The sequence below is a fragment of the Mesorhizobium sp. B2-6-2 genome, from assembly GCF_006440615.1.
Lineage (GTDB): Bacteria > Pseudomonadota > Alphaproteobacteria > Rhizobiales > Rhizobiaceae > Mesorhizobium.
In genome coordinates, this window is record NZ_VFUG01000001.1 from 563,405 (window position 1) to 620,009 (window position 56,605).

At 64.2% G+C, this 56,605-nt stretch carries 50 protein-coding genes (2 of these 50 cut by a window edge); 24 read left to right on the top strand and 26 right to left on the bottom strand.

Going from position 1 to position 56,605, the window contains the following annotated elements:
• From FJ419_RS02820 to nhaA, 3 genes are all read left to right on the top strand, one after another.
• A protein-coding gene (locus FJ419_RS02820) for an ActS/PrrB/RegB family redox-sensitive histidine kinase (protein WP_140687316.1) crosses the window boundary here: on the top strand, positions 1-961 show its 3' portion. It extends 365 nt beyond the left edge of the window; only the last 961 of its 1,326 coding nucleotides appear in the window; the start codon falls outside the window, past its left edge; the stop codon is at positions 959-961.
• A 230-nt stretch (positions 962-1,191) separates the two neighbouring features.
• Positions 1,192-1,755 (top strand): ActR/PrrA/RegA family redox response regulator transcription factor, encoded by a 564-nt coding sequence (locus FJ419_RS02825; protein WP_140546716.1) that lies wholly within the window; start codon positions 1,192-1,194, stop codon positions 1,753-1,755.
• 336 nt (positions 1,756-2,091) lie between these two features.
• A complete protein-coding gene (gene nhaA / locus FJ419_RS02835) occupies positions 2,092-3,279 on the top strand; it encodes a Na+/H+ antiporter NhaA (RefSeq protein WP_140687319.1) in 1,188 nt (395 codons plus the stop codon).
• A 233-nt stretch (positions 3,280-3,512) separates the two neighbouring features.
• On the opposite strand, the gene FJ419_RS02840 is transcribed toward nhaA, so the two are convergent.
• The 3 genes from FJ419_RS02840 to FJ419_RS02850 form a co-directional block, all read right to left on the bottom strand.
• Positions 3,513-4,013 carry an MmcB family DNA repair protein gene (locus FJ419_RS02840; RefSeq protein WP_181170586.1) on the bottom strand — a complete coding sequence of 167 codons (501 nt, stop codon included), beginning with the start codon at positions 4,011-4,013 and terminating at the stop codon, positions 3,513-3,515.
• 287 nt (positions 4,014-4,300) lie between these two features.
• Positions 4,301-4,804 (bottom strand): hypothetical protein, encoded by a 504-nt coding sequence (locus FJ419_RS30680; protein ID WP_181170587.1) that lies wholly within the window; start codon positions 4,802-4,804, stop codon positions 4,301-4,303.
• Between the two features lie 82 nt (positions 4,805-4,886).
• Positions 4,887-5,108 (bottom strand): hypothetical protein, encoded by a 222-nt coding sequence (locus FJ419_RS02850; protein ID WP_140629005.1) that lies wholly within the window; start codon positions 5,106-5,108, stop codon positions 4,887-4,889.
• Between the two features lie 159 nt (positions 5,109-5,267).
• On the opposite strand from FJ419_RS02850, the gene FJ419_RS02855 reads away from it, so the two are divergent.
• The gene (locus tag FJ419_RS02855) at positions 5,268-5,738 is read left to right on the top strand and encodes a nucleoside deaminase (RefSeq protein WP_140687330.1); all 471 of its coding nucleotides are present in this window, start codon (positions 5,268-5,270) and stop codon (positions 5,736-5,738) included.
• A gap of 13 nt (positions 5,739-5,751) precedes the next feature.
• Here FJ419_RS02855 and cueR read toward each other — a convergent pair whose 3' ends face one another.
• Positions 5,752-6,141, bottom strand: a complete 390-nt coding sequence (gene cueR / locus FJ419_RS02860; RefSeq protein ID WP_140687338.1) for a Cu(I)-responsive transcriptional regulator — start codon at positions 6,139-6,141, stop codon at positions 5,752-5,754.
• 227 nt (positions 6,142-6,368) lie between these two features.
• Here cueR and FJ419_RS02865 point away from each other — a divergent pair, with 227 nt between their 5' ends.
• Positions 6,369-6,986, top strand: coding sequence for a L,D-transpeptidase (locus FJ419_RS02865; protein WP_140687345.1), 618 nt, complete (start codon positions 6,369-6,371; stop codon positions 6,984-6,986).
• A gap of 164 nt (positions 6,987-7,150) precedes the next feature.
• Here the strand turns inward: FJ419_RS02865 and FJ419_RS02870 are convergent, their stop codons facing one another.
• The 4 genes from FJ419_RS02870 to trpS form a co-directional block, all read right to left on the bottom strand.
• Entirely contained in the window at positions 7,151-7,720 is a 570-nt protein-coding gene (locus FJ419_RS02870) for a NifU family protein (protein WP_095766114.1), read from the bottom strand.
• A gap of 145 nt (positions 7,721-7,865) precedes the next feature.
• Positions 7,866-10,181 (bottom strand): amylo-alpha-1,6-glucosidase, encoded by a 2,316-nt coding sequence (locus tag FJ419_RS02875; protein ID WP_181170588.1) that lies wholly within the window; start codon positions 10,179-10,181, stop codon positions 7,866-7,868.
• A gap of 133 nt (positions 10,182-10,314) precedes the next feature.
• Positions 10,315-10,806, bottom strand: coding sequence for a universal stress protein (locus tag FJ419_RS02880; RefSeq protein ID WP_140629021.1), 492 nt, complete (start codon positions 10,804-10,806; stop codon positions 10,315-10,317).
• A gap of 99 nt (positions 10,807-10,905) precedes the next feature.
• Positions 10,906-11,973 (bottom strand): tryptophan--tRNA ligase, encoded by a 1,068-nt coding sequence (gene trpS / locus FJ419_RS02885; RefSeq protein WP_140687356.1) that lies wholly within the window; start codon positions 11,971-11,973, stop codon positions 10,906-10,908.
• A 231-nt stretch (positions 11,974-12,204) separates the two neighbouring features.
• On the opposite strand from trpS, the gene FJ419_RS02890 reads away from it, so the two are divergent.
• Together FJ419_RS02890 and FJ419_RS02895 are read left to right on the top strand one after the other, a co-directional pair.
• Complete coding sequence (locus FJ419_RS02890) at positions 12,205-12,450, top strand: type II toxin-antitoxin system VapB family antitoxin (RefSeq protein ID WP_095766111.1); 246 nt, start codon at positions 12,205-12,207, stop codon at positions 12,448-12,450.
• Positions 12,450-12,854: a type II toxin-antitoxin system VapC family toxin gene (locus FJ419_RS02895; protein ID WP_140546776.1), complete on the top strand. Its 405-nt coding sequence runs from the start codon at positions 12,450-12,452 to the stop codon at positions 12,852-12,854. The genes FJ419_RS02890 and FJ419_RS02895 overlap by 1 nt, the downstream gene beginning before the upstream one ends.
• On the opposite strand, the gene murJ is transcribed toward FJ419_RS02895, so the two are convergent.
• Complete coding sequence (gene murJ, locus FJ419_RS02900; RefSeq protein ID WP_140687358.1) at positions 12,829-14,436, bottom strand: murein biosynthesis integral membrane protein MurJ; 1,608 nt, start codon at positions 14,434-14,436, stop codon at positions 12,829-12,831. The two genes, FJ419_RS02895 and murJ, sit on opposite strands and share 26 nt — an antisense overlap.
• 39 nt (positions 14,437-14,475) lie before the next feature.
• Positions 14,476-17,277 (bottom strand): [protein-PII] uridylyltransferase, encoded by a 2,802-nt coding sequence (locus tag FJ419_RS02905; protein ID WP_140687360.1) that lies wholly within the window; start codon positions 17,275-17,277, stop codon positions 14,476-14,478.
• 185 nt (positions 17,278-17,462) lie between these two features.
• On the opposite strand from FJ419_RS02905, the gene FJ419_RS02910 reads away from it, so the two are divergent.
• The 4 genes from FJ419_RS02910 (at position 17,463) to FJ419_RS02925 (ending at position 22,562) form a co-directional block, all read left to right on the top strand.
• Complete coding sequence (locus FJ419_RS02910) at positions 17,463-19,964, top strand: heavy metal translocating P-type ATPase (protein ID WP_140687362.1); 2,502 nt, start codon at positions 17,463-17,465, stop codon at positions 19,962-19,964.
• 41 nt (positions 19,965-20,005) lie between these two features.
• Complete coding sequence (locus FJ419_RS02915) at positions 20,006-20,395, top strand: DUF305 domain-containing protein (protein WP_140687364.1); 390 nt, start codon at positions 20,006-20,008, stop codon at positions 20,393-20,395.
• 89 nt (positions 20,396-20,484) lie between these two features.
• Complete coding sequence (locus FJ419_RS02920; RefSeq protein WP_140687366.1) at positions 20,485-21,330, top strand: aldo/keto reductase; 846 nt, start codon at positions 20,485-20,487, stop codon at positions 21,328-21,330.
• Between the two features lie 422 nt (positions 21,331-21,752).
• Positions 21,753-22,562, top strand: coding sequence for an MBL fold metallo-hydrolase (locus FJ419_RS02925; protein WP_140687368.1), 810 nt, complete (start codon positions 21,753-21,755; stop codon positions 22,560-22,562).
• 9 nt (positions 22,563-22,571) lie between these two features.
• Here the strand turns inward: FJ419_RS02925 and FJ419_RS02930 are convergent, their stop codons facing one another.
• The 3 genes from FJ419_RS02930 to mutS form a co-directional block, all read right to left on the bottom strand.
• Positions 22,572-23,141: a TetR/AcrR family transcriptional regulator gene (locus tag FJ419_RS02930; RefSeq protein WP_140687370.1), complete on the bottom strand. Its 570-nt coding sequence runs from the start codon at positions 23,139-23,141 to the stop codon at positions 22,572-22,574.
• Positions 23,142-23,206: 65 nt separating this feature from the next.
• Positions 23,207-23,671 (bottom strand): nuclear transport factor 2 family protein, encoded by a 465-nt coding sequence (locus FJ419_RS02935; protein WP_140687372.1) that lies wholly within the window; start codon positions 23,669-23,671, stop codon positions 23,207-23,209.
• A 77-nt stretch (positions 23,672-23,748) separates the two neighbouring features.
• Complete coding sequence (mutS, locus tag FJ419_RS02940) at positions 23,749-26,481, bottom strand: DNA mismatch repair protein MutS (protein WP_140687375.1); 2,733 nt, start codon at positions 26,479-26,481, stop codon at positions 23,749-23,751.
• Between the two features lie 165 nt (positions 26,482-26,646).
• On the opposite strand from mutS, the gene FJ419_RS02945 reads away from it, so the two are divergent.
• Positions 26,647-27,834, top strand: coding sequence for a glycosyltransferase (locus FJ419_RS02945; protein WP_140687377.1), 1,188 nt, complete (start codon positions 26,647-26,649; stop codon positions 27,832-27,834).
• A 134-nt stretch (positions 27,835-27,968) separates the two neighbouring features.
• Positions 27,969-30,248 (top strand): NADP-dependent malic enzyme, encoded by a 2,280-nt coding sequence (locus FJ419_RS02950; RefSeq protein WP_140687379.1) that lies wholly within the window; start codon positions 27,969-27,971, stop codon positions 30,246-30,248.
• Between the two features lie 87 nt (positions 30,249-30,335).
• Here the strand turns inward: FJ419_RS02950 and FJ419_RS02955 are convergent, their stop codons facing one another.
• The 3 genes from FJ419_RS02955 to FJ419_RS02965 form a co-directional block, all read right to left on the bottom strand.
• Positions 30,336-31,448 (bottom strand): porin, encoded by a 1,113-nt coding sequence (locus FJ419_RS02955; RefSeq protein ID WP_140687381.1) that lies wholly within the window; start codon positions 31,446-31,448, stop codon positions 30,336-30,338.
• A 379-nt stretch (positions 31,449-31,827) separates the two neighbouring features.
• Entirely contained in the window at positions 31,828-32,535 is a 708-nt protein-coding gene (locus FJ419_RS02960; RefSeq protein WP_140687383.1) for an antitoxin Xre/MbcA/ParS toxin-binding domain-containing protein, read from the bottom strand.
• A 262-nt stretch (positions 32,536-32,797) separates the two neighbouring features.
• Positions 32,798-33,790: an adenosine kinase gene (locus tag FJ419_RS02965; RefSeq protein WP_140687385.1), complete on the bottom strand. Its 993-nt coding sequence runs from the start codon at positions 33,788-33,790 to the stop codon at positions 32,798-32,800.
• 294 nt (positions 33,791-34,084) lie between these two features.
• Here FJ419_RS02965 and FJ419_RS02970 point away from each other — a divergent pair, with 294 nt between their 5' ends.
• On the top strand, positions 34,085-34,987 hold the full coding sequence (locus tag FJ419_RS02970; protein WP_140687387.1) for an EamA family transporter: 903 nt from the start codon (positions 34,085-34,087) through the stop codon (positions 34,985-34,987).
• 64 nt (positions 34,988-35,051) lie between these two features.
• The gene (locus tag FJ419_RS02975) at positions 35,052-35,747 is read left to right on the top strand and encodes a sulfate transporter family protein (RefSeq protein ID WP_140687390.1); all 696 of its coding nucleotides are present in this window, start codon (positions 35,052-35,054) and stop codon (positions 35,745-35,747) included.
• Positions 35,748-35,749: 2 nt separating this feature from the next.
• On the opposite strand, the gene FJ419_RS02980 is transcribed toward FJ419_RS02975, so the two are convergent.
• From FJ419_RS02980 to FJ419_RS03000, 4 genes are all read right to left on the bottom strand, one after another.
• The gene (locus FJ419_RS02980) at positions 35,750-36,559 is read right to left on the bottom strand and encodes an oxaloacetate decarboxylase (protein WP_140687392.1); all 810 of its coding nucleotides are present in this window, start codon (positions 36,557-36,559) and stop codon (positions 35,750-35,752) included.
• Between the two features lie 293 nt (positions 36,560-36,852).
• The gene (locus FJ419_RS02985; RefSeq protein WP_140687394.1) at positions 36,853-37,512 is read right to left on the bottom strand and encodes an HAD family phosphatase; all 660 of its coding nucleotides are present in this window, start codon (positions 37,510-37,512) and stop codon (positions 36,853-36,855) included.
• A complete protein-coding gene (dut, locus tag FJ419_RS02990; RefSeq protein ID WP_140629095.1) occupies positions 37,513-37,998 on the bottom strand; it encodes a dUTP diphosphatase in 486 nt (161 codons plus the stop codon).
• 367 nt (positions 37,999-38,365) lie between these two features.
• Complete coding sequence (locus FJ419_RS03000; RefSeq protein WP_140687399.1) at positions 38,366-38,836, bottom strand: Lrp/AsnC family transcriptional regulator; 471 nt, start codon at positions 38,834-38,836, stop codon at positions 38,366-38,368.
• Between the two features lie 115 nt (positions 38,837-38,951).
• Here FJ419_RS03000 and FJ419_RS03005 point away from each other — a divergent pair, with 115 nt between their 5' ends.
• Complete coding sequence (locus FJ419_RS03005; RefSeq protein ID WP_140629101.1) at positions 38,952-39,206, top strand: DUF6356 family protein; 255 nt, start codon at positions 38,952-38,954, stop codon at positions 39,204-39,206.
• 16 nt (positions 39,207-39,222) lie between these two features.
• Complete coding sequence (locus FJ419_RS03010; RefSeq protein ID WP_140687402.1) at positions 39,223-40,023, top strand: class II glutamine amidotransferase; 801 nt, start codon at positions 39,223-39,225, stop codon at positions 40,021-40,023.
• A 13-nt stretch (positions 40,024-40,036) separates the two neighbouring features.
• Here FJ419_RS03010 and FJ419_RS03015 read toward each other — a convergent pair whose 3' ends face one another.
• Positions 40,037-41,137 (bottom strand): FAD-binding oxidoreductase, encoded by a 1,101-nt coding sequence (locus FJ419_RS03015; RefSeq protein ID WP_246679109.1) that lies wholly within the window; start codon positions 41,135-41,137, stop codon positions 40,037-40,039.
• 116 nt (positions 41,138-41,253) lie between these two features.
• Between FJ419_RS03015 and FJ419_RS03020 the strand changes: the two genes are divergently transcribed.
• From FJ419_RS03020 to FJ419_RS03030, 3 genes are all read left to right on the top strand, one after another.
• On the top strand, positions 41,254-41,847 hold the full coding sequence (locus FJ419_RS03020) for a TetR/AcrR family transcriptional regulator (protein WP_140687406.1): 594 nt from the start codon (positions 41,254-41,256) through the stop codon (positions 41,845-41,847).
• Between the two features lie 5 nt (positions 41,848-41,852).
• Complete coding sequence (locus FJ419_RS03025) at positions 41,853-42,767, top strand: haloalkane dehalogenase (RefSeq protein ID WP_181170613.1); 915 nt, start codon at positions 41,853-41,855, stop codon at positions 42,765-42,767.
• Positions 42,768-42,855: 88 nt separating this feature from the next.
• On the top strand, positions 42,856-44,448 hold the full coding sequence (locus tag FJ419_RS03030) for a peptide chain release factor 3 (RefSeq protein ID WP_140687411.1): 1,593 nt from the start codon (positions 42,856-42,858) through the stop codon (positions 44,446-44,448).
• Positions 44,449-44,609: 161 nt separating this feature from the next.
• On the opposite strand, the gene FJ419_RS03035 is transcribed toward FJ419_RS03030, so the two are convergent.
• Positions 44,610-45,077, bottom strand: a complete 468-nt coding sequence (locus tag FJ419_RS03035) for a VOC family protein (RefSeq protein ID WP_140687414.1) — start codon at positions 45,075-45,077, stop codon at positions 44,610-44,612.
• Positions 45,078-45,348: 271 nt separating this feature from the next.
• Here FJ419_RS03035 and ilvD point away from each other — a divergent pair, with 271 nt between their 5' ends.
• Positions 45,349-47,193 (top strand): dihydroxy-acid dehydratase, encoded by a 1,845-nt coding sequence (ilvD, locus tag FJ419_RS03040; protein WP_140687416.1) that lies wholly within the window; start codon positions 45,349-45,351, stop codon positions 47,191-47,193.
• 193 nt (positions 47,194-47,386) lie between these two features.
• Here the strand turns inward: ilvD and FJ419_RS03045 are convergent, their stop codons facing one another.
• Positions 47,387-49,141 carry an ABC transporter ATP-binding protein gene (locus FJ419_RS03045; RefSeq protein WP_140687418.1) on the bottom strand — a complete coding sequence of 585 codons (1,755 nt, stop codon included), beginning with the start codon at positions 49,139-49,141 and terminating at the stop codon, positions 47,387-47,389.
• A 174-nt stretch (positions 49,142-49,315) separates the two neighbouring features.
• Here FJ419_RS03045 and FJ419_RS03050 point away from each other — a divergent pair, with 174 nt between their 5' ends.
• Both FJ419_RS03050 and FJ419_RS03055 read left to right on the top strand, forming a co-directional pair.
• Positions 49,316-50,596, top strand: coding sequence for an amidohydrolase family protein (locus tag FJ419_RS03050; protein WP_140687420.1), 1,281 nt, complete (start codon positions 49,316-49,318; stop codon positions 50,594-50,596).
• A 400-nt stretch (positions 50,597-50,996) separates the two neighbouring features.
• Entirely contained in the window at positions 50,997-51,917 is a 921-nt protein-coding gene (locus FJ419_RS03055) for a DMT family transporter (protein ID WP_140687422.1), read from the top strand.
• Positions 51,918-51,932: 15 nt separating this feature from the next.
• Here FJ419_RS03055 and FJ419_RS03060 read toward each other — a convergent pair whose 3' ends face one another.
• Entirely contained in the window at positions 51,933-52,835 is a 903-nt protein-coding gene (locus FJ419_RS03060; protein ID WP_140687425.1) for a phosphotransferase family protein, read from the bottom strand.
• A 96-nt stretch (positions 52,836-52,931) separates the two neighbouring features.
• Between FJ419_RS03060 and FJ419_RS03065 the strand changes: the two genes are divergently transcribed.
• Positions 52,932-53,564 carry a class I SAM-dependent methyltransferase gene (locus FJ419_RS03065; RefSeq protein WP_140687427.1) on the top strand — a complete coding sequence of 211 codons (633 nt, stop codon included), beginning with the start codon at positions 52,932-52,934 and terminating at the stop codon, positions 53,562-53,564.
• Positions 53,565-53,576: 12 nt separating this feature from the next.
• Here the strand turns inward: FJ419_RS03065 and FJ419_RS03070 are convergent, their stop codons facing one another.
• Together FJ419_RS03070 and FJ419_RS03075 are read right to left on the bottom strand one after the other, a co-directional pair.
• Positions 53,577-56,030 (bottom strand): FAD-dependent oxidoreductase, encoded by a 2,454-nt coding sequence (locus FJ419_RS03070; RefSeq protein ID WP_140687429.1) that lies wholly within the window; start codon positions 56,028-56,030, stop codon positions 53,577-53,579.
• Positions 56,027-56,605, bottom strand: partial view of a phosphotransferase family protein gene (locus FJ419_RS03075; RefSeq protein WP_140687431.1) — the 3' portion only. Its footprint extends 306 nt past the window's final position; the window shows 579 of its 885 coding nt (coding positions 307-885); its start codon lies off the right edge, out of view — the gene reads right to left on this strand; it ends in the stop codon at positions 56,027-56,029. The genes FJ419_RS03070 and FJ419_RS03075 overlap by 4 nt, the downstream gene beginning before the upstream one ends.

Genomic DNA, 56,605 nt, shown 5'->3' on the forward strand with positions numbered 1-56,605 from the left:
GCTGCGCATGACCGGGGTGCTGGGCGCGCTGATTATAATTGCCGCCACGCTGCTGGTGTTTTTCCACCTGCCGCTGCCCTGGTACGAGCACGCGCCTCTGCCGATGCCGTTCATCTATGTCGCCGGCATGTGGATGGCCGTCTTCGCCTCGATCGCCTTCACCGCCATCTATGCCTTCCGCGTGGCGGCGGAAGCGCGCCTGCTCGCCAACGCGCTGGCCGCCACCGAGCTCGTGCTGCAGCGCGAGCAGCATCTGTCGGCACTGGACGGGCTGGCGGCTGCGGCCGCGCACGAGCTCGGCACGCCCTTGGCCACCATCACCGTCGTCGCCAAGGAGATGGAAAAGGCGCTAGGCAAGGACCCGAAATACGGCGAGGACGTGAAGCTCCTGCGCTCGCAGAGCGAGCGCTGCCGCGAGATCCTGAAGCGGCTGACCAGCCTTTCCTCGGAAGGCGAAGCGCACCTGTCGCGCATGCCGCTCACCTCGCTGGTCGAGGAGGTGACGGCGCCGCATCGCGACTTCGGCATCTCGATCCGGCTGCGGCCCGGCGAGCGCATCGGCCCCGAGCCGGTCGGCCAGCGCAGCCCCGGCGTCATCTACGGGCTCGGCAACCTGGTCGAGAATGCCGTCGATTTCGCCCGCAAGTCGGTCACCGTCTCCTGGAGCTGGGACAATGAGAAGGTCATCTTCTCGATCACCGATGACGGGCCGGGCTTTCCGGCCGAGATCATCGACCGCATCGGCGAGCCCTATGTGTCGACGCGCCAGGGCACCGAGGCCGGCGGCGGCCTGGGGTTGGGGCTGTTTATCGCCAAGACCTTGCTGGAACGGTCGGGCGCCACCATCGATTTCCGCAATTCGAGCGGGCTGGGCGAAGGCGCGGTGGTGCAGATCGCCTGGCCGCGCGGCGTCTTCCTCAATCAGGACCAGGCCTCGGCCACAATGTTCGACAATGCCTAAACCTTGGTTGGATAGCGTAAACCTTGCATTTACCGCATGGCAGCTCTGTTGCCGGCTCTAAAAATTGGACATTGCTCTTGCAGGACTGTATCTGCGTAAAAGTGAGGCATGTCGCCCAAAACTGTGCAGCGATTTCAGGAAGTCGACATGCCCGGAAACAAGGATTTGAAGGGCCTTCGCCAGAATGGGTCTCGGCGCGGCGCGCTTTGGATCGGTAGGATGCCGATAAGATGAACGGAGACGAAACGACGGGCGCAATGGTCGAGGGCGAGGACACCTCTTTGCTCATCGTCGAGGACGACAAGCCGTTCCTCACCCGGCTTGCTCGGGCCATGGAGACCCGGGGTTTTGTGGTCGAGACGGCGGAGAGCGTGGAAGAGGCGGTCGCCAAGGCGCGCGCTCATCCGCCGGCCTATGCCGTGGTCGATATGCGCCTGGGCGACGGCAACGGCCTCGATGTCGTGGCAGTCATCCGCGAAAAGCGTAACGACGCCCGCGCCATCATCCTGACCGGCTACGGCAACATTGCCACAGCGGTGACGGCGGTGAAGCTCGGCGCCATCGACTACCTGTCCAAGCCGGCTGACGCCGACGACGTCTTCGCCGCGCTTACCCGCACCTCCGGCGAGCGCGCCGCACCTCCGGAAAACCCGATGTCGGCCGACCGCGTGCGCTGGGAGCACATCCAGCGCGTCTACGAAATGTGCGACCGCAACGTCTCCGAGACGGCGCGGCGGTTGAACATGCATCGCCGGACCTTGCAGCGGATTCTGGCAAAGCGCGCGCCGCGGTAAGGATCGCGGGACGCGAATGCGATCGCTTCGACCGACGCGGTTGGTGGCGAAGAACCAAACCGCGACGCCGGCGCTGCCCCTCATCGCCCTGCCGGGCACTTCTCCCCGTATAGTGACGGGGAGAAGGGGCTGGCCGCAACGCTGGCTCCCTTGCGCGACGTCGGAGATTGGCGAAATCCTGCGCGAAAGCGCCCTTCTCCCCGTTCCACGGGGAGAAGATGCCGGTAGGCAGATGAGGGGCAGCGCCGGCATTCGCAAATTGTGATGCTTGCCTAGGCGCAGAGCATTGCGCATCATCGCGAATAACGCCGACCAGAAACTGGCAACGGAGCGACCATGCAAGATAAGCGGCCGAAATCGATCCTGCGTGAGTTCCTCGACGGCGAGGCCGCCGGCGGCATCATCCTGATGATGGCCGCAGCCCTTGCCCTGATCGTCGCCAATTCGCCTTTGACCGAAACTTATTTCGCTGTCCTGCACGCCTATCTCGGGCCGCTCAGCGTATCGCATTGGATCAATGACGGGCTGATGGCGGTGTTCTTCCTGCTGGTTGGGCTCGAGATCAAGCGCGAGATGCTGGACGGACAGCTTTCGACCTGGCCGCGCCGCGTGCTGCCCGGCATCGCCGCCGCCGGCGGCATGGCGGTGCCGGCGATGGTCTATGTCTTGATCAACCGCGACAATGCGGCAGCGATCTCCGGCTGGGCGATTCCCACCGCCACCGACATCGCCTTCGCGCTCGGCGTGCTCTCGCTGCTGGGCAGCCGCGTGCCGGCCTCGCTGAAGGTCTTCCTCACCGCTCTGGCCATCATCGACGATCTCGGCGCCGTCATCATCATCGCGCTGTTCTACACCAGCGGCGTGTCGCTCGCTTATCTGGCCGCCGCCTTCGCAGTCATCGCGCTGCTCGTCGTGCTCAACCGCATGCGGGCCATGAAGCTCTGGCCGTATCTCTTGCTTGGCGCATTGCTATGGGTGCTGGTGCTCAAGTCGGGCGTGCATGCGACGCTCGCCGGCGTGGCGCTGGCGCTCACCATCCCGCTGGAGCGGTCTCCCGGCATCGGCCATGATCTCGAGCATTCGCCGCTGCACCGGCTGGAACACGGCTTGCATGGGCTGGTGCCCTTCCTCGTCATCCCGATCTTCGGCTTCGCCAATGCCGGCGTCTCGCTCGGCGGCCTGAGCCTTGCAGCGCTTGTCGAGCCGCTGACGCTTGGCGTCGCCGCCGGCCTGGTGCTCGGCAAGCTGGTCGGCGTCTTCGGCTCCTCGGCCTTGGCCATCCGGTTTGGCCTCGCCGACCTGCCGGCCAATGCCGGCTGGCTGCACATGCTGGGCATTTCGCTGCTTTGCGGCATCGGCTTCACCATGAGCCTGTTCATCGGCCTGCTTGCCTTCGCCGGCGACCCGGCGCTGCAGGACGCGGTGAAGGTCGGCATCCTCGCCGGCTCGCTGATTGCCGCGCTGCTGGGCGCCGCCATCCTGCTCATGGCGCCGGCGAGTGGGGTGGACGAGGACGTGGACTAGGTCAGGCCGCGACGCCATTTCCTCGCCCCCGCGCCAGCGGGGGAGAGGTGGCCCGGCGAAGCCGGGACGGAGCGGGGGGCGCCCGTCGCGACGCCAGAACCGGTGGAAGATCAGCAGCGGGAAGCCTTCGGGAGATCAACACAATTTCCGAGCGCCGCCAACCCCTCTCCGTCGCGGCTGCGCCGGGCCACCTCTCCCTACTCCCGCCACTCCCGTGCGGCGAGGAACAGGCGCTACTCGCTCTCGCCATCCAGCGCCGGCACGGCGACGCCGGCAAGCTCGGCCGCCAGCAGCCGCGCGGCGCCCGCACGCGCAATCCGCAGCATCAGCGCCTTGCGCGTCGCTGCCGCCATGCGGTGCTCGGGCGCATCGCGCAGGATCTCCGCGCCATAGCCGTCGGAGAGGATGAAGCCGCATTCCTCGGGGAAGATGTCCTGGGGAACGCCGGGATGCGTGGCGAAGAAGAAGCGGTCGGAATGCAGCCGGTAGTCCGGCCATTTGCGGTCGACCCTGAAATCCTCGATCGAGGATTTGATCTCGATGATCCAGATATCGCCCTGCCTGGTCAGCGCAACGAGATCGGCGCGCCGCCCGGTGGCCAAAGACAGCTCCGGCAGCACATGCGCGCCCATTTCGGTGAGCAGTCGCTGCACGCCGCGCCGCACCAGCATGGCGCGCTCCGACTGGCGGCCGTCGATCAACGGGTTGAGGGGAATCGGGGAAATGAGTGGCATGGGAGGCACCATGCCAGATTTTGTTCACGGTTTGAACCCCTGTCAGGTCGGCGATTATATAGCCGACAGAGGCCCTTTCGTTTACCGGTTGGCTGGGAACGGTCAATTCTACAGAGTTGAACTCCCATAAAAACAGAGAAGAAGAAGGCCCAAATCGACAAGTTCCGCCAACTCGCGAGCGAGATCGAAACCGTCGATTCAGAAGAGCCATTGAATGCAGCTCTTAGGAACGTGGCGAAATCACCGTCGCCGAAGGATGACAGGCGCAAGGCAGACAAGGGGCGTCGTTAGCGCCTTCCAACTATCTTGCTTCTCACTTGGTGCATTGCCCGGAAGTGTTTGCCGCTAAGGGTAGCAGAAGTTTCGGCGTCCATGTGCTGGATCATGAGCATCCATTCCCGATATTCGAACATTTGATCGCGATTAAACGCCCCTTCCGAACTAATGACCTCAAAGGTCGCGATGCCATCCGCGATCCTTAAATCTGGCTTCTTAACAGTCCCTACGATCTCGCCGTGTTGGTAGATTCCATCGGGATCGCGAACCTCAGCTGCCTTCGCCAGCTTCATTAGCGGTTCTGAGTTGGCGGGTACCTGCCTTGCCTTGAGGGTCGCAATCTCTTCGTCGCGCCTAGTGACGCGACTTTCGAGGTTGGCGATGCGTTCGGTCATAAAATACCGACCGATCAAGAACCCGCCGCCGCCAAACAAAACGGCAAATGTCGCGAATATGGCGGGATTAGCCATTACCAGCGCCGAGTTCGCTTGGAAGAAAGTGATGACTTCTTGCATGCGCTTTTCATATCAGCGCATCCCAGATTCGGGCAATCACCGTCAGGCCGGCGATTGTCGGACCGGTTCTAAGGCGAGACCCTTACTGCGAGTCCCCCGCTCGAAATTCATCCGCCAGAAGCCTGGCCAGGTGGTCGCGGCTCAGGCTCAATGTCTCTTTCAGGAACCACAGGAAGTTGCTCGGGCCGTCGGTCGGCAGGCCGTTCTCTTCGGCCTGGGTGATGACCGCGCGCTGGCGCTCGATCCGCTGTTCGATCTCGCGGATATGCTGCTCGACCCGTTCGATATCGTCCTGAATGGCCATGGCCGGCAATCTCATTGTAGGCGATCATCAAAATAGCACCAAAACCAGAAATGCGTGGTGCTTAAAGCCAAGCGGGTGTTTGAGCCGTGGTCCAGAGAAGATTTAGTTCTTGCTGATCAAATCCCTTGGCAGCAATGTCGCCGTGAAAGGAATTTCCCCATGACCCGCGACCAGATGCTCGCCCACCTCCGGTCCGCCGATGCCGTCGCGCGTGAGGCGGCGGCGCATGGGCATCATCCGTTCGGCTGCGTGCTGGTCGGGCCGGACGACCGCGTTTTGATGCGGCAGGGCAATCTCGACACGGTGCGCCATGCCGAGACCGAACTCGCCCGCCGCGCCGCGGCGGCCTATGAGCCGGAGTTCCTGTGGCAATGCACGCTGGTCTCGACCTTCGAACCATGCGCCATGTGCGCCGGCACGATGTATTGGGCGAATATCGGACGCCTGGTCTACGGGGTCGAGGAAACCAGCCTCCTGGCGCTCACCGGCGATCACGCGGAGAACCCGACCATGAATCTCGCCTCGCGCGCCGTCTTCGCGTCCGGCCAGAAAAAGATCGAGGTCTTCGGTCCCTTTCCCGAAATCGCGGACGAGATGCTCGCCCCGCACCGCGATTTCTGGAAGCGCTGACAAAACTCCGCCCCTAGGCCGCGCCGGCCATGTCGTCCAGGATTGGGCAGTCCGGCCGGTCGTCGCCATGGCAGGCGTGGATCAGCTTCTGAAGCGTCGAGCGCATCGACTGCAATTCGCGTACCTTCTCCTCGATCGCCCTGACATGGGCGGCGGCGATCTCGCGCACGTCATGGCTGGCGCGGCCGCGGTCCCGATAGAGCGCCATCAGCTGCCTGCAATCGTCGATTGAGAAGCCGAGATTGCGCGCACGGCGCAGGAAGGCGAGCCGGTGGATATCGTCGCCGGAATAATCGCGATAGCCATTCTCGGCCCGCGCCGGGCGGATCAGTCCGATCTCCTCATAGTAGCGGATGGTCTTGGCCGGCAGGCCGGAACGCTCCGCGGCATCACCGACATTCATGGCGCTCTCCTCGCATCGCAGGCGGCTCCCTGAGTCGCCCCATTGATTTTGCTTCATAATCCTGTAAGGCCTGTTGCGAAAATGCCGCAGTCGGGCACTTACCGGCGCGTAAGGCCTTGCATATAAGCAGTGCGCGCTTGGCAAGCAAAAGAAATGCCAGCATGAATGGTGGCAACAAAGCGGCCGACTCGTGCCGCTGGTATCGAGGCGGGGCGTCGGACCTTTTCATGCGCTTGAAGTCATTTGCAATCCTCGCCGCTCTTGCGCTGTCGACCGCGATCAGCGGGTGCAGCACCATCGGTGGGCAAATCTTCACCAACAACTATGGCGCGATGACCGATGCCGGCTATCAGCTGCCGCGCATCCCGATCGAGAAGGTCCCCGCCAGGTACCACCGCCAGGAAGTGCGGTACGACTCGTCGGAAAAGCCGGGCACCATCATCGTCGATACGCAGAACAAGTTCCTCTATTTCATCGAGGGCGACGGCATGGCGATGCGCTACGGCATCGGCGTCGGCCGCGAGGGTTTTGAATGGCACGGCACAGCCCATATCGCGCTGAAGCGCGAATGGCCGACCTGGACGCCGCCCTCGCAGATGATCAAGCGCCAGCCCGAGCTCGCCAAATTCGCCAGCGGCATGGAGCCGGGCCTGAAGAACCCGCTCGGCGCGCGCGCCATGTATCTCTTCAACAAGGGCGGCGATATGGGCTACCGCCTGCATGGCAGCCCGGAATGGTTCTCGATCGGCAAGGCGATGTCGTCGGGCTGCATCCGGCTGATGAACCAGGACATTATCGATCTGTACGACCGCACGTCGGTCGGCGCCAAGGTCATCGTGATGTGATCACGGAGGCCGAGGCCAAAAGCTTTCGCAAGCGGACCGTCTAGGCAACAACAAGACGTCCAAAAACAGAAAACCGGGCTGTTGGGGCCCGGTTTTTTGTTTTTGCTGTTTTTGCGATCTTGGATCGGAATTCGCTTCGCCGCGCTGCCGGCGAAGTGGATTTCTCAGGCGACCTGCTCGACCTGCTGGACTTCCGGAACAAAGTGGCGAAGCAGGTTCTGGATGCCGTGCTTCAGCGTTGCCGTCGATGACGGGCAGCCGGCGCAGGCGCCCTTCATGTGCAGGAACACGGTGCCGTTCTCGAAGCCGCGGAAGGTGATGTCGCCGCCGTCCTGGGCAACGGCCGGGCGCACGCGCGTGTCGAGCAGTTCCTTGATGGTCAGCACCAGCTCTTCGTCCGCCTTGTCGTAGAACTCGCCGGTCTCGCCGGCTTCGCTCGCCGGAGCGGTCGCGGCCATGACCGGCGCACCGGACATGAAATGCTCCATGATGGCACCGAGGATCGCCGGCTTCAGGTGCTGCCAGTCCGGACCGTCCTTGGTCACGGTGATGAAATCATAGCCGAAGAAGACGCCGGTGACGCCCGGGATCTCGAACAGGCGGCCGGCCAGCGGCGAGGCCTCCGCCGCGGCTTCGGCGTTGCGGAAATCGGCTGTGCCTTCGCGCAGCACTTCCTTGCCCGGCAGGAATTTCAGCGTCGCCGGGTTCGGCGTCGATTCGGTCTGGATGAACATGGGTATCTCCAGGCCCTTCCCGGGCCGATAGTTTGGAATAATTCTAAATAGGCTCTATCGGCTGGACATTCAAGCGAAACGCGTCGATGGAACGGCTGGCTGGCGGAATGTTTTGCCATGGCGGGTATCCGAACCGTGGCAGCCGTCATCCTCCAACTTCGACGGTCAGTTGTCCACTCGTCTGCAATATATCGACCTCGGCGCCTGTTTTCGTTCGCCTGAATTCGAGATCGGCGCTGCCCTTGCCGACGCGCAGTCCGCGAAGCTCGATATGGTTCACGAAACCGGGCAGTCGCGGCCGCACGATCCGCAGCTTTTTCGCGAAGGCGTCGGGTTCCAGGCCGAGGCACACCGTCAGCATGAAGGGCACGGCGCCGGCCGCCCAGGCCTGAGGGTGACAAGCCACCGGATAGTGCACCGGCACCTGGAAATCCGCGCGTGGAAAGCCTGCCATCGCTTCAGGCAGCCTGTGATGGCGAAAATGCATCGCAGCCTCGGCGACCGCCGTGAAGATCCGCAGCGCCGCGTCGTCCTCGCCATATTGCCTGCAGCCGGCGGCCACGAGCGCATTATCATGTGGCCAGACTGTTCCCAGATGATAACCGACAGGATTGTAGCGCCGCTCCGAGGCGGCAAGCGTACGCACGCCCCAGCCATTGAACATGTCGTCCCGCATCAGACGCGCGACCGACCGGCGAGCCTTGTCGGGGTCCGCGATACCGCACCACAGCGCGTGGCCGGGGTTCGACGAAACGACCGCGGCTTGCCGGCCTCTCGCTTCAAGCGCGAGCGCGAAGATGCTTTTCTCCTCACACCAGAAATCGTGATTGAAGCGTCTTCGAAGCCTGTCGGCCTCCTGGCGAAGCTGTTTGGCGCGACCGGGTTCGCCATTGCGCTCATAGAGATCGGCGACGGCCAGTTTGGCTGCAAAGACATAGCCCTGCGCCTCGACAAGCGCGATCGGCGGCTTGGCGAGGTCGCCGTCGGCCCTGACGATGGCATTGCCCGAATCCTTCCATCCCTGGTTGACGAGCCCCTCGGCGGACATGCTCCGATACTTCAGATAGCCCTTGCCGTGATCGTCTCCGGCCTTGGCGATCCAGTCCAATGCCTTTTCCACCGGCGCCTGCAATTCGCGGAACAGGTCGAGATCGCCGGTCCAGGCAGCGTGGCGACCGAGAAGCAGCAGGAAGAGCGGGGTGGCGTCCACCGTGCAGTAGAACCTGGCATGAGGGACATCGCCGGCGCGCGCGAGCTCGCCGACGCGCAGCTCGTGCAGGATCTTGCCGGGCTGTTCCTCCCGCCACCGATCCGTCCGGCTTCCCTGATAGCTGGCCAGGAGGCGCAGCGTCTGGGCGGCGATCTCAGGCTGAAAGGCGAGCATCTCCAATGCGACGATCAGGCTGTCGCGGCCGAACAGGGCAGCGAACCAGGGCACGCCGGCGGCAAAATATTCACGGCTTCCCAACTCCGAGCGCAGCATCGCCACATCGCGCAGCGATCTGTCCATGATGCTGTTGAGCAGAAAGCTGTCGCTGTCGAGCTTCGTATGCCGCTCCAGCCATTCTTCAGAGTTTGTCTGGAGTCTGTCGGCAAGGCCGTCGAGCGTGGCCGCCGGGCGCTGGTTCAGTCGGTCCGCCGCGGCGTCCTCCGGCTGTTCCTTCAACTCGATCGTGACCGCGATCGTTCGCGTGGCTCCCGCCGGCACGTCGATCTGGAATTCGGCCATCGTCTTGTATGAAGCATCGGGTCGGGGCGAGAACGCAATCGTCGTCATCCTGCGGAGCCGGTCGGCGCCGTGATAGACGAAATGCAGCCTGCCGTCCCGCCAGGCGGGCCGCTCGGCCCTGCCGAGATTTTGCTGCACCAGCCCACGCACGTTGAAGATGTCCTCGAAGCCGGCGCCGAATTGCAAGGTCAGCGGAAAGTCGTGCGCCTCGTGTCCAAGGTTCTGGACGGTCACGATTTCCCTCACGCATGTCTGGTCGGCATCCAGGATGCGTTCCCAGCGAATGCCGAGTTCGTCCTTGGGGATCAACCGGCCCTGCTTGGAATGAAGGTCTGGGTTGGTCAGTTCAAAAAGCGCCGCGTAACCCTTCTGCGCGGTCGAGGCCAAGACGACCGGCGCCAGACCGGCCAACGTCATCTGATAGCCCCCGACGAACCGGCAGTCGTGAAAATAAAGCCCGAAACCGTGCCCGTCCTTCACAGGGATCTGCGCGTCGGAGGCGATGACGTAATAGAGGTCGAGGTTCTTGACGGTAATCGCGCCGGCGATGCTGTCGACCATCGCCGGATGGCCCTTGGCCAGCACGCGCTGCTTGCGCTCCTGTTGCGCATGGGGCGCCTGCCGGGCTTTCTCCTGGGCTCGTGCCGGCGCCGAGCGCGGCTGCGCCCCGCCATCCTTGCTCTTCGCCCTCGATCTTCCGCTTCGGGCTGCCTTCTGCGTTGGCTTGTCCACAGGCTCTCCATTGGAACGTTGCATATGACGATTCCAAATGGCGCGCCGCAAATGCCGGCCAAGGGTAGCATTGTTCTTGGATCAGCTTGGGTCGCCGCGAATTCAGCCCGGCTCCGGCCGGAAGGCCTCCAAGTCAGGCCAGGCTGTCGATCTCTTCGTCGGACAGGTTCTGCGGCACCACCGTGACGGGGATCGGGAAGGCGGCTCCCCGGCCGGCGACCGCGCTGACCAGCGGCCCTGGGCCTTCCTTGCCGGCGCCGGCGGCCAGCACCAGGATGGCGATGTCCTGGTCTTCCTCGATCAGCTTGTGGATTTCTTCCGGCGGCTTGCCTTCGCGCACCACCAGCTCCGGTTCGATCCCCGCATGCTGGCGCACCTTGTTGGCGTAGCCGTCAAGCGCCGCGCGGGCTGTCGCCGTGGCTTCCTCGCGCATGATCTTTTCCACGCCCAGCCAGTGCTGGAAGTCGTCCGGCTCGATGACGTAGAGCAGCACCAGCACGCCGCCGGTGCTTTGCGCCCGTTTCGAGGCATAGGCGACGGCACGCTCGCATTCGGGCGTGTCGTCGATGATCGCCAGGAACTTGCGGCGATGGCCGGCTTCGCGGCTGAGGCGTTTGGAGACCATGTCTATCTGCTCGGTATGGTTTCGGTCGCAATCTGCCACTGCCGCGGGCCGGCGGCAAGCCGCCGGTCGGCGCGGCAATGGTCCGAGGAGGTCGCTGGATCAGTCCTGCAGAAGGCCGATGATGTCGCGCACCGTCTTCATCGTGCCCTCGGCGATTGCGCGGGCCCGGTCGCCGCCATCCCTGAGCACGGCGTCGACATAGGCGCGGTCGCCCTCGATGCGGCGCATCTCGGAAGCGATCGGCGCCAGCTTCTCCACGGCAAGATCGGCAAGCGCCGGCTTGAACACGGAAAACTGTTGCCCGCCATACTCCTTCAGCACCTCTTCTTTCGAGATTTCCGCGAGGCCGGCATAGATGCCGACGAGATTTTCCGCTTCGGGCCGGCTTTCCAGCCCGTCGATCTCGCTCGGCAAGGCCTCCGGATCGGTCTTGGCCTTGCGGATCTTCTTCGAGATCGTATCGGCATCGTCGGTCAGGTTGATGCGCGAGAGATCCGACGGATCCGACTTCGACATCTTCTTCGAGCCGTCGCGCAGGCTCATGATGCGCGCCGCCGGGCCGCCGATGACCGGTTCGGTAATCGGGAAATAGCCGTTCACCGTCTCTTCGCCGACCTGCATTTCGACGCCGACGCCAAGGGCGGCGATCTTCTCGGAGAAGTCGTTGTTGAATTTCTGGGCGATGTCGCGGGTCAGCTCCAGATGCTGCTTCTGGTCCTCGCCCACCGGCACATGGGTTGCGCGGTAAAGCAGGATGTCGGCAGCCATCAGGCTCGGATAGGCGAGCAGGCCGAGCGAGGCGTTCTCGCGGTCCTTGCCGGCCTTGTCCTTGAACTGCGTCATCCGGTACATCCAGCCGATGCGCGCCACACAGTTGAGGATCCAGGCGAGCTCGGCGTGCTGCATGACCCGCGACTGGTTGAAGACGATGTGCTTCTTGGGGTCGATGCCGGAGGCCAGGAACGCCGCGGTGATCGAGCGCGTCTGGTCGCCCAGATCCTGATACACGAGCTGCGCCGTCAGCGAATGCAGGTCTACGACGCAATAGATGCAGTCGGACTGTTCCTGGAGGGCGACGAATTTCTTGATGGCGCCGAGATAGTTGCCGAGATGCAGGTTTCCGGTCGGCTGGACGCCCGAAAAGACGAGTGGCTTGAAGGCGGACATGAATTCCTCATGGCTTGTGGAGGGCCGTTAAGCGTGCTTCCAAAAAGTTGCAGACTTTTTGGAGCCAACATGCGGCTGGATACCGCGCGCGGGGAAAGTCTTGCGACGGCGCGCTTATGGACGAAGCCGGTTGCGGGATCAAGAGGCGCGGACGAGCTGGCATGGGGCATCGGTACGTTGACATTGTCGTACATAGGCTACATATTTCTAACTACATAAAGGAATGTAGCGGTGACTATCAACATCAACAACAAGGAAGCCGACAGGCTGACGCGCGCTTTCGCCAAAGCTGAAGGGGTCGGCATCACCGAGGCGATCGTAATCGCCATGCGCGAAGCCCTGGAGCGGCGGCGCAATCGCGAGACGCCGCTGGAAACGGCGGCACGACTGCGAGCCGAGTTTGGAATCAAGCTTAGCGAACAAGCGCGCAAACCGCTGCCGCAGTCCGTTTATGATGAACTTTCCGGCGACGACTGATGTTTGTCGACGCCGCAGCCATCGTCGCGATCCTGAGCAACGAGACGGAAGCCGAGCGATGCGCGCAGGCCGTCATGAAGGCATCGGCACCGTTCACGTCGGCGATAGCCGTTTGGGAGGCGGCGATGGCGCTCGCGCGACCAGAAAAGCTGGCGATTCCGGTCGCCAGAAGCGCGGAGATTGTAGACCGCTTTCTGGAAGAGCGGGCAATTGCCTTGCGCGAGCTTCCGCCTGCATCCGAGGCAACATCCCTGTCCGTCGAGGCCGCTGCGCGGTTTCGCAACAATGCTGTCCGCCTAAACATGGCGGACTGCTTCCACTACGCTTGCGCCCGATACTACGCCGTTCCGATACTTTCTACGGCCAACGAATTCCGACTCACGGATCTGGAGACTGTTCCCTGACGGGCGGTAGCGCCTTGGGTGAACGACGTTTCACATTCCGCCGGAGCATCCCGAAATCGGCGCCGCCGGTGCCGAAGGCGGCGATGAAGTAGAGCGCGGCGCCTCCGGCGACCAGCCCAAGCACCGTCGTCGCCTTCACCACGAGCGGCGAGCCAGGCCCGATCTGCGCGGCAAAGTGGCGCTCCGCGAAGTAAAGCGCCACGGCCATGATCACGGCGCAGAGCACCAGCCGGGGAATGCGTCGCATGAGCGGCAGGTCGCGGCCCCAATGGCCGCGCCTGATCAGCATGGCGAGCAGCATCAGCGCGTTGACCCAGCCGGCGACGGCCGAAGCCACCGCGATGCCCGGCGCGCCCATCGACGGGAACAAGGTCAACGCAGTGGCGACATTCACGCCGACCGAGATGGCGGCAAAAATCATCGGCGTGCGCGTGTCCTCGCGGGCGAAATAGCCGGGCGTGAACGCCTTGATCAAAACGAAGGCGGGCAGGCCGAGGCCGAAGATCGCCAGGATCGAGGCGACGATCGGCGTCGAGTGGTTAGCGGCGAAGGCGCCGCGCTCATAGACCAACCGCACGATCGGCTCGGACATCACCCAGAGTGCCGCGGCGGCGGGCAGCGTCATGAACAAGGTGAACTCGACCGAGCGGTTCTGCAGGTTGGCTGCCTCGACCAAATTGCCTGATTTCAGAGCCCGCGACAGTTCCGGCAACAGCACGATGGCGACGGCCACGCCGACGACGCCGAGCGGCAGCTGGTAGATGCGGTCGGCATAGGCAAGCGACGATACGGCGCTGTTCTGCGCCGACGCGATCGCCGTGCCGATCAGCTGGTTGATCTGCGTGATGCCCCCGGTGATCGCCGCCGGCAGCGCCAGGATCAGCAGCCGCTTGACGTTGGGCGTCATCTTCGGCCGGCGGAAGCCGATCGAGATGCCGGCATTGCGCACCGCGATCCAGACGATGGCGAGTTGCACGATGCCTGCCGCCAGCACGCCCCAGGACAGGCCGAAACCGACATCATGCGCGTCCAGCCCGTGATACCAGGCATAGGCGAGCACGCCGATCAGGATGATGTTGAGGAAGGCGGGCGCGATCGCCGCCGCGAAATAGCGGCGCAGCGAGTTCAGCATGCCGGCCATCATGGCGCCGAGCGACATGCAGATGAGATACGGGAACATGATCGTAGCAAGCCGGACGGTCGTCTCGAACTTGCCTGGAATGTCGGCAAAGCCCGGCGCCACCAGGTAGCGCACGATCAGCGGCATCGCCAGTTCCATCGCGATGGTCAGCGCCAGAAGCGCGGAGAACAGCACGCCGAACACTTCCTCCGAGAAACGCTTGGCGCCGTCGGTGCCATGCTGCTCGATCTCCTTGGCGAACAGCGGCACGAAAGCGGCGTTGAAGGCGCCCTCGGCGAACAGCCGGCGGAAGGTGTTGGGGAACTGGAAGGCGGCGTTGAAGGCATCGGCGACCGGTCCGGTGCCGAGCGCTGCCGCCATCAGCATCTCGCGGCCGAAGCCCAGCGCACGGCTCATCAGCGTGCCGGAGGCGACGGTGGCGAATTTCTTGACTAGGCTCATGCTGGGAACGACTGCCAGAAAAATTGCGTCAAATGGATGTCACTCGGCGGCCGCCTTGGCCTTGCCGTTGCGTTCGGACGAATTGCCTTCAAGCGTATCGATCAGCCGCTTGTGGATGGTGGCCGTGCGCGTCGGGCTGTCGATCTTCTGTCCGGTCAGGTCGGTGACGTAGAACGTGTCGATGACCTTCTCGCCGAACGTCGTGATATGCGCCGAGGCGATGTCGAGCGACAGGTCGGAGAGCGTCCCGGTGATCTCGGACAGCAGGCCCGGCCGGTCCAGCCCCTCGACTTCGATCACCGAAAAACGGTTCGACAGCGTGTTGCGGATCTCGGCGCGCGGCGGAATCCGGAACGCCTTGGCGCCGCGCTTCGGCTTGGTGCGCTTCTCGATCATCTCGGGCAGCCAGCTCTTGCCCGAAAGCACGTCCTCGATCAGCCGGCCGACTCGCTCGGCGCGGCGGCGCTCGTCCTCGTCGCGGTCGAACTCCCTGGAGATCAGTATGGAATCCAGCGCGCGGCCGTCCGAGGTGGTGAAGATCTGCGCGTCGACGATGTTGCCGCCGGCCGCGGCACATGCCCCGGCAATGATCGAAAGCAGGCGCGGATGGTCCGGCGCCAGCACGGTGATCTCCGTCACCGCCTCGAACTCATGCGTCTTGACCATGGTGGCGAGCTTCTTGCCGGCCGCATCTGCCTCGCGGATGAATTCGGCATGGCGAAGCTGGTCGGCCAGGTCAACCGCCAGAAGGTAATTCTCGTAGTGCTGCGCGACATAGCGCTTGCGCTCCTTCGCCGGCCAGGCGGACAGCGCCTCGCCCAGCCGCTCGCGCGCCGCGGCCGTGCGCTCGGCGCGCGACACTTCGGAGAAACCGCCGGTCAGAAGCAGCTCGGTCTCGAAATAAAGCGTGCGCAGCAGCTGGCCTTTCCAGCCGTTCCACACGCCGGGCCCAACACCGCGTATGTCGCAGACGGTAAGGACCAAAAGCAGCTTCAGCCGCTCGGCCGATTGCACGATCGAGGCAAAATCCTCGATCGTCTTGCGGTCGTTGAGGTCGCGCGTCTGCGCCGTCATCGACATCACGAGGTGGTTCTCGACCAGCCAGGCGACGGTCTCGGTGTCGGCGGCCGACAGCCCCATATGCGGGCAGATGCGCCGCGCTATCCTGGCGCCGGCTTCCGAATGGTCTTCCGGCCGGCCCTTGGCTATGTCGTGCAGCAGCACCGCGACATAGAGCGCCTCGCGGCTCTTTCTCAGGCTAGGCATCAGCGTGTGCGACAGCGGATGCACCTTCGCGCCGTCGCCGCGCTCGATCTCGGCCAGCACGCCGATGCAGCGGATCAGATGCTCGTCCACCGTATAGTGGTGGTACATCGAGAACTGCATCATGGCGACGATCTTGCCGAAATCCGGGATCAGCCTGCCGAGCAGCCCCGCCTCGTTCATGCGCCTGAGATTGAGCTCGGCATTGCGGTCCGACGTCAGGATGTCGAGGAACAGCCGGTTGGCCTCCTCGTCGCGGCGGAGCGACTTGTTGACCAGGCCGAGCGAGCGGGTGAGCAGCTTCAGCGCGTCGGGGTGGAACTCCAGCCCGTGCTTGTCGGCGAACCAGAACAGCCTGAGCAGATTGACCGGATCACGCTCGAACACGCTGTCGTCGGCGATGTTGATGCGATGGTTGTCGACGATGAAATCGGAAGTGCCGGCAAGCTTGCGCTTGCGCCGCGAGAAGGTGAGAAAGATGCGGTTGAAGCCGGGCACGTGCTTGGCCTGCTCTTCCTCGAGCGCCGCGCAGAAGATGCGGGTGAGGTCGCCGACATCCTTGGCGACGAGGAAATAATGCTTCATGAAGCGCTCGACCGCCGAAAGGCCGGGATGCGTCGTATAGCCCAGACGCTCGGCGATCTCGCGCTGGATGTCGAAATGCAGCCGCTCTTCCGCCTTGCCGGTAAGGAAATGCATGTGGCAGCGCACCGCCCAGAGAAAATCCTCGGCTTTCTGGAATTCGCGATATTCGGCCTCGGTAAAGACGCCCTTCTCGACCAGTTCCTCGCCGGTGCGCACGCGGTAGAAATATTTGCCGATCCAGAACAGCGTCTGCAGGTCGCGCAACCCGCCCTTGCCGTCCTTGACATTGGGCTCGACCAGATAGCGGCTTTCGCCCGCCTTGGCGTGGCGTTCGTCGCGCTCGGCGAGCTTGGCCTGCACATATTCTGGCCCGGTCGTGCGCACCACTTCGTGATCGAAACGGGTGAGCAGTTCTTCATAGAGCTTCTGTTCGCCCCACAGGAAGCGTGCCTCGAGGATCGACGTGCGGATGGTGATGTCGCCGCGCGACAGCCTGAGGCACTCGTCGATGTTGCGGGTGGCGTGGCCGACCTTCAGCCCCATGTCCCACAGCATATAGAGCATGTATTCGACGATCTGCTCGCCCCACGGGGTCTGCTTGTAGGGCAGCAGGAAAAGCAGGTCTATGTCGGAGCCCGGCGCCAGCGTGCCGCGGCCGTAGCCGCCGACGGCAACGACCGCCATGCGCTCGGCCGCGGACCGGTTCTTGACCCGGTAGACATGGGTGGCGGCGAAATCATAGAGCGCCCGGATCAGGTCATCCATCAGATGCGACAGCCGCTCGGCGCAGGCATTGCCGCCGCCGTCCTGCTTGAGCATGGTCTCGGCGATCTTTCGCCCTTCGGCCATCCTGGCCTTGAGCAGCTGGAGCACGGCCGTCCGGACAGCCGGTCCTGAACCGTCGCCGTCGTTCGCCGCCGTCAACGCTGTCAAGTCGCGGCGCAGCGCGTCGCCATCGATGATTTCGTCGAGTTTCAGGGAGATCTTTGCCATTCGGCGGCGTCTATAGCCTGTTTTCGAGGCGCTGTGTATGGGGGCCTGCGGCGCGTCTCCGGCAGCGCGCGATGGACGCCACGCGAAGCCGGATGGCGAAAGCCGGAAAAATTCAAACCATCCCTTGACCTTCCAGTTACTGGAAGCACTACCTCCGCCTCAAGTTTGAGATTCAGAGGCCTGGCATGACCCATTCCGACCACCACCACCATGCGCATGGCGGCGGCTGCTGCTCTGCGAAGGATGTCGCGCCCGACACCGAAGCGGTGATTCGCGATCCTGTCTGCGGCATGACGGTCGATCCGGCGGCCGGCAAGCCGACGGCCGAGCATGGCGGCCGGACGTTTCATTTCTGCAGCGAGCGCTGCCGCACGAAATTCCAGGCCGAGCCGGAAACGTATCTTTCCGCCACCGACCCCGTCTGCGGCATGAATGTCGATCGGGCAAGCGCCACACATTTTCTGCGCCATGAAGGCCAGGGCTTGTATTTCTGCTCTCCCGGTTGCAAGGCCAAGTTCGAGGCGGAGCCGGCAAAATACCTCTCCGGCCGGCCCGAGCCGCAGCCGATGCCCAAGGGCACGCAATACACCTGCCCGATGCATCCCGAGATCGTCCGCGACAAGCCCGGCTCCTGTCCGATCTGCGGCATGGCGCTGGAGCCGATGGGCGTGCCGACAGGCGAGGAAGGCCCGAATCCCGAGCTCGTCGATTTCACGCGCCGGTTCTGGGTCAGCGCGGTGCTCTCCGTGCCGCTCCTGGTCATTGCCATGGCGCCGATGCTGGGCTTGAGCTTCGAAACCCTCATCGAGGGTCGCACGAAGACCTGGATAGAGCTGGCGCTGGCGAGCCCGGTGGTGCTGTGGGCGGCGTTTGCGTTCTTCGATCGCGGCTGGGAATCGATCCTTAACCGCAGCCCCAATATGTGGACTCTGATCTCGCTGGGCGTCGGGGCCGCCTACTTCTACAGCGTGGTCGCCGCCCTGTTCCCGGACATCTTCCCGCATCAGTTCCGCGGTCATGACGGCGCAGTCCCGGTCTATTTCGAGGCCGCCGCTGTCATCGTCGCGCTGGTCTTTCTCGGCCAGGTGCTGGAACTCAAGGCCCGCGAGCGCACCGGATCGGCCATCCGCGCGCTTTTGGACCTTGCCCCGAAAACGGCGCGGCTGATCGGCGCCGATGGCTCCGAGAAGGACGTGCCGCTCGACAGCGTCAAGTCCGGCGACCGCTTGCGAATCCGCCCCGGCGATGCCGTCCCGGTCGACGGGATCATGCTCGAAGGTCGCTCGGCGATCGATGAATCGATGATCACAGGCGAACCGCTGCCGGTCGAGAAGACGCAAGGCGACACGCTCACCGGCGGCACGCTGAACAAGAACGGCTCGCTGGTCATGCGCGCCGAGAAGGTCGGCGCCGAGACCACGTTGTCGCGCATTGTCGAGCTGGTCGCCAAGGCGCAGCGCTCGCGGGCGCCGATCCAGGGTCTTGCCGACCGCGTGTCCTTCTATTTTGTCCCGGCCGTCGTTCTGGTCGCGGTCCTGGCCTTCATCGCCTGGTCTATCTTCGGCCCCGAACCGAGCCTGATCTTCGCCATCGTCTCGGCGGTGTCGGTGCTGATCATCGCCTGTCCCTGCGCGCTCGGTCTTGCGACGCCGATGTCGATCATGACCGCGACCGGGCGCGGCGCGCATGCCGGCGTGCTGATCAAGGAAGCGGCGGCATTGGAACGTTTCGCCTCGGTCGACACGCTGATCGTCGATAAGACCGGCACGCTGACCGAGGGCAAGCCGCGGCTTACCGACGTCGTTGCCACCGACGGCATCGACGAGAACGAGCTGCTGGGCCTCGCGGCCGCGCTGGAAAAGGGCTCCGAGCATCCGCTGGCCGAGGCCATCGTCGAGGGCGCTGCCGCGCGCGGCCTGGAGCTGGCCGACGCGGTCGATTTCGAAGCCATTACCGGCAAGGGCGTTTCGGGCACGGTTTCGGGCAGGAAGGTCGCGCTCGGCAATGCGGCGATGATGGCAGACCTCGGCGTCGGAACGTCGGCTGCCAATACCGAGGCGCTGCAGGCCGAAGGCAAGACGGCCATGTTCGTGGCCGTCGGCGGCAGGTTCGCCGGCATCGTCGCTGTCGCCGATCCGGTAAAGACTACGACGGCCGAGGCGATCAAGGCGCTGCACGACAAGGGGCTGCGCATCATCATGGCGACAGGCGACAACGAGCGCACGGCACGAGCGATCGCCGGCAGGCTGGGCATCGACGAGGTCCGCGCCGGGTTGCTGCCGGATGAGAAGGGCGCGCTGGTCGAGGAACTGCGTGCCAAGGGCGCCGGCGTCGCCATGGCTGGCGACGGTGTCAACGACGCGCCGGCGCTGGCCGGCGCCGATGTCGGCATCGCCATGGGCACCGGCGCCGATGTCGCGGTCGAAAGCGCCGGCATCACGCTCGTCAAGGGCGACCTCAACGGCATCGTCAGGGCACGCACGCTCGCCCAGGCGACGATCCGCAACATCCGCCAGAACCTGTTCTTCGCCTTCCTCTATAACGTGCTAGGCGTGCCGGTCGCGGCCGGCGTGCTCTATCCGCTCACCGGCACGTTGCTGTCGCCGATGATCGCCGCGGCGGCGATGAGCCTGTCGTCGGTGTCGGTTATCGCCAATGCCTTGCGGCTGAGAACGTTGAAACTCTGAGCAAGACCCCCAGATACGAAATCCAACAGAAGGAGACCTGAATGACTCTGGCCAAGAAAATCGTGCTGCTTTTGATGGCGGCCGGAATGCTGCTCGCCGTGTTCCTCGAAAGCGTGCCGGCCTCGTCGGAGGAGATGAAGCACGACATGTCCAAGATGGCGATGGGCGCCCACAGCCCGGCCACCGTCGGCTACGAGAAGGCGATGAAGAAGATGCACAAGGACATGACGATCAAATACACCGGCAATGCCGATGTCGATTTCGTCCGCGGCATGATCCCGCATCATCAGGGCGCCATCGACATGGCCAAGGTGGTGATCGCCAATGGCAAGGATCCGGAAATCCGCAAGCTCGCCGAAGGCGTCGTCGCGGCACAGGAAGCCGAGATCAAGCAGATGCAGGACTGGCTCGCCAAGCATCCGGCGAAATAGTCACTGCGGGAAATCCGGGCGGCCAGCCGGCGTCGGTCTGGATTTCCGGCTGTGGCTGTGCTGCGATCCAGCCTTACGCGGAGAACGCCATGCCCTCGTCGATCAGAACCTTGAAGCTGCCGTCGGGCGAGACCGTCCCGGTGCTGGGCCAAGGCACCTGGAAGATGGGTGAGGACCGGCGTCGCCGCGCCGATGATGTCGCGGCGCTGAAGCTTGGGCTGGACCTCGGCATGAAGCTGATCGACACGGCGGAAATGTATGCCGATGGCGGCGCCGAGGAGGTGGTGGCGCAAGCCATCGCCGGGCGCCGCGACGAGACCTTCCTGGTCTCCAAGGTGCTGCCCTCCAACGCCTCGCGCGCCGGCGTGAAGCGCGCCTGCGAGAGCAGCCTGAAGCGCCTCGCTACCGACCGCATCGATCTCTATCTGCTGCATTGGCCCGGCAGCGTGCCGCTGTCCGAAACCGTGGAGGCGTTCGAGGCGCTGAAGTCGCAAGGCAAGATCCGCCACTGGGGCGTCAGCAATTTCGACACGGACGAGATGGAGGACCTTGTCGGGCTGCCGTCCGGCGCCAACGTCCAGACCAATCAGGTGCTCTACAATCTGTCGCGGCGCGGCCCGGAATTCGACCTTGCGCCGTGGTGCGTGAAGCGCGGCATCCCGCTTATGGCTTATTCGCCGGTCGAGCAGGGTGCGCTGGCCCGCAATGCCCGGCTGGAGGCGGTCGCTGCGCGCCACAACGCAACCGCCGCGCAGATCGCGCTTGCCTGGGCGATGGCGCAGGAAGGCGTCATCGCCATTCCGAAGGCTGCCCGCCAGGAGCATGTCCGCCAGAACGCCGCCGCGCTCGATATCCAATTGACTGCGGAGGATTTCGCCGAGCTCGATCGCGCATTCCCGCCGCCGACGCGCAAGCGCGGCCTGGAAATGATCTAGTGGCACTGCACAGGGATGTTGATCGGCCGGCTCTGTTTTATGGCAGGCGGCATGCGCTGGAGATTGGCCGAAACGCCCATCGCGATCGTCATTCCAGGGCGGAGCAGCCGCGAAGCGGCGTCGCGGAGACCCTGGAATCCATTCCGTGACCTGGGCCGTGGGATGCGGCGAAGCAGAATTCTGCACCCTTGCTACGCCTCGATGTCACGGATTCTATGGTCTGCGCCGCGTCGCTTCGCTCCTTGCTCCGCCATAGAATGACGAGGTGGCGGCGGCTTCAACCAATCCCCGGCGTTTGCGCTGATTTCACAGAAATGAACGGAAAATCTTGCGCCAAGACAGACCGCAACCCTTCAAATCCCTGTGTCGAGGGAACTAACCAAAAACCTCGCGACGGAATGCGCGGTTGAAAGAGAGCAAGCGTGGAACGAATTTCAGCCGGACCTCATTACACGGCCTATAAAATCGGCGACTTGACCGTTACCTCGCTGCGCGACGGTTACGTCGACATGCCGGTCCGGCGACTGCGCCAGCCGGGAGACAAGCCTTTCGGCGACAATCTGCCGCCGCAGGTACCGCTCTTCGACGGTGCGCTCCGATTGTCGGTCAATGCCTTTGCCGTCGACGACGGCGAAGACATCACGCTGATCGATACGGGATCCTCGAACGCCTGGCACCCGACGATGGGCTTCCTCCCGCAGGCGCTGAGCGAAGCCAAGATCGCCGTCGATCGAATACGCACGGTCGCCTTCACCCACACCCATCTCGACCATATCCAAGGGCTGATCCTTCCGGATGGCGGGGACGGTTTCCCGCAGCTCTCCCGCTTGCTTGTCCCTCGAGCCGAGCTCGACATGTTCCGGTCGGAAGCGAGGTTGAGCCGCTTCCATGACCGAGCGCAGTCCCTGGACCCGGGACAGCACTTGAGCGCGAACATCGAAGGGGTCGCCGCCCCGGGTCATGAAATCGGCCATACCTGCTTTCGTGTCACGAGCCGCGGCGAAACATTGCTGGCCTGGGGCGACCTTGTGCACGTGCCGTCGCTTCAGTTCGATCGGCCGGACATCACATGGGAATTCGACGCCGACCAGGAGCAGGCACGGGCAACCCGGCTGCAGATATTGGCCCTTGCCGCCGACAACGCCTGGTGCGTTGCAGGGGCGCATCTCGACTCACCGGGCATCGGCCGGGTTTCCCGAACCGAGACCGGCTTCCGCTTCGAACCTCTGTAGGAACTGGGGCTAGGTCTTGGCCGACAGCCCGAGCCGCGTGCGCAGCCGGCGCGGCGTACGGGAGAATATCCCGGCATCGTCAGCGGCACGGGAAAGCGTGAGCGCGCCCTGGATGGCGGCGACGGTTTCCTCGGCCAGCTCGACTGCTTCGGTTTTCCCATGCCCAACTCGCGCCAGCGCATCGGCGAGGTGCGCGACCCAACGACCGAAATAGTCCTTTATCTGGCTGGCGAAGAGGTCGCGGGATGCCTCCAGTGCGAAGGCGCCGATGAGACAGACCCGGCGCCCCGAGCGGAAGTAGCTGTCCGTCGCCGCGAGCATCCGCTCGATCCCGGCCGACGGATCGGCGCCGTCGCGCAGCGGCGCAAACACATTGTCCTCGAACCAGCCGTCGATATGGGCAATGACGGCCCTGGCCATCTCTTCCTTGCCGCCCGGAAAGAAGTGGTAGAGGCTCCCCTTGCCGAGCCCCGCCGCCTCGCCGATCAGGGCCAGGCTGGCGCCCTCATAGCCGTGCTCGCGGAAGACTTCCGCCACGATCGCCAGCAACTGGTCGCGGTCCGGAGCGATGCGTCGCATGCTTAGTGTTCTTGTTTGAGCATGATCTTTTCCAAAAACCGCTACACACTTTTTGGGATCATGTTCTAAAGCCCGAGTTCCGAAAGGCCGGGATGGTCGTCCGGCCGGCGGCCGAGCGGCCAATGATATTTCCGCTCGCGCTCCGTGATCGACAGGTCGTTGATGCTCGCCACGCGCCGGCGCATCAGCCCGGCCTCGTCGAATTCCCATTTCTCGTTGCCGTAGGAGCGGAACCAGTGGCCGCTATCGTCGCGCCATTCATAGGCGAAGCGCACCGCGATGCGGTTTTCATTCCAGGTCCAGACCTCCTTGATCAGGCGATAATCCAGCTCGCGCTCCCATTTGCGCTTGAGGAAATCGACGATCTCGCCGCGGCCAGAGATGAATTCGGCCCGGTTGCGCCAGCTGCTGTCCTCGGTATAGGCGAGCGAAACCCGTTCCGGGTCGCGGCTGTTCCAGGCATCCTCGGCGAGGCGCGCCTTTTGCGCCGCTGTCTCGGCCGTGAAGGGCGGCAATGGCGGACGGCTCATGAAATCTCCTGTCGGTTCCGATCGTCGATAACCGATATTGTACCGATCGGTACAGTCAGTCAAGGCCACGCCTGGTTCTACTGCTTCGTTGCCAGTCCCTTCAGCCGGTAGAGCGCCTCCAGCGCCTCGCGCGGCGTCATCTCGTCCGGATTGATCGCGCCGAGCGCGTCGCCCAGCGCATCGCTTTTGGTGGGTTTCGGCGCTTCGCGCTTCACCGCCACCGAAAACAGCGGCAGGTCGTCGACGAGCCGATTGGTCTTGCCCGAGACTTCGCCCTCTTCGAGCTGGTGCAGCACTTCCTTGGCGCGGGCGACGACCGCTTCCGGCAGGCCGGCGAGCCGCGCCACCTGCACGCCATAGGAGCGGTCGGCCGCGCCCTTGCCGACCTCGTGCAGGAAGACGACGTCGCCTTCCCATTCCTTCACCCGCATGGTGACGTTGTGAAGCCGGGGGAGCTTGCCCGCCAGCGCCGTCATCTCGTGGAAATGCGTGGCAAAGATCGCCCGGCAGCGGTTCTTCTCATGCAGATATTCGACTGCCGCCCAGGCGATCGACAGGCCGTCGAAAGTTGCCGTGCCTCGGCCGATCTCGTCGAGGATGACCAGCGCCCGCTCGCCTGCCTGGTTGAGGATCGCCGCCGTCTCGACCATCTCGACCATGAAGGTCGAGCGGCCGCGCGCCAGGTCGTCCGAGGCGCCGACGCGCGAGAACAGCCGGTCGACGACGCCGATATGGGCGCTTTGCGCCGGCACGAAGGAACCGGTCTGGGCAAGAATGGCGATCAGCGCGTTCTGCCTGAGGAACGTCGACTTACCGCCCATATTGGGGCCGGTGAGCAGCCAGATCGCGCCGGCCTTGGCGCCGCCCTGGGGCGACAGGTCGCAATCATTGGCGACGAACGGACCTTCGCCGGACCGCCTGAGCGCCTGTTCGACCACCGGGTGACGCCCGCCGGCAATTTCGAAGGCGAGGCTCGAATCCACCAGCGGCCGGCACCAGCCCTCGCTTTCGGAAAGCAATGCCAGAGCCGATGAAACATCCAGAGCCGCAAGCGCGTCGGCGCCGGCGCGGATCCGTTCGGCCTCTCCCACCACTTCCGCCGTCAGCCGGTCGAAGGCGGCAAGCTCGATGCCGAGCGCCCGGTCGGCGGCGTTGGCGATCTTCGATTCCAGCTCCGCCAGCTCCGTCGTGGTGAAGCGCATGGCGTTGGCCATGGTCTGGCGATGGATGAAGCGCGCCTTGGCGGCGTCGCTGCCGGTCATGATCGAATGGTGATTGGCCGTCACCTCGATGTAATAGCCGAGCACATTATTGTGCCGGATCTTCAGCGAACGGATGCCGGTTTCCTCGATCAGCGAGCGCTCCAGTCCGGCGATCACCTTTCGCGATTCGTCGCGCAGCGCCCGCATCTCGTCGAGTTCGGCATTGTAGCCCGACCGCACGAAGCCGCCGTCGCGCTTGATCAGCGGCAGCTCGTCGTCGAGCGCCTCGCTGAGGTGGCGGGCAAGCGCCGTGGGCAAGGCGTGAATCGCGGCCAGTGCCGCGGCGAGCTCGGCGGGCAGATCGGCCGCTGCGAACAATTCGGCAATCGCGCCGGCCGCCTCGAAGCCGGCGCGCAGCGCGCCCAGGTCGCGCGGTCCGCCGCGGTTGAGCGCCAGCCTGGACAGCGCCCTCGGCATGTCGGCGACACTTTTGAGGCTCGCCCGCAGGCCCTGGCAGAGCCGCATCTCGGAACGGAAGAACGACACCGAATCCAGCCTGGCCGCGATTGCCGTTGGATCGGTCAGCGGCGCCATCAGCCGGTCGGCGAGCAGTCGCGCCCCGCCGCCTGTCACCGTGCGGTCGATCGCCTTGAACAGCGAGCCGTCGCGGTTGCCGGACAGCGTGCGCAAAAGTTCCAGATTGGCGCGGGTCGCCGGGTCGATGAGCAGCGTCGAGCCCTGCTCCTCGCGCTCGGGGCGCGACAGCGGCGGGCGTTCGGCTTTCTGCGTCTTTTCGACGTAAGCGATGGCGCCCGAGATCGCCGACAGCTCGGCGCGCGAGAAGGTGCCGAAACTGTCCGGCGTCGCGACGTCGAAGAAGCGGGCGATGCGTCCGGTGGCCGAGGCCGAATCGAACAGCGACGGCGGCTGCGGATTGGCGACGCGGCCCAGCACGTCGAACACGGGCCTGAGCTCCGGATCATGGAAAACCGGCTCGGCGACGATCAGCTCGCGCGGGTCGACGCGGAAGATGTCGGCAAGCAGCCGCTCGGCGCTCGTCTCGGCGACGCGGAAGGCGCCTGTCGAAATGTCGATCCAGGCCAGCGCGAAGCCGGCCTGGCTGGTCGCGCCCCCCTTCACGCGGCCAAGCGCCATCAGGAAGCTCGATTCCGAGGGCGCGAGCAGCTTGTCCTCGGTGATGGTGCCTGGCGTGACCAGTCGCACCACGTCGCGCCGCACCACCGATTTGGAGCCGCGTTTCTTGGCTTCGGCCGGGTCCTCGACCTGCTCGCAGACGGCGACGCGAAAACCTTGCGCGATCAGCTTTTGCAGATAGTCGTCCGCCGCATGCACCGGCACGCCGCACATCGGGATGTCATTGCCCTGGTGCTTGCCCCGCTTGGTCAAGACGATGCCGAGCGCCTGGCTCGCCTTCTCCGCATCGTCGAAGAACAGCTCGTAGAAATCGCCCATGCGGTAGAACAGCAGCGAATCCGGGTTCGCCGCCTTGATCTCGATGAATTGCTCCATCATCGGCGTGACGCCGCCCGTAACAAACGGTGCCGGTGCCGCCCTCGCGTTGTGTTCTTCCGGGGTACGCATATCCATCCCGGCACGCTAGCAGATGTGGGCGGGCGGTTTAATGCCGGCGGTTGCAAAAACGGGGGACGAGTGGGCCGTTGCCGCCATCGGCAGACGGGCGCGCAGGGCGTGTTGCCTCGTGCAGCCGGCCGACATATGGATCGTTCGGGGTCAGGAGAAGACAGCGGGGCGATGAAGAAGGACGGACACGAGACGTTCGAGGAGATGGTCGGCCCAGTCGGCTCGCCGCTCAGGCGTGTGCGGCTTCTTGCCACCAACCGCGCCAACCGTACCAGAACCAAAATCAGGGCGTGGGTGCGGACACGGTTTCCGTTCATCCTGCCGACGCGCGGGCCGCTCTCCGGCCTCGATGGCGGCATCGACATGCCCGTCCATATCTTCAGTCGCGATCCGTTGATCCTCTACATACCTGTCGGCGGCCGGCGCCCGCTCTACGCACTCGCTGCTCTCTGCCGGCGGATGGTGCCGCGGCGCGCTACCTTCCTTCTGATGCCGAACTGGACGCTGGAGAGACCCAGCGTCGTCGAGCAGATACGCAAGGATCTCGAGTGGTTCGCCGCGGTCTGCCCCGACCATGACCTGATCTTTCTCTGCAACACAGAGGAAGAGCGCCGTCTGATTGCAGGCGTTCGCGGCACAGCGATCTTCTCCAACCACAATCTGATGATCTCGGAAGACGTCTTCCAGCCGCTGCCGGACGTGCCGGTCGAGTACGATGCCGTCTACAATGGCCGCATCTCGCACACCAAGCGGCACCACCTCGCCTTCGAGATCGAAAGACTGGTCCATGTGACGTCCTCGATCGGCGAATTGCCGCCGGACGGCGACCACGCCTTCATCCGCCGGCTGCAGGCGCAATCACCGCTTCACAGCATCGCCAATCCGCTCATTGACGGCCTGCCCGGGCGGATGCCGCCTCACGAGGTCAACCGCGTCTACAACCGGGCCGCGGTCGGGCTCTGCCTGTCGGCGGTGGAAGGGGCGATGTATTCCAGCATGGAGTATCTGCTCGCCGGTCTGCCGATCGTCTCGACGCCGAGCATCGGCGGCCGCGATGTCTATTTCGATCCGGACTATTGCCTTATCGCCGAGCCGGAGCCGGCCGCAATCCGCCGTGCGGTCGAGCGACTTCGCGACCGCGCTATCCCGCGCGAGGAGATTCGCGGCCGCACGCTGGAAAGGGTGCGGGCGGAACGACTGGAACTGATGGCCTATCTCTCGGCGCTTAAGCAGCGCATGGGAAGCAACGATCCGCCTTTCTCCGAATGGCCGTTCGCCGGGACCTCCGGGCTGACGCGGTGGGCCCCGGTACGCGAGCACCTGCGCGAGATTGCCGCGATCTCCTCGGGCAAGATCTGACCGCTTGTCTGCGCCGACGGAGGAACAAAATCGCTGGATCGCTTGGCGATTTACAGCGGCGGCGTGTAGCCTTAAGCGGGTAAATCAAAACAATGCGCCCAAGAGCGCGAAATGGTGGGAGAAACGTCAGCAACATGGCCAGGAAAACGGAAAGCAGCGGCCCCTCCGTCAGTCCCGAGGAGGCGCTGGAGTTCCACGCCATGGGACGGCCCGGCAAGCTGGAGATCGTCGCCACCAAGCCGATGGCGACGCAACGCGATCTGAGCCTCGCCTATTCGCCGGGCGTCGCCGTTCCCGTGCGCGCCATTGCCGAGGATCCGAGCCGCGCCTTCGACTATACGACGCGCGGCAACATGGTCGCCGTCATCTCCAACGGCACCGCCATCCTCGGCCTCGGCAATCTCGGCGCGCTGGCCTCGAAACCGGTGATGGAAGGCAAGGCGGTGCTGTTCAAGCGCTTCGCCGATGTCGATTCGATCGACCTCGAAGTGGCGACCGAGGACGCCGACGAGTTCATCAATTGCGTGCGCTTCCTCGGGCCTTCCTTCGGCGGCATCAACCTCGAGGATATCAAGGCGCCGGAGTGCTTCATCATCGAGCAGCGGCTGCGCGAGCTCATGGACATTCCCGTCTTCCATGACGATCAGCATGGCACGGCCATCATCTCGGCCGCCGGGCTGATCAACGCGTTGGAGATCACCGGCCGCGACATGAAGACCACGAAGATGGTCTGCAACGGCGCGGGCGCCGCCGGCATCGCCTGCATCGAATTGATGAAGGCGATGGGTTTTTCGCCCGAAAATATCATCCTGTGCGACACCAAGGGCGTAGTCTTCCAGGGCCGTACCGAAGGCATGAACCAGTGGAAGTCGGCGCATGCGGTCAAGACCGAGGCGCGCAGCCTGGCCGAAGCGCTGTACGGCGCAGACGTTTTCCTCGGCCTGTCCGCCAAGGGCGCGCTTACCACCGCCATGGTGCAGTCGATGGCCAAGAACCCGATCATCTTCGCCATGGCCAATCCCGATCCCGAGATCACGCCGGAGGAAGTGGCCGAGATCCGCACCGACGCCATCATGGCCACGGGTCGTTCGGACTACCCAAACCAGGTCAACAATGTTCTGGGCTTTCCCTATATCTTCCGGGGCGCGCTGGATGTGCGCGCCACCACCATCAATGACGAGATGAAGATCGCGGCCGCCAGGGCGCTTGCCGAGCTGGCGCGCCAGGACGTGCCGGACGACGTCGCCGCCGCCTATCAGGGCAACCGGCCGAAATTCGGCCCCAACTACATCATTCCGGTGCCGTTCGATCCGCGCCTGATCTCGGCGATCCCGCTGGCGGTGGCCAAGGCGGCAATGGAATCGGGCGTCGCCCGCAAGCCGATCCTCGCCCTCGACCGCTATGCGCAGGAACTGTCCGCCCGCCGCGACCCGATCGCCTCCACCTTGCAGCGCATCTACGACCGCGTGCGCCGCCAGCCCAAGCGCATCGTCTTCGCCGAGGGCGAGGAGGAGCAGGTGATGCGCGCCGCCGTCTCCTATGTGAACCAGAAGCTCGGCACGGCGATCCTGCTCGGCCGCGACGACGTCATCAAGGACAATGCCCGCAATGCCGGCATCGACTTGAACAAGCCGGGCCTCGAGATCATCAATGCCAGGCTGTCGCGCCGCAACGGCATCTATACCGACTATCTCTACGAGCGCATGCAGCGGAAGGGTTTCCTGTTCCGCGACTGCCAGCGGCTGATCAACAACGACCGCAATCATTTCGCCGCCTGCATGGTGGCGCTGGGCGATGCCGACGGCATCGTCACCGGCGTCACCCGCAACTATTCCACCGCGCTCGATGACGTGCGTCGCATCATCGACGCCAAGCCCGGGCACCGCGTCATCGGCGTCTCGATCGTGCTGGCGCGTGGCCGCACCGTGTTGGTCGCCGACACCGCCGTGCACGACATGCCGAACGCCGAGCAGATCGCCGACATCGCCGAGGAGGCGGCCGGCTTCGCCCGCCGCATGGGTTACGAGCCGAGACTTGCCATGCTCGCCTACTCGACCTTCGGCCATCCGCAGGGCGAGCGTTCCGAGCGCGTGCAGGAGGCGGTGCGCATCCTCGACAAGCGCCGCGTCGATTTCGAATATGACGGTGAGATGGCGGCCGACGTGGCGCTGAACCCGCGCGCCATGGCACAATATCCTTTCATTCGCCTGACCGGCCCGGCCAATGTGCTCGTGATGCCCGCCTTCCACTCGGCCTCGATCTCGACCAAGATGCTGCAGGAACTCGGCGGCTCGACCGTCATCGGCCCGCTGCTGGTGGGATTGAACAAGCCGGTGCAGATCGTCTCGCTCAACGCCAAGGACTCAGACATCGTCAACATGGCGGCGATCGCGGCCTATACGGCGGGGAATTGACGCGCCGCTGGCGCACCGGTTTCTTTATTTGAACCAAAGCAAAAGGCCCGCGGCGGTGCCGCGGGCCTTTCCTTTGTGATCTTTCGATCAGAAATTGCGCTGGAAACGGACGATGCCGCCGACGCTGTTCTTCTTGTCGGCCTTGGTCCAGTTGCCGAACGGGGTGCCGTCGTCGAAGTGACCGTAGTGATCCCAATCGACTTCGGTCGTGATCGTGAACCCGGGAACGATGGTGTAGGCGACGTTCGCGGCGAGCGCGTAGTTCTTGTCGTCGTCAGCCGAGGCCTGGACGTTGAACGACGTCTTGCTGTTGAACTTGTAGGTGCCGCCGCCCCAGACGGCCCAGTTGCCTGCCCACGGTTTGTAGAAGCCGCGACCGTTGGCATGGTCGACCAAATTATCATCGGTGCCGTAGCCGCCCATGACGAACAGGGTCAGTTCCTTGGTGACGTTGACGTCCAGGCGAACCTTGCCGGCGACTTCCTCATAGGCGCTGTCATAGGCGACGACGCCGGTGACCGCGCCCCAGTCGCCCTTGTACTTCACGCCGCCGACGACATGCGGAACATAGCTGTCGATCGTGCCGGAAATGCCCTTATCGTCCGCGCCTTCTTCAAGCGAGATCACGCCCGAGAAGCCGTTGCCGGCATCGAAGTAGTAGCTGACGAGGTTGGTGTCCTTGATGCCGTACGGGATGATCGTGTCCTGGATGACGTTGCCGGCGTAGCCGATGAACGAGTCGTAGGTCGATTCGTCCTTACCGACGCGCAGGCCGCCGAGCTGGATCCAGGCGAAGTTCAGCGTTGGCGTGCTCGACGGGCCGCCATTCTTGAAGTTGAAACGCGTCTCGGTGTAGGTCTTCAACGTGCCGAGCTCTGTCTCTTGTCCGGTCCAGGTCTTCAGCGCGAAGCGGGCGTTCTTGCTCCAAGTGTTCTGCAGGTCGCCGTCCTGAACGTCTCTGGTCTTGCGGCCGTCGAGGGAGCCGACGTCGCCGAAGCCGGCGTCATAGCGGATGTAGCCGCCGACGCGCAGGCAGGTCTCGGTGCCGGGGATGTAGAAGTAGCCGGCGCCATAGACGTCGCAGATCTTCACGTATTCGGCCGGTTCCGGCTCGGCAACGGTCACCGCGTCGGCGGCGCGGGCGCCCGAAACTGCGATCAGAGCCGCAGCGGAGCCGAGTAGAAGGCTCTTGATGTTCATTTTCTTGAATCTCCAGTCAAAGGTTCAAGACAGGCCTGACGTGCCGTTCGGCTTTGCCACCCCCGTCCCCATCGTTGAAAAAGCACGCGCACCGGCGCCGCTTCTTCGCCTTGGACATGGCCCAATCGTTGGCCTCACACAACAGGGATTGTGTCGGAAAGGCGGCCTTTTGAACGCTTGTGGAAGTCTTGTTGCGCAAATATCACGTCACATAAATGCAAAGATGGGACATTCTGAACAATAAGTACAATCGGAACGCAGGATAACCTGTGTAATGTGCCAAATGTGCCAATTATTACAGTTTTATGACGAATGATTTGCCGGATAAATTTCTGAGAATCCGGGTAGACATAGAAAAATTGACTCCGCGAAACGGGAGTCAGGATAGAGTGCGGGCGGCGCGGATGACGTCCTCGACCATGTCTTGCCGTAACATCTCGATGGGGATGCGGCCGTCGAGCTCGGGCGAGGGTCGGGTTAGCCAGAACCAGGCAAGCCTCGGATTGGCGATCGCCGAAAGCACGCCGCTGATCCCCGGAACCGGCCTGCCGTCGACGAACTGGGCCAATGGGAAGACATGCTTGCGGCCGCCCTTGCGCAGCGCAACGACCTCGCCGCGCCGTTGCCAGCGATGCAGCGTCGACCGCGGGATACGGAGCTTGTCCTCGAGATAGGTGGAGCCGGCGACTTCGCCGGCCCAATCCTCGATCAGCATCGATTGGAGCTCCGCGGCGCGCTCGGCGATCTGCGGTGCAATCGGCCTTCCTGCTTCCGGTTTCGGCGGGGCCTCGAAGCTGCGGTCGGGGAGGGTCGAATCCCCGCTCGCTATCTTTTCCGCAATTGCGCGCAGAAAATCGGCGGCAAGGCCGGTCCAATCGCCCTTGAAGGAATCGATTGCAAGGCGCTGCGCAGATGGCAGGAAGGGAAGGGCAGCGGCCACATGGCCGGCAATCTTGCCGGCTGAAGTCAGCGCCTCGGTGTCAAGCAGGACGCCCTGCCGCATCAGCGCCTGCTGCACCGCCTCGGCGACCAGGCCTGCCAATGCCTCTTGTGAAATCCCGTCGGACGAGTTCTGGAATCTGGTCATGAATCTGTCTTGTGGCCCGCGCTCCTCCCAGGCGCCGGTGGATGCTGAAATTCTTATTGCGGAAAGCAAAAACCGCGGCGGCAACGAACGCCGCGGCCCGGCAGGTTGCTGGCATGCATCTTCACACCCCTGGTTTAGCGTGCCGCAATGTCAGTCACAGTACGCCTCAGTTTGCGTGTAGGAGCGCTCTATGACAGGGGCGCGACAGAGAAGCCAGTTTTGACCCTGTTGGCGGTGACGCAACGGTACTTATTGGGCAGCTCTAAAGAAGCCCCGCTTGCTCGGCCTCGCGACGTAGGTTCTGGCGCGGGCGCGGGCCGATCTGCTGGATCACCAGCCCGGCCGACAGCGAGCCGAGATCGCCGCAGTCCTTGAGGCTGCGGCCGGTCGTGTAACCGTAAAGGAAGCCGGCAGCGTAGAGATCGCCGGCGCCGGTCGTGTCGACCAGCTCCTTGATCTTCGTCGCTTGGATGACGACGGTCTCGTCGCCGCGCACGACAACCGAGCCTTTTTCAGAACGCGTGACGGCGGCTATTCTGCAATCCTTGCGGATGGCGGCGAGCGCTTCCTCGAAGGAGGCGGTCTGGTAGAGCGACTTGATCTCGTGGCTGTTGGCAAAGACGATGTCGACGGTGCCCGAACGCATCAGCTCGAGAAACTCGTCGCGGTAGCGGTCGACGCAAAAGGAATCCGATAGTGTCATCGACACTTCGCGGCCCGCCGCATGCGCCAGCTTGGCCGTCTGCCGGATGGCCTCCTTGGCGCGCGGCGGATCCCACAGATAGCCTTCGAAATAAGTCACCTTGGCGCCGGCGGCCTTGTCGGCCTCGACATCCTCGGGGCCAAGCTCGATACAGGCGCCGAGATAGGTGTTCATCGAACGCTCGCCGTCGGGCGTGACGAAGATCATCGAGCGCGCCGTCGGCGGTTCGCCCGTGAGCGGTGCGGTATCGAAGGCCACGCCCTGGGCGTGGATGTCATGGGTGTAGATTTCGCCCAGCGCGTCATTCGACACCTTGCCGAAGAAGGCGGCCCGTCCGCCGAGGCTGGCGACGCCGGCCGCGGTGTTGCCGGCGCTGCCGCCGGAAGCCTCGATCGCCGGCCCCATGCGGCTGTAAAGCAGTTCGGCGCGCCTTGCGTCGATGAGGTTCATCGCGCCCTTGATGATGCCGTTGGTCTCGAGAAAAGCTTCGTCGCACTGCGCGATGATGTCGACAATGGCATTGCCGATGCAAAGCACGTCATATTCCGGCATCAAAATCTCCGCCAAGGGCTGCCCGGCTATCTGGCATGCCGGCCGGGCGCGGGTCTAGCGACTTGGCATTGCTTTGCCTACCCCGAAAATCGCCATTGTCTTGCGAAGCACCGGCTGCGGCAGCGTTCGTGTCGAACTGGCCCATATCGACCGCGGCCTTCGCCGCTATGGTTTCACGGCGATCGAAACACTTCCGCGCCGCCATGGGCTAGAAGCAATTCCAGGAAAAGTGCGTGGCGGGTCCGGAATTGCGTAACAACAATGCGGATCGTTCCCGCAGCAGAAGGCGCAGAAATGTCCGAGAAGAGCGAAATGTCCACCGAGCTGGCGCTGCTCGGCGTTTTGGCGGTGCTGTGGGGCGCCTCCTACACATTCATCAAGATCGGCGTCGAGACAATCCCGCCGGTGACCTTCATCGCCGGACGCACGCTGATTGCCGGCGCCATTCTGCTTGGCCTCATCCGCTGGCGCGGCCTTGCCATGCCGCGGGATATGGTCAATTGGCGCCGCTTCATGTTCCAGGCCTGCCTCAACAGCGTCATCCCGTTCACGCTGATTGCCGCCGCCGAGCGCTCGATCGATGCCGGTCTTGCGACGATCCTGAACGCGACGTCGCCGATCTTCACCTTCCTGCTGACGGCGCTGATCACCCGCCACGAGCCGGTGAACCTGCGCAAGCTCGTTGGCGTCGGCGCCGGCATCGCCGGCATTTGCCTCATCGTCGGCACCGAGGCCCTTGGCGGCATCGGCCGCCAGCTCTGGGCGCAGCTTGCCGTGGTCGCCGCCACCGTCTGCTACGCGGGCGCCGCCATCTTTGGCCGTAACTTCCGCGGGCTCGATCCGATGGTGCCGGCGGCCGGCTCGATGATCTGCGGCGCCGCGATCCTGATTCCCTTGAGCCTCGTCTTCGACCGGCCCTGGACGTTGACGCCGTCGACGGCATCGATGCTGGCTCTCTTCGGGCTTTCGGTCTTCTCCACCGCGCTCGCATTCTCGATCTTCTTCCGCCTCATCCACACGCTGGGCTCGGTCGGCACCACCTCGCAGGCCTATCTGCGCGTGCCGATCGGCGTCGGCATCGGCGCCGTCTTCCTCGGCGAAAGCCTCGGGCCGGCGGCCTGGCTCGGCATGGCCTTCGTCGTCGCCGGCGTCGCGGCGATGACCATTCCGGCCAGGCAGGCCAGGCTTGCGCAATAGTTGCGCCTGGCATCCAGCCTGCTTATCTGCGAAGCGTCTTTCTCGATGAGGGGTTGAAGACGCTGTGATCCTCGACGCCGCCCGCGCCGCCGCCAGCCGGTTATTCTCTCCCGAATTCCGTTCCGTTTTTCTGAAGACGCTGGGGCTGACGCTGCTCGCTCTGCTGGCGCTGTGGGTCGGTTTGGAGAGCCTGCTCGAATGGCTAGCCTGGCCATGGCTGCAAACGCTGCTTCCGGGCCTGCCGTCCTGGGCCGGGTGGCTGGGCGGCATCATCGCCGGCATCGTTCTGGCTGTGGGCTTGGCCTTGCTCATCGCGCCGGTGACGGCGATCGTCGCCGGCCTGTACCTCGACGATGTCGCCGAAGTGGTCGAACGTACCGACTACCCCAACGATCCGCCCGGCCGCGCCGTGCCGGCGCTGCATTCGCTTGCGCTGGCCGTCAAATTCTTCGGCGTGGTCGTCCTCGGCAACATCGTCGCGCTGCTGCTGTTGCTGGTGCCGGGCATCAACATTGCCGCCTTCTTCATCGTCAACGGCTATCTGCTGGGCCGCGAATTCTTCGAGTTCGCCGCCATGCGGTTTCGTCCCGAGCCCGAGGCCAAGGCGTTGCGCCGCAAATATGCCGGCACGGTGTTCCTGGCCGGACTGGTCATCGCTATGTTCCTTGCCGTGCCGCTGCTCAACCTTCTGACGCCGCTTTTTGCCGCCGCCATGATGGTGCATCTGCACAAGGCGGTTGCGGCGCGGGAGCCGGTTTAGCCTTATTCAGCCGCCCCACTACGGAACAGCGCCTGCAGCTTGCCGAACGGCATCGCCGCCCGGGCGAAGCCGAAGGTGCCGTCCTGCTGGATTTCGCGCGCCGCCGTCTCCAGCATGCCATAGGCGAAATTGGTCAGCCACGGTCCGAGCGAGATGCGCTTGGCTCCGGCCATGGCAAGCTCGGCGATGGTGAAGCCGGGTCGGGCCATCACATTGACCGGCCGGGTTACCGACGAGCAGATCGTGCGCACCATTTCGACGTCGCCGATGCCCGGCGCGTAAAGCACGTCGGCGCCGGCTTTCTCGAAAGCCTGCAGCCGCTTGATCGTGTCGTCGAGGTCGGTCTTGCCCCACAGGAAATTCTCGGCCCGCGCTGTGAAGACGAAATCGTGCTTGAGCGCCCGGGCTGCCTCGACAGCGGCAGCGACGCGCTCGGTCGCCAGCGAGAAATCGTAGATCGGATTACCGGGGTCGCCGGTGTGGTCCTCGATCGAGCAGCCGGCGAGACCGGCGGCTTCGGCCGCGAAGATGGTTTCGGCCGCCTGTTCTGGGCTGTCGCCCTTGCCGCGCTCCAGATCGGCCGAAACCGGCAGGTCCGTCGCGGACGTCACCTCGCGGCAATGATGGATCATGGCGTCGAAGGTCACGGCGCCGTCCGGCAGGCCGCGCGAGAAGGCGAAGCCGGCGCTGGTCGTCGCCAGCGCCTTGAAGCCGAACGAAGAAAGAAGCTTTGTCGTGCCTATGTCCCAGGGATTGGGCATGACGAAGGTGGAGGCGTGCAGATCGCGAAAAATCTTGCCCTTGTCGTCCATGGCGGGTCCTCAATCATGAGTGGAGTGGTGCGGGGAATTTATCGCGGCCGCTCGAACCGGGCAAACGAATGCGTCCGGCTCAGAAGCGTTTGGCGGTTTCTGCTGACAATTTCTTGAAGGCGTCGGAATTCCTTGCGTAACGCGGTCTGGCTTTGTCCCAGCGATAGGTGACGGAAATGTCGTGCGAGACCGCCTTGGGCGCCGCTTCCTCAAACGGCATAGAGTGGAAATCATGGGGCCTCTCGGATGCGCTCACGCTAGCACTGCGCGTTGCGGTGCGCAGCCGGGTGCGATCAGCGGATCGGCACGAGCCCGGCAAGGTCGCGCATGTCGTCGAACAATATGCCGCCGGCCGCCGCCAGGCCGTCGCGATCGGAGAGCGGATCGGCGTAATAGGAGAACACCCGCATACCGGCGGCAATGCCGGCCTGGGTACCGGCGACGCTGTCCTCGATGACGATGCAGTCGGCCGGCGCGAAGCCCATCGTCGTTGCCGCATGCAGAAAGAGATCCGGGAACGGCTTGCCTCGGCTGACCATGGTGGATGAGAACATCGCATGCTCGAACAGCGGCAACAGCCCGGTCTGGCCCAGCGTGATGTGCATCTTCGCGACCCGCGCCGAGGAAGCGACGCAATAGGCGATGCCCGCAGCCCGCACCTTATCGATGAAGTCGCGCACATGGGGGATTGCTTCGACCCCGTGCGAAAAAAGGTCCGGCAGGCCGGCATTCCAGCGCTCGACGAAGTCGGCGCCGAGCCGCACCTCGGTCGTCTCTTCGATCTCCTTCTGCACCGAGGCCATGCTGCGGCCGGAGAAGTTCTTGCGGCAATATTCGAATGTGGTCGTAAACCCGGCGACGGTCAGCCATTCGGCGAGGCGCCTGTTGGCAAGGTTCTCGGTGTCGACCAGGACACCGTCGCAATCGAAGATAACCAGCTTGGGGATTGCCATTCAAGCGGTGCCGGTCGACCCGAAGCCGCCTGCGCCGCGCGCCGTGCCGCCGGCCAGCCCTCTTTCCTCGACCGCAACCTGGGTCACGGCCGCGAAAACGATCTGGGCAATACGCATGCCGCGCGTCACCGAGAAATCCTCGTCGCCGAGATTGACCAGCAGCACCTTCACCTCGCCGCGATAGTCGCTGTCGACGGTGCCGGGCGTGTTGAGGACGGTAAGCCCATGCTTGAAGGCAAGGCCCGAGCGTGGCCGCACCTGGCCCTCCATGCCTTCGGGGATTTCCAGGACAAGCCCGGTTGGCACCAGGGCACGCTTTCCCGGCAGGATGAGCAGCGGCCGGTCTTCCGGCACCGCGGCGCGCAAATCCATGCCGGCGGCGCCCGCGCTTTCATAGGCCGGCAGCGGCAGGCCATCGCCATGCGGAAGCCTGACGAAACCGACGGTGGGGCCGATGACGGAGGAAGAATGGACAGCCGTGCGCATGAAATCGATCCTATCGGCGCGTGCGGCGATTCGGTCAACTCGCCCGCCATACTATCAACGGCTTTCTTTCTGGCGTGACTATGGCGTCGCTTTCCGGCGCAGACATCTCGATAAGGTTGTTGCTCTCGTGGATTGCGTACTTTGGCGATTTGGCGAAACCGCTCGTCGTCATCCACGGTCGGAGCAAGGAGCGAAGCGACGCGGCGCAGACCCGAGGATCCATGCCGCGACTTCAACGTGTTGCAACCGTGCAGAATTCTGCCCCGCTGCGCTCTAGGTCGAGGTAACGGAATGGATCCTCGGGTCTCCGCGTCCGCTTCGCTCCCGCTCCGCCGTGGATGACGAAGTCGCGGGAGCCTCGACCAACCTAGCGCAGTTCCACCGACACCACGGTGGTCTCCTTGATCTCCTCCATGACGAAGGAGGCCGAGACGTCCGACAACGCCACCTTGGCGATCAGCCGCTGATAGAGACGGTCATAGGCCTTCACGTCGGCGACGCGGGCCCTCAGCACATAATCGAGGTCGCCCGACATGCGGTAGACGCCGGTGATCTCGGCAAAGCCGGTGACCGCCGCGCGGAATTTCCGCAACCAGTCCGGGTCATGGTTGGAGGTGCGGACCAGGATAAAGACGGACAGCCCAAGCCCGAGCTTGTCGGCGTCGACCAGCGCGACGCGACCGGTGATGACGCCATCTTCCTCCAGGCGCTTGACACGCCGCCAACAGGCATTGCGCGAAAGCGCCACCCGCTCCGACAACTGATCGACCGACAGCGTGCCGTCGCGTTGCAGTTCGGCTAGCAATCTTCGGTCGATTTCATCAATTTCCACAGACATGTTGGGATGAATGTCCCATGAAACTGGCGAAAGCAAGGACAATTTGGGATCAATGAACCGAAGTCCTGTGGCAGGATACTCAGCATCGGGGCTCATCCCAGCAGGAGGGATCACCATGACGACACGGCTTGCGGCGCTCTTCACCTCTCACCCGGAGAAGGTCGGCGAGACCTATTTCGGCCATATGGCCTTCGCCGCCTGGTTCTGTTCGCGCCTGTCGATGGCCGCGGGCGCCGCGCTCGTTCACGCTTTCTTGCCATTTCTGTTCGAAACTACGGCGAGTCGAATCGTTCGCGAGCTCTATGAGCGCACGCACAACAGGGGCTCGCATGCGGTGAAGGAGCCGAAGGCTCTCTTGGACCGCGCCTGACAGATGGTGGAAAGCGATGTGCCGGTGGGCGGCCTATCTTGGTGAAGCGGTCTTCCTCGAAGACATCATCACCGCGCCCTGCCATTCGCTGATCGCCCAGAGCCACTGCGCCCAGGAAGCCAAGTCGCCGACCAATGGCGACGGTTTTGGCCTCGCCTGGTATGGCGACCGGCCTGAGCCCGGCCTCTATCGCGATATCCTGCCGGCCTGGTCCGACCCCAATCTGAAGAGCCTCTGCCGGCAGATCAAGTCGGGCCTGTTCCTCGCCCATGTGCGCGCTTCGACCGGCGGCGCCACCAGCCGCATGAACTGTCACCCCTTCGTCTCCGGCCGCTGGTCGTTCATGCATAACGGCCAGATCGGCGGTTTCGAAAAGATCCGCCGCGCGCTGGAGAACTCGCTCTCCGACGCGGTCTTCGACCAGCGCGAGGGCACCACCGATTCCGAGCTCTTTTTCCTCTTGATGATCGACCAGGGACTGGCGAGCGACCCACAGGGCGCGGTGTCGCGCGCAACCGGTCGCGTCATCGAAGCCTCCCGCCGGGCCGGCATCGAGCCCTCCGTGAAGCTTACGGCGGCCTTTTCGGATGGCGAGGCGCTCTACGCCGTCCGCTATGCCACCGACGGCCATGCGCCGACGCTCTATACCGGCGCCTTCGCCAGGCGCGAGGGCCATTGCATCGTCTCGGAACCCTTCGACCGTGACGGCGGCGAGTGGCAGGCGATACCTCCGGCGAGCTTCGTCACCATGACGAGGGAAGGCACCGGCATCCGTCCGTTCGCACCGGCGGCGGTCCCGCTGGCGCTGGCGGGCTGAACCGCAATTTCGATCAAGCCTCGCCGTCCTCTTTCCGCCGGCCGCCGGGTTGCTGATCGAACCGTGACAGCGCGTAGGGCGCGATCAACGCATGGCGCTCACCGTTGAGGATTTCGCCGGCCGCAAACAGGCCGACCGCCGGCGCCAGCGTGATGCCGGAATGCGTGACGGCGACATAAAGGCCGCCGACGCCTTCGGCGCGGCTGACGATCGGGAAACCGTCGACCGGCGTCGGACGGTAGCCGATCGTGTGGAAGTCGAATTCCAGCCCGTTGGCGTCGCGCAGCATCGCTTTCGTCGCGGCGAACAGCGCGTGCGCGGCGGCCTCCGGATTCTCGCCCGGATCGCCGCCGCCGAAATCCGAGCCGGCGATGATACGGCCGTCGGCGGTCTGGCGCATATGCAGTCTGTCGGCCAGCACCAGCCCGTTGAGCAGCTTTGGGTGCGGTCGCGAATGCACGATCAGGCCGGGCGGTGTCTCGATCGGCAGCTTGATACCTGCCGTCGCGGCGATCGCCGGAGCGCCTGCGCCCGCCGCAATCACCACCTCGTCGGCTGCGATGATCTCGCCCGAAACGACGACGCCTGTGACCTTGACGTTGGCCAGCGCCAGCCTGTCGACGGTTCCCGTGACGATCCGCGCGCCGTGCCGTTCGGCATCCGCCAGCAGCGCCTTCGTGGTCGCCACAGGCTCGGCCACGCCTTCCTGCGCGACATAAAGTGCAAATTCGGGAAACTCCGCCAAATTGGGTTCGATGCGCACCGCCTGTTCGCGCCCGACGCGCTCGATGCCATAGCCCCAGGACGAATGCTCGGCCGCATAGGCCTCGAGCCTGTCCGCGGGCAGGTCGAAGCACAGGCCGCCGCACCACGCGAGCGGCAGGCCGGGCACGTCCTTCGCCAGCCTTTTCCATTCGGCCATGGCGCGGATGCGCAGCCGGAAATAGGTTTCCGGATTGCCCCAGCTTGCATTGATCCAGGCGAAGGAATTGGGCGTGGTGACACCGCCGGCGCCGCTTTCCGAAACCACCGTCACCCGCGCGCCGGCTTTCGTCAGATGCCAGGCGATCGAAGCGCCGATGATGCCGGCGCCGATGACGACGATTTCTTTCATCACGCTGTTCTCCATTGCTGTTCCCGGTGACGTCTTTCACCTGCCATTTGCGCACGCATTTGCCAATGCAAACTTGAGCGCTTGACATTTAATACGTACGTACGTATTAAATCGCCATGGCTAGGCAATCACTTCGCGAAAACCTTCTCGATGCCGGCTTTCAGACCATCTGGAATGCGGGCTACACCGCAGCCGGCGTCCGCGAAATCGTCGCGGCGGCCGGCGCCAGGCCGGGTTCCTTCACCAACCATTTCGCCTCGAAGGAGGACTTCGCCGGCGAAGTCCTGGAACGCTACTTCGCCTATGTCAGCGGCTTGGTGGAAAAAGCGCTGGCGCGGGACGGTACGCCGCCCATCGGCAGGCTGCGCCGCTATCTCGATGTCATCACCTCGAAGCTCGAGGCGCATGACTGGGCGCGCGGCTGCATGATCGGCAATCTCAGCCTGGAAACGGCTATCCACAGCGAGCCGCTGCGGCTCAGGCTGGTCGACATTTTCGAGCGCTGGCGCCGGCCCTTCGCGGCCTGCATCGCCGAGGGCCAGGCGGCGGGCGAGATCACAAAAACTTTCGATGCCGAGGACCTTGCCGATTTCCTTTTGTCGTCCTGGCAGGGCGCCATGCTGCGCATGAAGGTCGAGCGCAGCCCGGAACCGCTCGAGCGGTTCAAGAACATCATCTTCAGCACGGTATTTGGGAAGGAGAAAGCGTGATGAATATGACGACCGACGGACAGCAGGCCACCTTGCGGCGTTCACAGGTGGCTGTACTGGATTCTACCATGTCCCATCTGGAGGCCGGATCGGCTGGCCCGACCGTGCTGTTCCTGCACGGCAACCCGACCTCTTCCTACATATGGCGCAACATCATCCCGCATGTCGCGCCGTTCGGCCGCTGCATCGCGCCCGATCTGATCGGCTATGGCCAATCGGGCAAGCCGGATATTGACTATCGTTTCTTCGATCAGGTTCGTTATCTCGACGCCTTCATCGACGCGCTCGATCTCCAGGACTTGGTGATCGTCGCTCAGGACTGGGGCACCGCGCTGGCGTTCCATTTCGCGGCGCGACGGCCGCGGCGGGTTCTGGGCCTTGCTTTCATGGAATTCATCCGGCCCTTCGAGCGCTGGGAAGACTTCCACCAGCGCCCGCAGGCGCGCGAGCTCTTCAAGGCGTTGCGCACGCCGGGCGCCGGCGAGAAGCTGGTGCTGGAGGAGAATGTCTTCGTCGAAAAGATCCTGCCCGCCTCGGTCCTGCGGCCGTTGAGCGAGGAGGAAATGGCCGCTTACCGGGCGCCTTTCCCGACGCCGCTGTCGCGCAAGCCGGTGCTGCGCCTGCCGAGGGAACTGCCGATCGAAGGCCAGCCGGCCGATGTCGCTGCAATCAGCGCACACGACCACCGGGCGCTGCGGCTCTCCTCCTATCCGAAACTGCTGTTTGCCGGCGATCCAGGCGCTCTGATTTCAGCGCAAGCAGCCAAGGAATTCGCGGCGGGGCTGAAGAACTGTCGCTTCATCGATCTGGGGCCGGGCGCCCATTATCTGCAGGAAGACCATCCCGACACGATCGGCAAGGCCATTGCCGGATGGCTGCCGCAGATCGCCCGGGCCGAAAGCGCGGCCGAACCGGCCTGACGCGGAGCGGCGGGCGCCCGCCGCATGTCGACAGGCCGGCGCCACGCTGGTAGAAGCGCCGCCTGTCACACGGAACGCCTTAAAAGAAATGCCCGAAACAATACCCGAAGAGGTTGCGCGCCGCCGCACCTTCGCGATCATCGCGCACCCTGACGCCGGCAAGACCACGCTCACCGAAAAGCTGCTGCTGTTCGGCGGCGCCATCCAGCTCGCCGGCGAGGTCAAGGCCAAGAAGGACCGCATCCAGACGCGGTCCGACTGGATGAAGATCGAGCGCGAGCGCGGCATCTCGGTCGTCACCTCGGTGATGACCTTCGAATATGACGACAATGTCTTCAACCTGCTCGACACGCCCGGCCACGAGGATTTCGCCGACGACACTTATCGCACGCTTTCGGCGGTGGATTCGGCGGTCATGGTCATCGACGCCGCCAAGGGGATCGAGCCGCGCACGCTGAAATTGTTCGAGGTCTGCCGGCTGCGTGACATCCCGATCATCACCTTCGTCAACAAGATGGACCGCGAGAGCCGCGATCCGTTCGAAATCCTCGACGAGATCGAGCAGAAGCTGGCGCTGGACACCGCGCCCGTCACCTGGCCGATCGGCCGTGGCAGGACTTTTTCCGGCACCTACCATCTGGCGCTGAACGCGGTGCGCAAGAGCGACGCGGAAAAGGAGCGCACGCCGGTCAACGGGCCCGATTCCAACCGCGTCGCCGGCCTTTTGCCCGAAAACGAGCGCGAGGCCTTCATCGAGGAACTGGAACTCGCGCGGGAGGCTTGTCGTCCGCTCGACGTGGAGGCCTTTCGCGAAGGCCACCTGACGCCGGTCTATTTCGGCTCGGCGCTGCGCAATTACGGCGTGCGCGACCTGATCGAGGCGCTCGGCGCCTATGGCCCGCCGCCGCGCGCCCAGGAAGCCGACGAGCGAACGGTCGAGGCGACGGAGGAGAAGATGACCTCCTTCGTCTTCAAGATCCAGGCCAACATGGATCCGAATCACCGCGACCGCATCGCGTTCGTCCGCGTCTGCTCGGGCAAGCTTGAGCGCGGCATGAAGGCCAAGCTGGTGCGCACCGGCAAGCCGATGAGCCTGTCGGCGCCGCAGTTCTTCTTCGCCCGTACCCGCGTCACCGCCGACGAGGCCTTCGCCGGCGACGTCGTCGGCATCCCCAATCACGGCACCCTGCGCATCGGCGACACGCTGACCGAAGGCGAGGAGATCCTGTTCCGCGGCGTGCCGAACTTCGCGCCCGAAATCCTGCGCCGCGTGCGCCTCGGCGACGCCATGAAGGCCAAGAAGCTGAAGGAAGCGCTGCACCAGATGGCCGAGGAAGGCGTCGTGCAGCTGTTCTCGCCCGAGGACGGCTCGCCGGCGATCGTCGGCGTCGTCGGCGCGCTGCAGCTCGATGTCCTAAAGGAACGGCTGAACATCGAATACACGCTGCCGGTTGATTTCGAGATGTCGCGTTTCTCGATCTGCCGCTGGATCTCGGCCGACGACAAGGCGGAAGTCCAGCGTTTCATCGAGGCGCATCGCGGCGACATCGCCCGCGACCTCGACAATGATCCGGTCTTCCTCGCCCAGCACGCCTTCTCGCTCAACTACGAAGCCGAGCGCTGGAAAGCGATCAGCTTCGCCGCGGTCAAGGATTACCAGGTACGCGATAAGGCGGCGTGAGTGTTTTTCCCTTCTCCCCTTGTGGGAGAAGGTGGCCGCGAAGCGGCCGGATGAGGGGTGTTCCAGGGAACGCCCTACGCCTCACTCCGCTGGAACACCCCTTCCGTCTCGGCGCTACGCGCCGATCCACCTTCTCCCACAAGGGGAGAAGGAAAAAGTGCTCACCCCCTCGCCGCCGCCTCCAGTTTGTCGATCTCGATCTTGCCCATCTTCATCATCGCGTCCATGACGCGGCCAGCCTTGGCCCGGTCCGGATCCTGAAGCAGCCGCGGCAGTTGCTCCGGCACGACCTGCCAGGAAACGCCGAACTTGTCCTTCAGCCAGCTGCAGCGTCCCGGTTCGCCGCCTTCGGTCAGCCTGGTCCAGAAATGATCCACCTCTTCCTGCGTCTTGCAGTCGATCGACAGCGAGATCGCTTCGGTGAACCTGTATTGCGGCCCGCCGTTGAGGGCTTGGAACTGCACGCCGTCGAGTTCGAACGAGGCGACCAGCACCTGGCCTTCCTGGGGATGGCCCTTGGGCCAGCGCGTCACGCTCAGCACCTTCGAATTCTTGAAGATGGAGATGTAGTGGTTCATGGCTTCCTCGGCCTGGTTGTCGAACCACAGGAAGGTGGTGATCTTCTGCATGCCTTGCTCCTCGGGCTTCATGTTGGCTCATGTTGTCAAACGGCTCGGTGGCGATTTCGTGCCATTTCGATGCCGTCTGCCTCAAGGACGCTTCAGCGAGGCGTCATCCGACAGCGGCAGCAAAATTTCCTGAAGAGCGCAAATTTGCCGAAGCTTTCTGGCGCAGCGCAAAATGGTGGTCATGCCGGAACATGGCCGCTATAACCGCTGCCGACTAAATTCGAGCGCCGCCCGCCGCGCATCGGTGTGGCCAGCCAGCAAGGACAATCGAATGCCCGCCTATCGTTCCCGCACCACCACCCATGGCCGCAACATGGCCGGCGCTCGCGGCCTGTGGCGCGCCACCGGCATGAAGGATTCGGATTTCGGCAAGCCGATCATCGCCGTGGTCAATTCCTTCACCCAGTTCGTGCCGGGCCATGTCCATCTGAAGGATCTCGGCCAGCTCGTTGCGCGCGAGATCGAGAAGGCCGGCGGCGTCGCCAAGGAGTTCAACACCATCGCCGTCGATGACGGCATCGCCATGGGACATGACGGCATGCTCTATTCGCTGCCGTCGCGCGAGCTGATCGCCGATTCCGTCGAATACATGGTCAACGCGCATTGCGCCGACGCTATGGTCTGCATCTCCAACTGCGACAAGATCACCCCCGGCATGCTGATGGCTTCGCTGCGCCTCAACATCCCGACCGTCTTCGTCTCCGGCGGCCCGATGGAGGCCGGCAAGGTGGTGCTGGCCGGCAAGGCGCAGGCGCTCGACCTGGTCGACGCCATGGTCGCGGCCGCCGACGACAAGATCTCAGATGAGGACGTCAAGGTCATCGAGCGCTCTGCCTGCCCGACTTGCGGCTCGTGCTCCGGCATGTTCACCGCCAATTCGATGAACTGCCTGACCGAGGCGCTGGGCCTGTCGCTGCCGGGCAACGGGTCGACCTTGGCCACCCATGCCGACCGCAAGCGCCTGTTCGTGGAGGCCGGCCATCTCGTCGTCGATCTCGCCCAGCGCTATTACGAGCAGGACGACGAAACGGCACTGCCGCGCAGCATCGCCTCCAAGGGCGCCTTCGAGAACGCGATGGCGCTCGACATCGCCATGGGCGGTTCGACCAACACGGTGCTGCACATCCTTGCCGCCGCGCATGAAGGAGAGGTCGACTTCACCATGGAGGACATCGATCGGCTGTCGCGCAAGGTGCCGGTGCTCTGCAAGGTGGCGCCGGCCAAGTCCGACGTGCACATGGAGGACGTCCACCGCGCCGGCGGCATCATGGCGATTCTCGGCCAGCTCGACGAGGCCGGTCTGATCAATCGCGACCTGCCGACGGTGCATACGGCCACCCTCGGCGAGGCCCTCGACCACTGGGATATTTCGCGCACATCTGCCGAAAACGTCCGCGACTTCTTCCTCGCCGCTCCCGGCGGCGTGCCGACCCAGGTCGCTTTCAGCCAGGACCGTCGCTGGGACGAGCTCGACACCGACCGTGAGAAGGGCGTCATCCGCTCGGCAAAGACGCCGTTCTCGAAAGATGGCGGTCTTGCCGTGCTGAAGGGCAATCTGGCGCTCGACGGCTGCATCGTGAAGACGGCGGGCGTCGATGAGTCGATCCTGAAATTCACCGGCCCGGCCCGCGTCTTCGAAAGCCAGGACGCTTCGGTCAAGGCGATCCTCGGCAACGAGATCAAGGCCGGCGACATCGTCGTCATCCGCTACGAGGGACCGCGCGGCGGCCCCGGCATGCAGGAAATGCTCTATCCGACCAGCTACCTGAAGTCGAAGGGTCTCGGCAAAGCCTGCGCGCTGATCACCGACGGCCGCTTCTCCGGCGGCACGTCGGGCCTGTCCATCGGCCACGTCTCGCCGGAAGCCGCCGAAGGCGGCGCGATCGGCCTAGTCCAGGAAGGCGACACGATCGAGATCGACATCCCCAACCGTACCATTCGCCTCGCCGTCAGCGACGTCGAGCTCGAAGCGCGCCGGGCTGCGATGAACGCCAAGGGCGCCGACGCCTGGAAGCCGGCCGAGAAGCGCAAGCGCAAGGTGACGACGGCATTGCGTGCCTATGCGGCTTTCGCCACCAGCGCCGACAAGGGCGCGGTGCGCAAAGTGCCGGAGTAAGGAGCGCTTCCCCTTCTCCCCTTGTGGGAGAAGGTGGATCGGCGCGCAGCGCCGAGACGGATGAGGGGTGCTCCAGCGGAGCGAGACGTTCGCAAATTCCGACCGGATGAACGGCGCCACCAAGCTGGAACACCCCTCATCCGTCGCCTTCGGCGACACCTTGCTCCCACAAGGGGAGAAGGGAAAGTCGGCGCTACGGCATCAGCTGATATTCATAAAGCTTCTGATAGAGCCCGCCCTGCTTGAGCAGCGTCTTGTGCGGGCCGCTTTCCACCACCTTGCCCTTTTCCAGCACCACGATCGTGTCGGCCTGGTGCACGGTTGACAGCCGGTGCGCGATCACGATCGTCGTGCGCCCGACGGTAAGCTGCTGCAGCGCGTCGCGGAACAGCGCTTCCGATTCGGCATCGAGCGCGCTGGTCGCCTCGTCGAGCAGCAGGATCTCGGCGTTGCGCAGCATGGCGCGTGCGATCGAGATGCGCTGGCGCTGGCCCCCGGACAACAGCGAGCCGTTCTCGCCGACCTCCGTGTCATAACCCTTGGTCATGGCGCTGATGAAGTCATGCGCATTGGCGGCCTTGGCGGCGGCGATCACCTCTTCGTCGGTCGCGTCCTCGCGGCCGAGGCGGATGTTGTGCATGACCGTGCCGGCAAACAGGAACGTGTCCTGGCTGACATAGGCGATCTTGCGCCTGAGCGAATCGAGCGTCGCGAACGAGATGTCCTGGCCGTCGAACATCACCTTGCCGGTCTGCGGATCATACATGCGCATGATCAGGGTCAGGATCGTCGACTTGCCGCTGCCCGACGGTCCGACCAGCGCCGTCATCTTGCCGGCGTCAAGCGTCAGGTTGAATCCTTCGAACACCGGCGGGCTTTCCGGATAGGCGAAGCTGACATTGTCGAAGCGGATTTCACCCGGACCGGGTTGCAGCGGCGTGGCGCCGGGTTTCTCGGCCAGCGTCAGCGGCCGGTCGGCGAGCTGGAACATCATGCGCACGCCGACAATGCCCGTCTCTAGCGAGATGCGGACGCGGGCCAAACGTTTTGCCGGCTCATAGGCCAGCAGTAGCGCGGCGATGAAGGCCATGATGTTGCCCGGCATCTGGCCGCCCTGCAGCACCAGCAGGCCGCTGACCAGCACGGCGCCGGCAATCGCCAGCCCGGCCAGCGTTTCCATCACCGGGCTGGTGGCGGCTTCCAGCGTGGCGATGTTGTTCGCACGGGTTTCGACGTCCGACACCGCCTTGTGCATGCGCTTGCGCATCGCGGCTTCGAGATTGAAGGATTTGACGACCCGCACGCCGATCGCCGTTTCCTGCATCACATGCACGATTTGGCCGAGCGAGATGAATTCCATCGCCGCGATCTTGCGGACGCGTCTCAGGATGCGGTTGACGCCATAGATCGCCACCGGTCCCACGACGAAGCAGATCAGCGACAGCGCCGGTTGTTGCCAGACCATGACCATCACCAGCACAACCAAAGTCACCAGGTCGCGCACATAGGACGTGACGACGAGGTCGAGCACGCTGCGCGCCGCCTGCGCGTTGTTGGTCATGCGGGTGATCAGGTCGGAAGACGAGGTCGAATGGTAGAATTCGATGCCTTGCGCCAGGATACGGTCGTAGATCTTGCGCTGCCGGTCGGCAATGATGGCATTGCCGACGCGACTCATGAAATAGGTCTGGACGAAAGTCGCGATGCCCTTGAGAACAAAGATCGCGGCGACACCCCCGGCAATCAGGTTGACGCGGTCTATCCGCTTATAGACCACGAACTCGTTGGTGATTTCACGCAGGATCCAGGCGCTTGCCCCCGTCATGAGGGCGACCACCAGCATCGACGATATGGCCGCGCCATAGCCGAACTTATGGTCATGGAAGGATTCTCTTACCAGCCTCGCGATGAGGCGTTGGTTTTCCGTCGAGCGGAAGAAGCGAAACAACGGCCGATCCTATGGCTGGCTGCGAGAAATTCGGATTCGCCACAAGGGCGCGTGGCGGCTTATAGAGCGAGTTGAGATCGGATGGAACCTTTCGCCATCGAGGGAAAGAAAAGGCTGCGGCAGGCTGTCTTTTCGGTCACGATGTTGCCGATTCCTGAAAAAGGGTGACGACAAATGGATTTCGACTTGATCGTGCGCGGCGGCACGCTGCCGGATGGCAGGGTTGCCGATATCGGCATTGCCGGCGAGACCATCGCCGCGATCGAACCAAAGCTCGAGGGTTCGGCGCCGGCCGAAATCGACGCGAGCGGCAATCTCGTCTCGCCGCCCTTCGTCGACCCGCATTTCCATATGGATGCAACACTGTCCTACGGCATTCCGCGCATCAATGCGTCGGGTACGCTGCTCGAAGGCATCGCGCTATGGGGCGAGCTGAAGCCGCTGCTGACACATGAGGCCGTGCGCGAGCGCGCGCTCGCCTATTGCGACTGGGCCGTGTCGATGGGCCTGCTCGCCATCCGCAGCCATGTCGATGTCTGCGACGACCGGCTGCTCGCGGTCGAAGCCCTGCTCGATGTCAAGAAAACCGTCGCGCCCTATCTCGACCTGCAACTGGTCGCCTTTCCGCAGGATGGCCTCTACCGCTCGCCCAATGCTCGTGAAAACACCATCCGCGCGCTCGACATCGGCGTCGACATCGTCGGCGGCATCCCGCATTTCGAGCGCACCATGGCCGAGGGCGCCCGCTCGGTGACGGAGCTTTGCGAGATCGCGGCCAAACGCGGCCTGATGGTCGACATGCATTGCGACGAGACCGACGATCCGCTGTCGCGCCATATCGAGCAACTGGCCTATGAAACGCAGCGCCTTGGGTTGCAGGGCAGGGTGGCCGGGTCGCACCTCACATCGATGCATTCGATGGACAATTATTACGTCTCGAAGCTTTTGCCGCTCATCGCCGAGGCCGGTGTATCGGCAATCCCCAATCCGCTGATCAACATCATGCTGCAGGGGCGCCACGACACCTTCCCGAAGCGGCGCGGCCTGACCCGGGTCAAGGAGATGCAGGCGCTCGGCATCAGCGTCGGCTGGGGCCAGGATTGCGTGCTCGATCCCTGGTACTCGCTGGGCACCGCCGACATGCTCGACGTCGCCTTCATGGGCCTGCATGTCGCGCAGATGTCGAGCCCTGCCGACATGGCGCGCTGCTTCGACATGGTGACTAACGTCAACGCCGCCATCATGGGGCTCGATTATCTGGGCCTGGCGGTCGGCAAGCGTGCGAGCCTCGTCGTGCTCGATGCCGGCAATGCGATCGAGGCCGTTCGCCTGCGTCCCGAGCGCCTCTGCGTCATCGCCAGGGGCAAGGTGGTGGCCGAACGCACTAGCCAGGAAACACGGCTGTCGATCGCGGGACGGCCGGCGCAAGTGAACCGGCGGCATAAAACAGCGTAGGTTCTCTGCCTCCCGGGTTGACCACTCGCATTGGCGGCGCTTTCGCCAATCCAGGTCAGCGATCTGCTTTGTTGGGGCAGAACATCACGGTTCGCAATTGGCCGGAACGCTCGTGACTTCGTCATTCTATGGCGAAGCAAGGAGCGAAGCGACGCAGCGCAGACCATAGAATCCATTCCGTGACGTACGAGCTTTGCGGCGGTCCAGAATGGCCTCCGTCCTGCGCCGCGTTTCGCCTCTTCGCGCGAGGTCACGGAATGGATCCTCGGGTCTGCGCGTCCGCTTCGCTCCCGCTTCGCCCGTGGATGACGAAGTTCCGGTGTTTCGGTCAACCTCGATTCCCGGCGCTGGTCTTACGAATTTCCCTCGTCAAACCCCTGGCTTGCGGCTAGGGAGCGGCATGGCCTCTCTCGCCCGCAATTTCACGATCAGGAACATGTTGCTCGCCGGCATCCTGTTGATGCTGGCCGGCGACTTCATGTTCGCGCTGAACGACGCGATGGGCAAATGGCTGGTCGCTTCCTTCTCCGTCGGACAGGTGGTGCTGATCCGCTCGATCGGCGCCTTCATCGTGCTGGGTCCGATGATCGCCAACCAGGGCACGGCCAGGCTGTTTCACACGGACCGGCCGCTTTTGCAGTTCCTGCGTGTCGTGGCCACCACCGCCGATACCGGGCTTTTCTACGCCGCGGTCGTCTACCTGCCGCTGGCCGACGTGATGAGCTTCTACATGGCCGGGCCGATCTACGTCGCGGCGCTGTCGCACTTGCTGCTCGGCGAAAAGGTCGGCTGGCGGCGCTGGCTGGCGATCCTGGTCGGCTTCTGCGGCGTGCTGATCATCCTCAAGCCGTCCTCGGCGGCCTTCTCGCTGTCGTCGGCCTTCGCGCTGGTCGGCAGCATCGCCTTCGGCTTCGCCATCATCCTCGGCCGCCTCCTGCGCGGCACCAGCGACACGACTTTGGTCACCTGGCAGACGATCGGCACACTGATTGTCGGCGGCCTGCTCACCATCGGCGCTTGGCGCACGCCCTCGGCGCTCGATTTCGGCGCCATGCTTCTGCTCGGCGTCGTCTCTTGTGCCGCGCATCTGATGATCACCAGGGCATTGAAGCTGGCGCCGGCCTCGACGCTGGCGCCGCTGCACTACAGCCTGCTTCTGTGGGCGGTGGTCTTCGGACTGGTCTTCTTCGGCGACGTGCCCAGCCCGCGCATCCTCGTCGGCGCGGCCATCGTCGTGCTTGCCGGCATGTTCATCTTCCATCGCCAAAAGGTGGTGGAGACCGAGGTGCCGCCGGAGAACGTGCCGAAGGGCGTGAATTAGGGTCTAGGCCTGCGTTCACCCTTCTCGCACGGCGGCGAGGTGCCGCGAAAATTCCGCGGTCTCCATCAGCGCATTGCAGCGGGCAAAGCGGCCGTCGGCATAGGCGCGAAAATCGTCGGCCGGATTGTCGTTGGCGAGCTGGATCAGTCCCCAGAGCGTCCAGAGCAGGTCGCACATCGCTTTGTAGATGACGATACGTCCGCGCGCCGCCGGCCTCGCCTCGCCGCCGAAATAGGCGCGCATCAGTTCCTCGTCCTGGTCCGCATCGAACCTGCCCTCGACCGAGAGGTCGCCGAGGTCCCACAGCGGATCGTTCATGCCGGAATATTCCCAGTCGACGATCCACATCCGCTCGCCCGTATCGAGGAAATTCTCGCACAGCGGGTCGCAGTGGCAGGCGGCGAGCGGGATGGCGTGCGCAGCAAGCGCCGCGCACACCGCGCCTGCCTCGCGCACCACATTGTGATAGCCGGCGGGCAGCGCCACGTCCTTTGTCGACAAGACCTTGAGATAGTCGTCGATCATCGCGAACAATTCGAAGCGGAAGGGAAACACCGCGCCCGATGAATGCAGCTTGCGGAAGGCTTGGCCCGCTCGCGCGGGGCTGCCCGACCGCGCCTTGAATTTCTCCGGCGACATCGTCTCGGCGCCGGCGATGAAGCGCGTCGCCATCAGGCCGGACGCCGGATCGGCATAAAGCACTTCGGGACTGACGTCGGCCTTGGCCGCCTCGCGCGCCGCCACCGCCTCATTGGCGCGGTTGATATATTCTTGCGTGCCCTTGCCGGGAATGCGCAGACACGCTTCGCCGGCCCGGTAAACCTTGTTGGTCAGGCCGCCCAAACGCTCCAGCGGTCCGTCATAGCCTGCCAGCGCCGGAATGGCGGCCAACGCGGCGCGCGCCTCGTCCATCGTCATCCCCTTTACCATCACACGATGTTTTATAGCGGAACGGTTCCACAGTTTTTGCCGCTTGGCTACCATTGCGGAGGCGAATCGGCGGCGGGAGCAGAAATGGCGGACGGCAAGCACAACAACGCGCTAAGCGCGGCCTACGCCGCGAAGCGGCCTGAGGAAGTGGCGGCGATCTATGACAGCTGGTCCGAGACCTATGATGCCGACATGTCGGCCGCCGGCTATCGCCACCCAACGATCTGCCTGGCGCTGCTTGCCAGGCACTTGCCGCGCGGCGCCGAACCCTTGCTCGATGCCGGCGCCGGCACTGGCCTGATCGGCGAATGGCTGGCCATCACCGGCTATCCGAAGGTCGAGGCGCTCGACATCTCGCAAGGCATGCTGGACAAGGCCGGCGCCAAGGGCGTCTACAGTGCGCTGCATCGCCTGGCGATGGGCGACGCTTTGCCCTTCGCCGACGGCGTCTATGCCGGCATTGTTTCGGCGGGCGTCTTCACCTCGGGCCATGTCGGGATCGAGGGACTGGACGAGTTGATCCGCATCTGCCGTCCAGGCGGGATCATCGTGCTGACCGTCAAGAACACGCTGTGGCAATCAGGCTTCGCCGAGCGCATTGCCGGACTTGAGGCTCAGGGCAGGTTGAAGCGCGTCGAGGAAACGGCGCCTTACGCCTCGATGCCGGGCGAGTCCGATACGGTACCAAGCAGGGGACTTGTGCTGCGCGTCAGCTGACCATTCCGTCGGTCAGGCCTTTATCCTTGCCCCGGCCGGATCGTACATCGCTTCGAGATGGATCTTTGCCGGCGTGCGTTCCATCGCCACGACAAGCTCATAGTCGCCCGAGGCCAGAAAATCGTCGCTGACGCCGTCGGCATTGCGCACATAGCCGTAGCCGATGTTCTTCTCCACCGTGTAGCCGTAGCCGCCGCTGGTGAGATAGCCGACCGGCTCGCCATTGCGCAGGATCGTCTCGCGTCCGACCAGCACGATCTCCGGGTCGTCCACCGTGAAGCCGGCAAAGCGTTTCGTCGGCGGTTTGCCGGCTGCCTTCTCCAGCGCCAGGCGTCCGACGAAGTCGGTATTCTTGCGAAGCTTCACGGCCCAGCCAAGACCCGCTTCCAGCGGAGTGTCGTTCGGCGTGATGTCGGAACCCCAGGCGCGATAGCCCTTTTCCAGCCTGAGCGATTCCAGCGCCCGGTAGCCGACCGGGCGAATGCCATGCGCCTTGCCCGCCGCCATCAGCGCATCGAAAACCTCGCCGGTTGCGGCGATCGGCACATGCAGTTCCCAGCCGAGCTCGCCGACATAGGTGACGCGCAGCGCCTTCACGCTATGGCCGGCTATTGCGATCTCGCGCGCATGGCCGAAGGGGAAGGCCGCGTTCGACACATCGGCGTCCGTCACCGCCGACAGCACGTCGCGGGCGCGAGGTCCCATCAGCGACAGCGTGCCGAAATCCTCCGTGACGTCGGTCAGTCTGGCATCCAGGCCGGGGCCGATATGGTCGGCGATCCAGGACAGGTCATGCGTGCGGAAGCCGGTGCCGGTGACGATGTAGAACCGGTCCTCGCCGAGCCGCGACACGGTAAGATCGGCCTCGATGCCGCCGCGCGTGTTGAGAAGCTGCGTGTAGGTCAGGCGTCCGACCGGCTTGTCGACATCGTTGGCGCAGATCCAGTCGAGCGCCTTCAGCGCGTCAGTGCCGGTCAGCTCATATTTGGCGAAGGACGACTGGTCGAAGATGCCGACCTTCTCGCGCACATGAAGGTGCTCGTCGCCGACCGGGCCGAACCAGTTCTGGCGGCCCATTGAATAGACGTCCTCGGCGACCGCGCCGTCCGGCGCGAACCAGTTCGGCCGCTCCCAGCCAAGCTTTGAGCCGAACACGGCGCGATGCGTCTTCAGCCGCTCGTAGAGCGGCGAGACGATGCGCGGCCGCCCGGACAGATATTCCTCGTGCGGGAAGCTGATCGTGTAGTGCTTGCCATAGGCTTCCAGCGTGCGGTCGCGGACCCAGTCGCGGTCGCGGTGCAGGCCGGAGAAGCGGCGGATGTCGACCACCCACAGGTCGAGCGGCGCCTCGCCGTCGACCACCCATTGCGCCAGCACCCAGCCGGCGCCGCCGCCGGACGCTATGCCGAAGGCGTTGAAGCCGGCGCCGACGAACATGTTGGCGCATTCCGGCGCTGCGCCGAGGATGAAGTTGCCGTCCGGCGTGAAACTCTCCGGTCCGTTGATCATCTGCTTGACGCCGGCGGTCTGCAGCGCCGGAACGCGCGTGATCGCCTGGGTCAAATGCTGTTCGAAATGATCGTAGTCGTCGTCGAACAGGCGGAACTCCCAGTCGTTCGGGACATCGCCGCCGGGAAGTCCGGTTGCCCAGGCCTGCGGGTTGGGCTCATAGCCCCCCATCACCAGCCCGCCTACCTCTTCCTTGAAATAGGTGCGGCGGTCGGGGTCGCGGATTGTCGGCGCGTCGGTCGCCAGGCCCGCGATCTTCTCGGTGATGATGTACTGATGCTTGACCGGCTGCAGCGGCACGTTGATGCCGGCCATCGCGCCGACCTGCCTTGCCCATTGTCCAGCGCAGTTCACCACCTTGTCGCAGGCGATGTCGCCCTGTGAAGTCTTCACCGCCGCGATGCGGCCGTCCTTCATCGTAAAGCCGGTGACGCGCACGCCCTCGAACAGTTTCGCGCCATGCATGCGCGCGCCCTTGGCGAGCGACTGGGCGATGTCTGAGGGGCTTGCCTGCCCGTCGCTCGGCAGCCAGGAGGCGCCGACAAGGTCGCCTGTTTCCATCAGCGGCCACATGCGCTTCACTTCCGCCGGCGACAGCAACTGCATATCCATGCCGAAGCTTTTGGCCGTCGTCGCCAGCCGCTTGAACTCGGTCCAGCGGTCGGCATTCGTCGCCAGCCGCAGGCAGCCGGTCATCTTCCAGCCGGTCGCCAGGCCCGTCTCGGCCTCCAGCCCCTTGTAGAGCTCGACCGAATATTTGAGCACGCGCGTGATCGAGGCCGAGGAGCGCAGCTGCCCGACAAGGCCGGCGGCGTGCCAGGTCGAGCCCGAGGTCAGCTTGCCCTGCTCGAGCAGCACCACGTCCGCCCGGTGGTCGCGCGCCAGGTGGTAGGCAGTGGAACAGCCGATGATGCCGCCGCCGATGACGACGATTTCGGCATGGCTGGGCAAGGTCATGATCTGGTTCCGTATTTCGTCCGGTAGTTGTCCAGCGCCGCGTCGAGCCGGACGAGGTTTTCCTCGCTATAGGCGATATAGTCGATGCCGGGTGCGTCGAGATAAAGCTCGGACACCATGCTCCACATCGCTTCGCGCAGCAGCGAGGCGCATTGCATGGCGGCATGCGAGCGGCGGATTTCGCCGTCCGGCTCCTTCATGAAATAGGCGGTCATGAAGGCGAAGGATTCATCATCGCTCAGGCCGGCGTTGGAGGCGGCGCCGGCGAGGTCGAACATTGCCGTGTTGAAGCCGGCATACTCGAAATCGATCAGCCACAGTCGCTTGCCGTCGTCGAGGATGTTGGCCGGCAAAAGATCGTTGTGGCCGAAGACGATCGGCAGCAGCTTTTGCGCCCGCTCGAGCTCGTCCGCCAGGGCCAGATAACGTGGCAGCTCGCTCTTCTTGCGGCTGCCGCCCTCGTCCAGCGTGCGCGCATAGTCGCGGATGACGTGGAACACCCAGAACATGAAGCCGGCGCCGGAGACATGCTTCGGCATCTCGCGGTGAAAGCCGCGCAGCAGCGCCGCCACGCG

Bases quoted from the DNA above. Each gene is read 5' to 3' on its own strand.
- FJ419_RS02825 (WP_140546716.1), top strand. From the start codon at position 1,192: ATGAACGGAGACGAAACGACGGGCGCAATGGTCGAGGGCGAGGACACC.
- nhaA (WP_140687319.1), top strand. From the start codon at position 2,092: ATGCAAGATAAGCGGCCGAAATCGATCCTGCGTGAGTTCCTCGACGGC.
- FJ419_RS02840 (WP_181170586.1), bottom strand. From the start codon at position 4,013: ATGCCACTCATTTCCCCGATTCCCCTCAACCCGTTGATCGACGGCCGC.
- FJ419_RS30680 (WP_181170587.1), bottom strand. From the start codon at position 4,804: ATGCAAGAAGTCATCACTTTCTTCCAAGCGAACTCGGCGCTGGTAATG.
- FJ419_RS02850 (WP_140629005.1), bottom strand. From the start codon at position 5,108: ATGGCCATTCAGGACGATATCGAACGGGTCGAGCAGCATATCCGCGAG.
- FJ419_RS02855 (WP_140687330.1), top strand. From the start codon at position 5,268: ATGACCCGCGACCAGATGCTCGCCCACCTCCGGTCCGCCGATGCCGTC.
- cueR (WP_140687338.1), bottom strand. From the start codon at position 6,141: ATGAATGTCGGTGATGCCGCGGAGCGTTCCGGCCTGCCGGCCAAGACC.
- FJ419_RS02865 (WP_140687345.1), top strand. From the start codon at position 6,369: ATGCGCTTGAAGTCATTTGCAATCCTCGCCGCTCTTGCGCTGTCGACC.
- FJ419_RS02870 (WP_095766114.1), bottom strand. From the start codon at position 7,720: ATGTTCATCCAGACCGAATCGACGCCGAACCCGGCGACGCTGAAATTC.
- FJ419_RS02880 (WP_140629021.1), bottom strand. From the start codon at position 10,806: ATGGTCTCCAAACGCCTCAGCCGCGAAGCCGGCCATCGCCGCAAGTTC.
- trpS (WP_140687356.1), bottom strand. From the start codon at position 11,973: ATGTCCGCCTTCAAGCCACTCGTCTTTTCGGGCGTCCAGCCGACCGGA.
- FJ419_RS02895 (WP_140546776.1), top strand. From the start codon at position 12,450: ATGTTTGTCGACGCCGCAGCCATCGTCGCGATCCTGAGCAACGAGACG.
- murJ (WP_140687358.1), bottom strand. From the start codon at position 14,436: ATGAGCCTAGTCAAGAAATTCGCCACCGTCGCCTCCGGCACGCTGATG.
- FJ419_RS02905 (WP_140687360.1), bottom strand. From the start codon at position 17,277: ATGGCAAAGATCTCCCTGAAACTCGACGAAATCATCGATGGCGACGCG.
- FJ419_RS02910 (WP_140687362.1), top strand. From the start codon at position 17,463: ATGACCCATTCCGACCACCACCACCATGCGCATGGCGGCGGCTGCTGC.
- FJ419_RS02915 (WP_140687364.1), top strand. From the start codon at position 20,006: ATGACTCTGGCCAAGAAAATCGTGCTGCTTTTGATGGCGGCCGGAATG.
- FJ419_RS02920 (WP_140687366.1), top strand. From the start codon at position 20,485: ATGCCCTCGTCGATCAGAACCTTGAAGCTGCCGTCGGGCGAGACCGTC.
- FJ419_RS02930 (WP_140687370.1), bottom strand. From the start codon at position 23,141: ATGCGACGCATCGCTCCGGACCGCGACCAGTTGCTGGCGATCGTGGCG.
- FJ419_RS02935 (WP_140687372.1), bottom strand. From the start codon at position 23,671: ATGAGCCGTCCGCCATTGCCGCCCTTCACGGCCGAGACAGCGGCGCAA.
- mutS (WP_140687375.1), bottom strand. From the start codon at position 26,481: ATGGATATGCGTACCCCGGAAGAACACAACGCGAGGGCGGCACCGGCA.
- FJ419_RS02945 (WP_140687377.1), top strand. From the start codon at position 26,647: ATGAAGAAGGACGGACACGAGACGTTCGAGGAGATGGTCGGCCCAGTC.
- FJ419_RS02950 (WP_140687379.1), top strand. From the start codon at position 27,969: ATGGCCAGGAAAACGGAAAGCAGCGGCCCCTCCGTCAGTCCCGAGGAG.
- FJ419_RS02955 (WP_140687381.1), bottom strand. From the start codon at position 31,448: ATGAACATCAAGAGCCTTCTACTCGGCTCCGCTGCGGCTCTGATCGCA.
- FJ419_RS02960 (WP_140687383.1), bottom strand. From the start codon at position 32,535: ATGACCAGATTCCAGAACTCGTCCGACGGGATTTCACAAGAGGCATTG.
- FJ419_RS02965 (WP_140687385.1), bottom strand. From the start codon at position 33,790: ATGCCGGAATATGACGTGCTTTGCATCGGCAATGCCATTGTCGACATC.
- FJ419_RS02970 (WP_140687387.1), top strand. From the start codon at position 34,085: ATGTCCGAGAAGAGCGAAATGTCCACCGAGCTGGCGCTGCTCGGCGTT.
- FJ419_RS02980 (WP_140687392.1), bottom strand. From the start codon at position 36,559: ATGGACGACAAGGGCAAGATTTTTCGCGATCTGCACGCCTCCACCTTC.
- FJ419_RS02985 (WP_140687394.1), bottom strand. From the start codon at position 37,512: ATGGCAATCCCCAAGCTGGTTATCTTCGATTGCGACGGTGTCCTGGTC.
- dut (WP_140629095.1), bottom strand. From the start codon at position 37,998: ATGCGCACGGCTGTCCATTCTTCCTCCGTCATCGGCCCCACCGTCGGT.
- FJ419_RS03000 (WP_140687399.1), bottom strand. From the start codon at position 38,836: ATGTCTGTGGAAATTGATGAAATCGACCGAAGATTGCTAGCCGAACTG.
- FJ419_RS03005 (WP_140629101.1), top strand. From the start codon at position 38,952: ATGACGACACGGCTTGCGGCGCTCTTCACCTCTCACCCGGAGAAGGTC.
- FJ419_RS03010 (WP_140687402.1), top strand. From the start codon at position 39,223: ATGTGCCGGTGGGCGGCCTATCTTGGTGAAGCGGTCTTCCTCGAAGAC.
- FJ419_RS03015 (WP_246679109.1), bottom strand. From the start codon at position 41,137: ATGAAAGAAATCGTCGTCATCGGCGCCGGCATCATCGGCGCTTCGATC.
- FJ419_RS03020 (WP_140687406.1), top strand. From the start codon at position 41,254: ATGGCTAGGCAATCACTTCGCGAAAACCTTCTCGATGCCGGCTTTCAG.
- FJ419_RS03025 (WP_181170613.1), top strand. From the start codon at position 41,853: ATGACGACCGACGGACAGCAGGCCACCTTGCGGCGTTCACAGGTGGCT.
- FJ419_RS03030 (WP_140687411.1), top strand. From the start codon at position 42,856: ATGCCCGAAACAATACCCGAAGAGGTTGCGCGCCGCCGCACCTTCGCG.
- FJ419_RS03035 (WP_140687414.1), bottom strand. From the start codon at position 45,077: ATGCAGAAGATCACCACCTTCCTGTGGTTCGACAACCAGGCCGAGGAA.
- ilvD (WP_140687416.1), top strand. From the start codon at position 45,349: ATGCCCGCCTATCGTTCCCGCACCACCACCCATGGCCGCAACATGGCC.
- FJ419_RS03050 (WP_140687420.1), top strand. From the start codon at position 49,316: ATGGATTTCGACTTGATCGTGCGCGGCGGCACGCTGCCGGATGGCAGG.
- FJ419_RS03055 (WP_140687422.1), top strand. From the start codon at position 50,997: ATGGCCTCTCTCGCCCGCAATTTCACGATCAGGAACATGTTGCTCGCC.
- FJ419_RS03060 (WP_140687425.1), bottom strand. From the start codon at position 52,835: ATGACGATGGACGAGGCGCGCGCCGCGTTGGCCGCCATTCCGGCGCTG.
- FJ419_RS03065 (WP_140687427.1), top strand. From the start codon at position 52,932: ATGGCGGACGGCAAGCACAACAACGCGCTAAGCGCGGCCTACGCCGCG.
- FJ419_RS03070 (WP_140687429.1), bottom strand. From the start codon at position 56,030: ATGACCTTGCCCAGCCATGCCGAAATCGTCGTCATCGGCGGCGGCATC.